Origin of the sequence: Zoogloea sp., from assembly GCF_041904905.1 — a bacterium.
GTDB lineage: Bacteria > Pseudomonadota > Gammaproteobacteria > Burkholderiales > Rhodocyclaceae > Zoogloea.
Map to the genome: position 1 here is coordinate 1 of NZ_JAYRMI010000025.1, position 53,244 is coordinate 53,244.

Genomic DNA, 53,244 nt, shown 5'->3' on the forward strand with positions numbered 1-53,244 from the left:
GTGACCCGGCAGCCCCAGGCTGCGAGCAGCCCCACGGCGCTGGCGACGGCCCGCTCGTCGTCGTCCACGAGGGCGACGTGGAGGCCGTTGAGGGCCTGGCTGGCGACGGGGTGGCTGCCTTCGGCGACCACCCCGGGGGCGGCGGCGGGCAGCTCGACGGCGAACACGGCGCCGCGCCCCGGGCTGGAGCGCAGCGACAGGGGGTGGTCGAGCAGGTCGGTGAGCCGGCGCACGATGGCGAGGCCCAGCCCGAGGCCCTTGGCCCGGTTGCGCTCGGGGTTGTCGAGCTGGACGAACTCTTGAAAGATCGCTTCCTGGGCTTCGGGGGCGATGCCGGGGCCGTTGTCGCGCACCTCGATGCGCACCCGCCGTCCGCGCTTGCGGCAGCCGAGCAGGATGGTGCCGCCGGGGGCGTAGCGCAGGGCGTTGCTGATGAGGTTGTGGAGGATGCGTTCGAGCAGCAGGGGGTCGCTCTCGACCCACAGGCTGGTGGGGCGCAGGCGCAGGCGCTGGCCGCGCAGTTCGGCTTCGCGGCGGTAGTCCACCTCGATCCGTTCGAGCAGGGGCTGGAGCGGGAAGGGTTTGATCTGGCGGTCGAGCACGCCTACGTCGAGGCGCGAGATGTCGAGCAGGCTGTCGAGGAGGTTTTCCATCGTTTCGGCCGATACCGCGATCTGTTCGACCAGCCGCCGGGTGTCGGGGGCGTGGGGTTTCTGGCCGAGTTCGGCCACGAACAGGCCGAGGGCGTGCATGGGCTGGCGCAGGTCGTGGCTGGCGGCGGCCAGGAAGCGGGTCTTGGCGCGGTTGCCCCGTTCGGCTTCGTCCTTCTTTTCGAGCAGCTCGCGGGTGGCCGCTTCGATCTGGCGTTCGAGGTCTTCCCGCGAGGCGCCGAGCTTGTCGGCCATGTCGTTGACGCCTTCGGCGAGGGTGCGCAGGCTGCGCCCGCCTTCGACGGGCACCCGGGCGGAGAGGTCGCCCTGGCCGAAGCGGCTGACGGTGGTGGCGATGCGCTGGATGGGGCCGGAGATGCCGCGGCTCATCCGCAGGGCCAGGGCCACGCTGGCGATGAGCACGGTGATGACCATCAGGAAGGCGTGCCACAGGAGGTGGCGCTCTTCGGCGCGCAGGGAGTCGCGGGTCATCTCGACGAGCACTTCGCCCCGCTGTTCGGTGCCGCTCGGGATGCTGGCGATGCCGTTGCCGAGGAAGGCGTCTTCGATGTTCGCGCCGACGCCGGTGACCGGCTCGCGGAAGCGTAGCGGTGTATCGTCGCCCGCTGAGGGGCGGCGTTCGGGCGTGGAGAGTTCGGTGAGGATCTGGTGCTGCGGGCCGTACACCACCACCCGCACCACGTCCTTCTCGATCACGATGGCGTTGCTCAGCTTCTGCAGGCTTTCGAGGTTGCCCGAGAAGACGCCGTATTCGCTGGCCGCGGCGAGCTGGCGGGCGAGGGCCTTGCCCCGCTGGCGGTGGACCTCTTCGAGGTCGGACAGCCGGGATGAGGTGAAGTAGCCGATCAACAGCGACGCCATGACCATGGTGGGCAGGACGGCGATGAGGATGGTCCGGGCGCGGATGTCGAGGTTGCCGTCGCTGATCATGGCGGGTTCTCCGCGCGTTCGAGCCGCTCGCGCAGCACGTTCGCGTCCTCGAGGGTGATGCCCATGGAGCGGGCGACGTAGGTGTTGGTGCTGATGCGGAACTGGCGCGGCGCGGTGGGCGGGGGCAGGCTGCCGGTGGCCAGCCCGACCCGCGCGGCTTCGCCGGCCTGCTGGCCGATCTGGGCCGGCGTGCTGTAGAGGGCGAAGAGGGCGCCGGCCTTGACGTAGGCGGGCGAGAAGCCGATCACCGGCGAGCGGTGGTGATAGGCGGTGAGCAGGATGTTGGAGATGGTGCGGTTGTTGAAGAGCTGGGCGTCGGGCACCGCCAGCAGCACGGTGGGTTCGGCCAGCAGGCGCTGGAGGGCGGGGTAGAGGTCGCTCTCCTCGCCGGCGTATTCGACCACCGGGCGCAGCCGCTTGTCGCGGGCGCCGGATTGCAGGCGGCTGCCCAGCTCGGCGCTCTCGCGGCCTACCACGATGCCGACCCGGGTCCAGTCGGGCAGGGCGATGCGCAGCAGTTCGAGCTGGCGCGAGGTGGGCTGGTCGATGAACACTGCCGAGACGCGCCGGGTGTCGTCGCCCCGGTTGGGCAGGCGCTCGTAGGCGCTGCGCGGCAGCAGGGTGTGCAGCACCAGGCTGCGCGGGGCGAGGTTGGCCACCGTCTGGGCGGCGCGGGTGCCGAAGCTGACCACCAGCCCGGTGTTGTTGAGGGCGGCGGCGTCGTCGGCGCGCAGGGGCACCACCAGGGTCTGGGCGCGGTGGCCGGCGCTGCGCAGTTCGGCGGTGAGCGCTTCGGCCGCTTCGTTGAAGGCGCTGCTGTCTTCCGACAGGACGAGCACGACCGATGCGGCGCGGGCGACCGGCGTCACGCTGCAGGCCGCGATGGCCAGCAGGGTGACGATGAGGGCGCGCCGGATCGGGTTCATCGGCGGTCAGAGTTCCAGGTTGACGGTGGCGAAGATGCTGCGGGCCCACCAGGAGGTGTCGGGGGCGTAGGTCTGGTCGGGGCCGTCCACGTTGCGGGCGGTGACCGAGACTTCGCCCCGGGCGAGGCTGGCGGGCAGGCGGCGGGCGAGGCGCAGGTCGAACTGGCGGTAGGGGGTGGTCTTGTGCCAGCTGTCCTGGTACCAGCTCATCGAGCCGATCCAGTGCTTGGCCGCGCTGAGCTGCCAGCCGGGGCGGAACTCCCAGGCGCCGTAGAGGGTGGAGCTGTGGCGGGGGGCGGAGTATTCGACGTAGCCGCTGGCGTTGGTGCGCGCGGCGGCGGCGCTGACGCCGGGGTTGTCGATGCGCAGCTCGGTGTGGTGGGCGGTGAGCCAGGTGCGCGGGCTGGGGCGCCAGGTGGCGGAGATCTCGAGCCCGCGGATGTCGGCCTCGCCGCTGTTGGTGAAGTAGCGGGTGTTGCTGCGGGAGAACAGGCCGACGGTGGAGGGTTCGAGCTTCATCTCGACCAGATCGCGGGCGCGTTCGAGGAAGACGCGGGCGTCGATGGTGGTGGCGATCCGGCGCAGCTCGGCCAGGTAGCCCAGCTCGTAGGTGGTGATCCGCTCGGCGTGCAGGTCGGGGGAGGGGCGGAAGGTCTGGTTGAGGGCGGTGCCGGTGGGGATCATCCGGCCCGGCACGCCGAAGGGCGCCGCGTTGCGGAAGATCATGCTGGCCTGCTGCTCGAAGGCCATCGGGTTGCGGTGGGAGCGGTTGGCCGACAGGCGCAAGGTCTGGCTGTCGGTCAGGCGGTAGTTGGCGGAGATGCGCGGTGCCAGGGCGGCGCCGGTGAGGGAGTTGTCCTCGAGCATCGCGCCGGCGTTGAACAGCCAGCGCTCGTTCAGCCGCCATTCGAGGGTGCCGAAGGCGCGCACCACGGTGCTGCGGACCGGGTCCGGGCTGTTGAAGCGCGACGGGGCGGCGAGCAGGTCGGTGCGCCAGCCGGCGCCGGCCACCGCCCGCAGCGAGGGCGACAGGGTGGTGACGCGCTGGATCTCCAGGTCGTCGCGGACGGCCTTGAAGTCGTAATCGAAGCGCACCGGGATCGACAGGGTGCGGGGGACGCCGCCGATGGCGAGGGTGGCCGGCACGTTGAGCAGGTAGTTGTCCCGGCCGTTTTCTTCCTGGTGGTAGTAGGCGATCGTCAGCTCTTCGCCGGGGGTGGGCGCGTGGCGCCAGCGCAGCAGCCCGAAGCCGGTGTAGATGCGCATCGGCCGTTCGGGGTCGGTGGCGTTGAACTCCTTGCCGGTGCCTTCGTGGGAGTCGGTCCAGCCGGTCTGGAAGTCGATGCTGTTGGCGCTGTCGGCGCGCCACTCGGTGTTGAGGGTGGCGAGCTGGGTGTAGCGCCAGTCGTTGATCCGCTGGCCGCCCTTGTCGTAGTTGCCGAAGCCGTGGTCGTAGGTGCGCGAGACGGTCAGGCGCAGCGCCAGATCGTCGAAGCGGTGGCCGATGCGGGCGCCGAAATCGTTGATCCCGTTGTCGCCGGCCCGGTAGCGCACGGCGCCGCCGACGGTCTCGGTGGGCGACCGGGTGATGATGTTGGCCACGCCGAGGAAGGCGTTGCTGCCGTAGGCGGCGGAGTTGGAGCCGCGGAAGACCTCGATGCGCTCGATGTCCTCGATGTCGACGCCGATCTGGTTCCACTCGACGCCCGAGATGAGGTAGGGCGAGTAGATCGAGCGGCCGTCCACCTGGACGAGCATCCGCCGGGGGGCTTCGTCCGACAGGCCGTGGTAGGTGACCAGGGGCTGGTTGCCGGTGTGCATCCCGAGCTGGAACCCGGGCACCAGCCGGAACAGCTCGTAGATGTTGCGGGCCCCGGACGCCCGGATCATCTCGCGGTCGAGCACGGTGACGGCGCCCGGGGCGTCGGCCGCGGTCTGGGACAGGCGGGTGGCCGACAGGATCACCGGCAGGTCGCCCAGGTGATCGGCTTCGCTGAGGTTTTCTTCGTTGGCAAAGGCTGTCAGCGGCAGGGCGGTGAGCAGCAGGGAGAGGACGCAACGGGGCGTCGGCGCGGAAATAGGCTGGGCTGGCGGCATGGCACGTGCCGGATTGGCTGGCAAACCGCGATTTTGTACGTTTTGGGCAGGGCTGGGTAGGCTAAACTGCGAGGCACAGCCGAATTCCGATATATCCGCTTTGAGTTGGCGGTGATGATGCAGACACGTATTCTGATTATCGAAGACCATGTGCTGGTGAGGGAAGCCATGGCCCTGACCCTCGCCCAGGTGGGCGAAGGGGTGTACTGCCAGCAGGCCAGCAATGCCACCGACGCGCTGGCCCTGCTTGAGGCCGATCCGGATTGCGATCTGCTGGTGGTGGATCTGATGTTGCCGGAGATCAACGGGTTTTCCCTGCTTGGCGTGATCGCCAAGCGCTTTCCGGATGTGCCGGCCCTGGTGGTGTCGGCGCTGGACGACCGGGAGTCGGTGCAGCGGGCGATGAAGGCCGGCGCGTCCGGTTTCGTCTCCAAGGCCAGCCCCAGCAACACCCTGATCGAGGCGGTGCGTACCGTGCTGGCGGGAGGGGTGTTCACCCCCGAGGCGTCGTCCGGCAGCGACAGCGGCAGCCGCAGCCGGCGCGCCAGCCAGGCCTTTGCCGAGCGCTTCCAGCTCACCGCGGCCCAGGGCCGGGTGCTCGAACTCGTGGCCCAGGGCAAGTCGAACCGCGACATCGCGGAGTTTCTCGGGCTGTCGGAAGGCACCGTGAAGGTGCATGTCTCGGCGATCCTGCGGGCCCTGGGGGTGACCAGCCGGGCGCAGGCGCTGTTGATGATGACCCGCGCCGGCCTGCGGGTCTGATCGTCCTTCAGGGCGCCGCACTCGCGGTTGGGGGCGCGTTGGCTGCAGGCACGAGGCCATCTTTTTGCGAACAATTCTTATTACCGCTTATAATCTAGGCAATGGATCATTGCCGGACGATTGTCGATGAATCGGATTGATGGGCGGGGTGACTGCTGATGGGTTCCGCAGCGCCGGTCGCCGCAACGGTTTCGCTGCCGCGCAGCCTGCTTCGAGGCAAGCGCCGGCCGCAGATCGCCCTGGTGGGCCTGCCGTGCACCGGCAAGAGCACCATCTTCCAGGCCGCATCGAGCACGGCGGTCGACACCGGCCGGCTTGACGGCAGCAGCCTGGGTTTTTCCACCTGCCGGGTGAACGTGGGGCTCGAAGAGGCCGATTTGGTCGATCTGCCGCCCCTGCGCAGCCTGCACGATCTCGACGAGGCCGACCGCCTGCTGCTGCGGGCCTTGCTCGGCGGGCAGCCCGGCAAGGCCGGTGGGGCCGGCTTCCGGGCGCCCGACCTGCTGATCCAGGTGGTGGACGCCACCGCCCTCGAAACCAGCCTGGCGCTCGCCCAGGAACTCTGCGAGCTGGGCAAGCCGCTGGTGATCGCCCTCAACCGCCTCGACGAGGCCCGGGCCAAGGGCGTCTATATCAACGTGGCGGCGCTCTCCGAGGCGCTGGGGGTGCCGGTGGTGCCCACCGTGGCCCACATGGGCAAGGGCATCTCGACCTTGTTCGAGGCGGCGCTGCAGTTGCTTCACACCGGCAGCTGCCCGCTGCCCCAGTTGCCCAGCCCCTATCTGCGCAAGGCGCTGGCGCCCCTCAACACCCTGCTCGACGCGCCGGAGGTGGAGGCCGCCTTCCGGGTGCCGCGGGCGCTGCTGCTGACCCAGGTGGCGCGGGGCGACACGTGGTTTTCCACCGAGCTGGCGCGCTGTTTTCCCGACCGGGTGCCGGCCATCGAGGCGGCCCGGCTGGAGGCCGCCCAAGGGCTGCCGCGCCCGCTGGCCGACGAGCTCTTCGCCGACCGCCACTACCGGGCGGCGGCGCTGCACGAGCAGGTCAGCCGGCTAGGCCATGCGGCCGAAAAGGCCGGCTGGAAGCGCACCCTCGACCGGCTGTTCCTGCACCCGCGCTGGGGCCTGATCGGCACCCTGGCGGTGTTTGCGCTGGTGCTGTTCATGGTGTTCGAGGTGAGCACCGCCCTCGACGCGCTCACCTCGGCGCCGCTGGCGGCGTGGGTCGGCCAGTGGGCGCCGGACACCACCGCCGGCGTGGTTGGCCGGGCGGTGGCCGACGGGCTGGTGGGGCTGGTGGGCATCGTGGTGCCCTACATGCTGCCGCTGGTGCTGCTGCTGGTGAGCCTGGAGGAGTCGGGGATCATGCACCGGGTGGCCTTCGTGGTGGATCGGGGCTTTCACCGCATCGGCCTGCACGGCGGGGTGGCGGTGCCTTTCCTGCTGGGGCTGGGCTGCAACGTGCCGGCGCTGTCGGCGGTGGCGGCGTCGTCGTCCGGGCGCGAGCGCATCGTGGCGTCGCTGCTCATCACCTTCGTGCCGTGCTCGGCGCGTTCGGCCATCGTGCTGGCCATCGGCGGCAAGTATCTGGGTTGGGAGGGGGTGCTGGGCATCTTCCTGCTGACGATGCTCATCATCGCGGTGGCCGGCAAGCTGCTGACCCGCCGCTACGTGAAGGCCAGCCCGGGCCTGATCCAGGCGATCCCGTCCTACGCGATGCCCCAGTGGCGGCGCCTGCTGGCGATCACCTGGGAGCGCACCAGCGACATCCTGACCATCGTCACGCCGCTGCTGGTGCTGGGCAGCGTGGTGCTGGCGCTATTGGCCCATTTTGGGGCGGATGAGGTCGTCAACACCCTGCTGCTGCCGGTGACGAGCTGGTGGCTGGGGCTGCCGGTGGCGCTGGGGGTGCCGATCCTCTTTGGCGTGCTGCGCAAGGAGCTGTCGCTGCTGATGGTGTATCAGGCCCTCGGCACCCAGGACATTGCGCTCCAGCTGGGCTGGGTGCAGATCGCCACCTTCCTTGTCTTCCTGACCTTCTATGTGCCCTGCGTGTCCACCTTCGCGGTGATGCTGAAGACCATCGGGCGCCGCGACGCGGTGTTCTCGGTGGGGCTGTCGGTGGCGGTGGCGCTGGGCATCGCGGCGGTGTGCCGGGTGGGGCTGCAGGCGGTCAACCTGCTGCTCTGAGGCGGGCGCCGGTCAATCCCGCGGGCGCAGGCGTTCGAGGGATTCGTCCAGCCCGGCGGCGCTGCGCAGCAGGGGCGGTTCGCTGTCCTCCAGCCGCGCGGCCGGGTTGCCCGGGGCGGCGGTCGGTGTGGCGACGGCCTCGGGCTCGCGCACGATGCGCGGGGTGATGACCACCACCGTCTCGGTGCTGGTGCCGGCGTCCTCCCAGTGGGAAAACGCCGCGCCCACCACCGGAATCTCGCCCAGCACCGGAATGCCCGAGCGCTTGTAGTTGGCGCTGTTGCGGATCAGCCCGCCGATGAAGATCGACTGCCCGTCCTCGGCGATGAGGGTGGTGTTCACCTGGGTGCTGTTCTTGGACGGGATGCTGTTGTTCACGCTGGCGGTGCTCACCTCGGGGTGGATCTTCATCAGGATGCGGCCGCGCTCGTCGATGGACGGCGTGACCCGCAGGATCACGCCGGATTCGAGGAACTGGATCGATTCGGTGGTGACCTGGTTGATGGTGGTCGTGACCTTGTAGCCGGTCTGGTCGCCGATGGAGGTGATCGCCTGCTGGTTTTCCAGCGCCAGCAGCTTGGGTGTGGCCAGGGTGTGCACCCGGCCCTTGCTGGCCAGGGCGCTCAGGTAGATGTTGAGGTTGTCGCTCACCACGCTGAAGAACAGCCCGCTGCCGGTGCGGTCGGCCAGGCCCCTGGTGCCCACGCTGTAGCTGCGGTTGCTGCCGCCGATCACCTTCGACCAATCCACTCCGAAGGCCTCGCTGCGGTCCAGCCGCACTTCGAGGATCTTGGCCTCGATGAGGATCTGCCGGGGCTGCACGTCCACCTGCTCCAGCAGCGCTTCGATGCGCTCGACGAAGGCCGGCTGGTCTTCGACCACGATCAGGCTGCGTTCGAGCAGCGGGGTGATCTTGCCGTAGCGGGAGATGTGCTTGGTGAGGATGTCGGCGACGATCTTGGGGTTGGAGTATTGAACCTTGAAGGTGCGCAGCCGGGTGTTGCCGGAGAGCCCGTCCAGCCCGGCGTCCTTGCGCTCGACCACCAGAAAGGTGTCGCCGCGGCGCTCGACCACGTAGCCGGCGGCCTCGGCCACGGTGCGCACGGCGTCTTCGGCGCTCACGTTGTAGAGGTTGACCGACACGTTGCCGGTGACGCCCTTGCCCACCAGCACGTTGATCTTCTCGTTGCGGGCGAGCATTTCGAACACGTCGGCTACCGGCACGTCGCGCAGGTTGACGGTGATGCGGCGGAGGGCGGGGTCGGCGGCGAGGGCGGCCGGCTGACCGGTGGCGGCGAGGGCGCAGGCCACGAGGGCGGCGGCGAGGCGGTGGCGGATCACGGTCTGGACTCCCGGGGCGGGCGGCGCATGTCGAGGACGACGCGACGCCCGTCCTTCTCAAAGACGGCCTGGTATTCGGTGACCGACAGCAGGCGGTGGCCGTCGAGTCTTTCGCCGATGGCGACCATCTGGCCGTCCACGTTGGCAAGGGAACGGGGCCCCGACAGCAGCACGCCGCGCAGGCGGGGCTGCCATTCGACCGGGGCCGCGGCGTCGCCGGCGACGGGCGCGAGGGCGCCGCCGCCGGGGCGGCGGAAGGGGTCGTGGCGCAGCCGGGGGCCGTCGTCGGCGGGGTCGGCGGCGCCTGCCGGCAGGGCGAGCAGGAGCGTCAGCAGGAGCGTCAGCAGGGTGGGCAGGGGCGCGCGTTTCATGGCTGGCGGGCGCCCGGGTGGCGATACACGGCGAGGCGCAGGTGCAGGCTTACGTTGCCGCTGCCGGCCTGACGGGTGAAGCGCAGCTCCTGCAGGCCGGCGTTGGGCAGGCGCGTTTCGATGGCGGCGAGCCAGCCCACCAGCTGCGGGTAGCTGCCGGCGGCTTCCAGCTCATAGCGGGTTTCGAGGAGGCCGTCGGCTTCGTTCTGCTGGCCGGGGAACACCGGCAGCAGGTCGACCCCCCGGGCGCGGGCCAGGCTGTCGAGCAGGGCGGGCAGGCGCGAGGGGGTGGCGTCGGCGGGGTCGAGGGCGGCCTCGAGGCGGGCGGCCTCGTCGGCCAGCGCGTCTGCCCGGGCGGTCTGCTCGGGCAGGCTGCCGATGGCCGCGCGGATGCCCTCGGCCTGGGCGAGCTGGGCCTGCCGGGCCTGCCACGCGGGGCGCAGGAACTGCCCCCAGCCCACCAGCAGGATCGCGGCCACCGTGGCTACCGCGGCGAGCCGCAGCACCCGGATGTCGAGCTTCAGGAGGCGCTGGGCGCGCTTCACGAGCGGCCCCCGGGTTGGGGCGCCAGCGGGCAGTTGAGGGAGAACTCCATCAGTTCGAAGCGGTTGTACTGCTTGACGTTGCCGGGCACCAGCCGGGGTTTGACGCAGGGCCCGGCGCTGCCCAGGGTTTCGGCGAACTCGCCGATGGTGGCCGGGTCCGGTGCCTTGCCGCGGATCGCCAGGCTGGCCTCGGCCGGGGCTACCGGGGCGCCGGGCTGGGGCAGGGCCGGCAGGCGGGCGTAGATCAGCTCGTCGAACCACACCGCGTCGCCCAGGGCCCGGTCGATGGGCAGGAGCACGCCGCCCACCACGTCGGGGCCGCGCATGGCGGCGATGCGGCGGGATAGCTCGCGGGCTTCGTCCGCCCGGGCGTTGAGGGCGGCGAGGCGCGCCTGGGTGCGCTCGCTGTCGCGGCGCTGGGCGTGTTGGGCCTGCAGCGCGGCGGCGGCCTGACGGCTGGCCAGTTCGAGCCCGACGCGCACCGCGGCCACCGCGGCGACGGCGCAGCCCACCGCCACCAGCGCGCCGCGCAGGGTGCGGCGGGCACGCTGTTCGGCGCGCCAGGAGGCGGGGATCAGGTCGATGTCGGCCATGTCAGGCGGTCTGGCGCAGGGCGAGACCGGCGGCGACGGTCATCCCGGCGGGGGGCTCGACGATGGGCACGCCTTCGTTGCCGGGGATCTTCCACAGGTCGAGCACCTGCACGGGCATCGCCAGCAGGCGGCCGATGAAGGCCGCCGCGCCGTCGAGGCGGGCGATGCTGCCGCAGATGTAGATGCCGTCCACCGAGCCGCCGTGGGTCTGGGAGGCGAAGTAGATGAGCACCCGCGCCACCTCGTGGGCGAGTTGCTGGAAGTCGGACTGGAGCAGCTCGACGATGGTGCTGCCGATCTCGTCGCCGCGGCCGGGCAGGCCGTGCTTGCGCAGCAGGGCCAGGGCGCGGTCGGCGGGCAGGTCGAGGTTGCGGGCGAGGGTGTCGGCCAGGCGGGTTTCGCCGAAGGCCAGGCTGCGGTCGAACATCAGCCGGCGGCCCCACAGCAGGGTGAGGTAGCTGTGGCGGGCGCCAAAGTTGATGACGAGCTGGTTGGCCCGCGGGTCGCCGGTGACCAGCGCCCGGGCGACCCGGGCCAGGGCGGCGGGGCCGATGTCCACGGCGAGGGGTTCGAGCCCGGCGGACTGGAGCAGGTCGAGGTGCGCGATGACGCGCTCCCGCGGGGCCACCGCCACCACCGCCGAGCGCAGGTTGCTCTCGGGCGGGCGGCGGATCGGCAGGACGTCCACCACCGCGTCGTCGAGGCCGTCCTTGAAGCGCTCCTTCAGGGTGCGCAGCAGGGTGGCGGTGTCGTCCTGGCCATTGGGGGTGGTGTAGTCCACGGAGATGACCTGCAGCTCGCCGGGGGGCAGCACGCTGACCACCCGCCGGCCGCGAAAGCCGTGGCGCTTGAAGCCGTCGCGGACGAAGCCGCGGAAGGCGGCCCGGTCGTTCAGCAGCGCGTCGCGGGGCCCGGGGTAGGGTAGCCCGGCCACCGCCTGCCAGCGCAGTTCGCCGCCGGTGCGGGTGATCTGGGCCAGGTTGAGGCGCTCGCTGGCGAGGTCGAAGCCGATGGGCGTGTTCCGCCGGATGGCGGGCCACGGGGCTCTCAGGCCGGCGAGGCGGCCTTTCAGGGTTGTCCAGAGCGCGTTGTACTCCATGGCAGGCATATCGGCGCGGGCCGCCGTTTCCTTGAGCGCGGGCGCTACTGGGTGGTGATGACGAGCCGCGGTTCCTGGCGCACGCTCTCGCGGCTGGAGATCGTGGCGCCGTCGACGCCGATGTCCATCAGCACGGTCAGCCCGTGGTTGGGGCGCACGCCGTCCACCCATTCCTGCACGGTGGCGGTGATGTCCATCTCCCAGTAGCGCTGGGGGGTGGCGCCCAGGGGCAGGGAGAGGATGCCGGCGCTGTTGCTCGCGAAGCTGCCGCCGGCGTTGCTCCAGGGGAGGTCGGGGCTGTTCTGGCGCTTGTTCCAGCTCACGCCGGCGGTCGAGATGGCGCCGTTCTGGGTGCCCTCGACCCAGCTCTCGGTGAGCGGGTAGAGCCGGGCCTTGAAGAACAGGAGGATCGATGCGTTCTCGATGTGGAAAGACAGGATGGCGCGCTTGACGACGGTGCCGGTGGGCAGGTTGGACAGATCGAAGCGCAGGAGGGGCCGGTTGTCGGGCAGGTAGGAAAGCTGGAGCGGGGTGGCGGCGCCGTAGTTGGCGTTGAGGGGCACGCTGCTGGAGACGTAGGCGTCGGCCACCGGCAGGCGCACGCTGCCGCCCATGGTGCCGAAGACGCCGTTGGCGTCGAGGGTGGAGGCGACGATCTGCACGTCGTCGAGGCGGCCCAGGAAGTTCTCGTTGTAGGGCGTGGTGCCGATGAGCAGGTTGCGGGTGTTGGCGACGGGGGTGTTGCCGAAGGTGGCGGTGAAGGTGCCGACGAGGTTGCCGTCCACGTAGAGCTTGATCTGGCGCAGCATGTCCTTGTAGGTGGCGGCCAGGTGGTAGTAGGTGCCGGCCTTGAGGTTGAGGCCGGTGGTGCTGTAGGTGCGCCAGGCGTTGTTGGCGAAGTATTCGAAGTACAGCTCGCCGTCGCGGGTGCCCATGGCGTAGTTGGCCTCGTTGGCGGCGGTGCCTTTGTAGAGCACCGGGCGCTTGCCGTTGCGGTCGCTCATGTTGACCCAGGCGGCGAGGCTGAAATCGCCGCTCATCGAGAGGTCGGCGGCGTAGGGTACGGTGACCTTGCCGGGTGAGGAGAAGCCGATGGCGCCGCCGGATACGCCGCCGCTGCCGTTCCAGCTGCCGCCGGTAAGGCTGCCGGTGTGGCTGCCGACGGCGTCGCCGGCGGAGGCGCCGCCGGTTTCGTCGAACTTCCACCACGCCACGCGGCCGCTGATCCCGTCCTGGGGCGGGTTGAGGGCGCCGCAGGGGGCGACGTACTTGACGATGAGCTTGGGGACGCGGGCGCTGTCGGTGCTTTCGGCGGAGCCGTAGGCCTCGGTGAAGCTGGTGGTGGGCACCAGCAGGATGCCGTAGTTGGGGTAGCGGCCGTCCACCCAGCCCTGGACGAGGCCGGTGAGGTTCCAGGCGATGGTGTAGCCCGAGAGGTAGTAGTGGACGTGCGGGGTGTCGAGGGCGCTCACCGATTCGACGGTGGGGGCGGCGGCCTGCCAGATCCGGATGCCGTCGCGGGTCTGCCAGGTGGCGCCGTCGGCGCCGGAACTGCCGGGCTTGGTGCCGGGCTCCCAGGGTTCGAGCACCCGGTGGGCGTTCACGGTGCGCCCCGAGAGGGAGAAGCTGCCGGCGTTCTCGCGGTAGAGCGAGAGTTGGGCGTCGACGATGCGGCTGCCCTTGGGGAGCAGGGAGAGGTCGAACTGCAGCAGCGGGTAGCTGGCGCCCTGCTGGAGCTGGAGGGTGGCCGCGCCGCCGTAGTTCTTGGTGGGGCTGACGGCGTCCAGGTAGGTGTCGCCGCCGTTGCTGTCGGCCCGGACGGTGTAGGTGAGGGTGTTGCCGGTGGTCTTGGGCACCTGCCGGCTCACGCTGACCCGGGCGCCGGGCAGGCCGGCGAGGGTGGCGGTTGCGGTGAGGGTGACGGGGCTGCCCGAGGTGGGGCTGACGCTGACCTTGTAGCTGTCGCTGCCGATGGCGGTGGCGGGCAGGTCGGTGTAGCCGCTGCAGGCGGTGAGCTGGTTGAGCTTCCAGGCGGCGTGGGCGATGCCGGCTTCGGCGAGGCGGCGGGCGCGCTCGGCGTCGCGGGGGCTGAGGCGGGCGCCGGTGCCGATGTCCTGCACCAGCCCGAAGGCGATGGCGCCGATGACGATCAGCAGCAGGCTGACCGGCAGCAGCAGGAAGCCGCCCGCGGTGCGCTTCATCGCGCCCCCACCCGCAGCCGGCGCGACCAGCTGCCGGTTTCGCCGCCGGGGCCGGTGAGGGTGAGCTGGACGGTCACCTCCCGCAGGCGCCGGTTGCCGGTGGCGACGCGGGTGACGCTGAAGGCGGTGACGTTGTCGGCGATGGGGCGCACGGTGTAGTCGTTGCCGTTGAACGGGGCGATGTTGGGCAGGCGCTCCAGGAGCTGGCTGCCGACCCGGTAGAACACCACGGCGTCGATCCAGTCGGCGCCCTTCTTGGGGGCCACCGGGGCGCTGCCGAGGGTGCCGTTCTCGTCGTTGTCGGTGAAGGCGATGCCGTTGTCCGCGAGGCCGTCGCCGTCGTCGTCGATGCCGATGATGCCGGCGCCGCCGTCGTTGGTCTCGTCGGCCGGCAGGTCGTCGTCCACGATGCCGTTCTTGTCGTTGTCGGCGTCGGCGTAGCCGTCGCCGTTGCGGTCGAGGCCGGGAGGCAGGGCGACGGCGAGCACGTCCCGGGCGCCGGCGGTGACTTCGAGCGGCACCATCAGCCGGGTGCTGCCTTCGACCATCGCGGCGATGCGCTCCAGCGCCAGACGGGCGTCGCGCTGGAGCAGGGCCCGTTCGGAGAGCACGCTGTCGCTGCGGCGCAGGCCGGTGAGCACCGCGGTGAGGCTGCCCAGCACCAGGGCGGCGATGAGCGCGGCCACCAGCAGCTCGACCAGGGCGATGCCGCGCTGGGCGTTCATCGGGTCACCAGGGTGGTCATGTCGATGGGTGGGTCGGCGATGGCGGCGCGCACCCAGATCAGGTCGACGTCGGTGCCGGTGAAGGGGTTGTTGTCGCCGTCGGCGTTGTCGCCGTCGTAGCGGCTGAGGTAGACCAGCACCTGGGGTGTGCTGCCGGTGGGGTCGGAGAGCAGGCTGGGGGCGGTGGCGCTGCCGGCGAGGGTGGCGGCGGCGTCCAGGTCGTCGAAGCGGGCGCCGGCGGCTTCGGCCAGCTTGTTGGCGACGGCCTGCCACAGGTCGTCGTCCCGGTCGGCGGTGGGGGCGCCGCGCTGGGCGTTGGAGAGGGCCTCGATGGCGGGGACGATGGCGATGGCGAGCAGCAGCACCGCCACCAGGGCCTCGACGTAGCCGAATCCGCGCTGCCGTTGCATGGCGCTATTGCAGGGTGACGCGGCCGGTCTCCGCGGCCACCAGCACGTCGCGGGTGTGGCTGCCGGCCTGGATGCGCACCCGCGCGCTGCCGCTGGCGAGGCGCTGCAGGGCGTTGCCCTGGGTGGTCGCCGGGGCGCCGTCGGCCAGGAAGCTGAGGGCGCTGGCGGTGGCCGAAGGCAGCACCACCAGGCTGCTGTCGAGGCGGGCGTCGGGGTAGCGGCTGCCGCTGCCCAGGGTGTCGGCGTAGAGCTGGCGGGAGAGCGGGTGGCGCACGGTGTAGAGCGGGGTGGGGGGCGCGCTGCCGGTGTCGAGGGTGTAAACCTTGTAGCCGTCGCCGGTGCTGCCGGCGGTGAAGGCGACGCCGCAGGGGGTCTGGGTGCGCAGGGCCTCGTCGCGGGCAAAGCGCAGCGCCGCGGCCACCTGCTCGGCGGCCTTGGCGACCTGGGCCGGGCGGCCGGCAGCGGAGAGCTGCGGGGTGATCGAGGCGGCGAGCATGGCGAGGATGCCGACGGCGACGAGCAGTTCGATGAGGGTCACCCCGCCGCAGCGGGCGGGGCGCTTGCCGGGCGCTGCCACGGCGGCGGGTTCAGCGGGATTGGTAGGCGGCGATGTTGACGATGAGCTGGCCGGTCTTGTTGTCGAACTTCCAGCCGCCGGGGTCGCCGGAGGTGGCGGTCATGCCCAGGCTGCCGGCGGTGACGACTTCGACGGTGGCGACGTTCTTGATCGGATCGGTGGGGACGGTGCTCTTCTTGAGATAGGGCCCGTACTTGTAGGTGGCGTCCTTGGTGTTGCTGGCGGCGCCGGTGGCGCTGGTGTATTTGACCAACTGGGCAACGAAGGCGGCTTCGGTGTCGACGGCCCCGAACGAGCCGCCGGCGGCCACCGCGCTGGGGTAGCTGCCGTGCTGCTGGTAATACAGCTCGATGGCGGTGCGCAGGTTGCTCAGGGTGGCGTCCAGCGCGGCGGCCTTGCTGTCGTCGGTGGAGGCCGAGAACTGCGGAATGGCGATGGCGGCCAGCACGCCGAGGATGACCACGACGATCAGCAGTTCGACAAGGGTGAAGCCGTCTTGCAGGCGGGGGCGGCGAATCTTCATTGCGGACTCCGGTTCGTGTTGCAAGGGGCGGAAGGTTTCCGCCCGGTCAGCGGGTATGGGCTTGGTTACGGCCGGTGGGGCTGAAAGTTGAGGTGGAAGTTGCCGCCCGGCGTGAATTCCGACCGCTTAATGAACCGCCGCCGACAGCTTGAAGATGGGCAGGATCAGGGCGCTGACGATTGTGGCGACGAGCCCGCCCATGAACAGCAGCATCGCCGGCTCGATGACCTTGGCGAGGGTGGCGAGGCGCTGTTCGAGCTTGCGCTGGTAGTGCTCGGCGAGGCGCTCCAGCACCTTGGCCAGATGGCCGCTGCGTTCGCCGGTGGCCAGCATCTCCCGCGCGAGGGGCGGGATGAAGTCGGCGTCGGCGAGGGCGGCGGAGAGCCCGCGGCCCTCTTCGACGCTGGTGCGCATGTGGGCCATGGCGTCGCGCAGGGCGCGGGTGGAGGCGATCTCCTGGCTGGCGGCAAGGGCCTTGAGCAGCGGCACGCCGCGCGACAGCGACAGGGACAGGATGCGGAACACCCGCACCATGTGGATGCCCATCACGATGTTGCCGAGGGCGGGGGTGGCCATCACCAGCCGCTCGATGGCGGCGCGGCCTTCGGGCGAGGTGGCGACGCGCCGGCCCACCAGCGCGAGCACGCCGACGCCGACGACCACCAGCGCGCCGTATTTCTGCAGGAAGCCGGAGAGGGCCATCAGCACCAGGGTGGTGATCGGCAGGCGGTCGTGGATGGAGGCGAAGAGATCGGCAAAGCGCGGGAACACCCACAGCAGGATGAAGGCTACCACCACTACCGACAGGCCCAGCAGCACTGCCGGGTAGGTGAGGGCCGAGACGAGGGCGACGCGCAGGTTCTGGGCCTTCTCGTCGAGATCCTTGAGCTGGTTGAGCACGTCGGGCAGGAAGCCGCCTTCTTCGGCGGCCGCCACCAGATGGGTGTAGGTGGCGGGGAACATCGCCGGCTGGGCGGCGAGGGCCTGGGACAGGGGCTTGCCTTCGAGGATGTCCTGGTGGAGCGCGGCCAGCACCGCCTGCACCGGCGGGCGGCGGGATTGGGCGTGGAGTTCGCTGAGCGCGGTGTGCAGCGGCACGCCGGTTTCGAGGAGCAGGGCCAGCTGCTCGGTGAAGGCGATGCGGTCGGCTACCTGGAGGCGCTGGTTCCAGCCGGCGAAGGCGGCCTTGGCGCTGCGGGCGGCGGTGGGGGCGGACGCGCCGCCGGCGGGGCCGAGTTCGATGGCCATCGGATTACTCCAGCAGCACCACGCGGGAGATTTCCTCCAGCGTGGTGTGGCCGGCCAGCACCCGGTCGAGCCCGTCGTCGAAGAGGCCCGGGGTGGGGCCGCGCCGGACGTGGTCGCTGAGGGCTTCGTAGCCGGCGTCGGCGACGATCAGGCTCTGCAGCGGGCGGTCGATCTCGATGAGTTCGTGGATCGCCAGCCGGCCCTTGTAGCCGCTGTCGTAGCAGTTGCGGCAGCCCCGGCCGCGGGCCAGCATCACCTGACCGCGGGCCTCCCAGCCGAAGCGTTCGACCAGCTCGGGCGGGGCGATGTAGGTGCTGCGGCATTCCGGGCAGATGCGCCGCACGAGGCGCTGGGCCATCACGCCGATCAGCGCCGACGACAGCAGGTAGGGCTCGACGCCCATGTCCACCAGCCGCGCCACGGCGCCCACGGCGTCGTTGGTGTGGAGGGTGGATAGCACGAGGTGGCCGGTGAGGGCGGCCTGCACGGCGATCTCGGCGGTCTGGCGGTCGCGGATCTCGCCGACCATGATGATGTCCGGGTCCTGCCGCAGCACATGGCGCAGGATGCGCGGGAAGGTGAGGCCCACCGCCTCGTTCACCTGGTTCTGGTTGATGATGTCGAGCTGGTATTCCACCGGGTCTTCGATGGTGACGATGTTCTTCTCGATGCTGCGCAGGTGGTCGATGGCGCCGTAGAGGGTGGTCGTCTTGCCGCTGCCGGTGGGGCCGGTGACGAGCAGCAGGCCGTGGCTGCGGGCCAGCAGCCGGCGGAAGCGCGAGAGGTTGCCTTCGGCCAGGCCGAGGCGGTGCAGGTCGAGCACCGTGGTGCCCTTGTCGAGCACCCGCAGCACCACCTTTTCGCCGTAGATGCCGGGCAGGGACGAGAAGCGCAGGTCCACGGTGCGTCCCTTGGTGGACACCTGGATGCGCCCGTCTTGCGGCAGGCGGCGTTCGGCGATGTCCAGGTTGGCCATCACCTTGAGGCGCGACACGAGGGCCGGGAAGAGGTCGGCGCGGGGGTTCATCACCTCGTACAGCACGCCGTCGATGCGGAAGCGCACCCGCGCCTTGGTGCGGAAGAGTTCCAGGTGGATGTCGCTGGCGTTGTCGTGGATGGCCCGCTGGATGACGGCGTTGACCAGGTTGATGACCGGGCTGCCGGCGGCCAGCTCGTCGATGGTGGTGGTGTCGCCGGCCTGGCCGGTGTTCTCGATCACCTCCAGATCCATGGTGTTGCCGTCGATCAGGTCGGGGTCGTAGGCGGAGCCGGAGTAGGCCTCGAACAGGCATTTCTGGATCGCGTCGGCGCCGGCCAGCACCCAGCGCAGGCGGCAGCCGCTGGCCCGCTCGATCTCGTCGGCCACCGGCATGGATTGCGGGTCGGTGGTGGCGAGGGTGAGTTCGTTGCCGATCCGGAACAGGGGCAGCACGCCCAGCCGGCGGGCCATGTCCTGGGGCAGGGCGTCGGCGATGGCGGGGTCGAAGAGGCCCGGGCGCATGGCGAGGTAGGGCACCCCGAGCTGGGCCGACAGGGCCTGGAGCAGCTCGTGCTCGGGCACCCAGCCCTTCTCGATGAGGATGCGCCCGATGCGCAGGCCAAGCTGGCGCTGCAGCCGGGCGGCTTCGGCGAGCTGTTCGGCGGTGGCGAGGCCGCGCTGGGTGAGGATGTCGCCAAGGCGCTGGCCGCTGGGGGCGGCGGGGGGCGGCAGGGGGCGGGAGTCGGGGCCGCCGCTGTCGAAGATCTCGATGCGCCGGTCGAGCCCGGTGGCGATCAGGATGTCGCCGATGAGGGGGTTGGGCGCGGTGAGGCGCAGCCAGCCGCCCAGGCTGGCGAGGCGGGCGCTGCCGGCAAGGAGCTGGGCGAGGGCCTGACTGGAGAGCAGCGAGACCTTGCCCAGATCGAGCACGATGCGCAGTTCGTACTCGGCGGCGCAGGCGTCGATGGCGTTGCCCAGGGCGCCCACCGCTTCGGTGTCGTGGAGCGCGCCTTCGGGGGCGAGGTAGGTGAGGGTGCCCGCGCGGGTGCGGACGATGGGGTTAGCGATCGTCGCACTCCCGTCGGATGCCCATTTTGAGCAGCATGGCGGGGTCTTCGTCGCACAGGCGCAGGAAGCGTTCGAGCAGCTCGGGGTCGAGCTGGCTGCTGCCGACCCGGCGCATCTCCCGCACCGCGGCCTCGTGGGTGCTGCCGGCCCGGTAGGCGCGGGAGCTGGTGATGCTGTCGTAGGTGTCGGCCACGGCGATGATCCGGGCCAGCAGCGGGATGTCGGAGCCGCGCAGGCCGTGGGGGTAGCCGGTGCCGTCGAATTTTTCCTGGTGGTGGCGGGCGCCGGCGAGGGCGCCTTTCAGGCGGTCCACGTGACGCAGGATCTCGTAGGAGCGCTCGGGGTGCACCTTGATGAAGGTGTACTCGTCGTTGGTGAGCCGGCCGGGCTTGCACAGCACGGCGTCGGGGATGCCGATCTTGCCCACGTCGTGCAGCAGCGAGCCCCAGTGCAGGTTTTCCATCTCCTCGGCGCGCAGGCGCAGGGCTTCGCCCAGGCGCATCGACAGCAGGTGCACCCGCTCGGAGTGGCCGCGGGTGTACGGGTCCTTGGCCTCGACGGCCTCGATCAGGGCGGCGGCCATCTGCTCGGTGAAGCGGCGCATCTCGGCGAACATCTCGCCCATGTGCATCACGTTGGAGATCTGGTGGGCCATCACCTCGCCCAGGCGGCGGTCGCTGTTGGTGAAGTCGGGTTTGTCCTGGTGGTTGAGGAGGGTGAGCATGGCCGGCATCTCGAGGCCCTGGAACACCGGGCAGGCCAGCACCTTGTAGGGCATGTCGGTGAAGATGTAGGGCCGGCGGGAGTCGTCCATGCCGTTGAGGACGACCGTGGCGCGGCTCGACGAGACGAAGCGGAACAGGTCGCCGCGCATCTCCACCAGCACCAGGTCGAGGTTGTGGATGGGCTTGCTGAGGTTGGTGGCGGAGACGGTGAGGTTTTCGGCCGGGCGCACGAAGCAGGCCACGTCGGCGTTGAGCTGCTCGGCGCAGCTTTTGAGCAGATCCTGCAGCACCTCGGCGCCCAGATCCTGTTTGGCCAGGTGGCGGTCGATGTCGTAGAAGAGGTGGAGTTCTTCGTAGCGTTCGGCCAGCTCGGCGGCCAGCACGTCCATCTCGGCGCCCAGGCTGTTGCGGTCGGCGAGGGTGGCGGCCACGTCGGCCATGGTTTCGGCCACCGCGTCCAGCTCGATGCCGAAGGGGGCAGCGTCGTCCCGGGGCACGGCGATCAGCCAGCCGGGGCCGGCGCCGTCGGGTAGCGGGGCGGGGCTCACGTAGGCCACGCCCGTGCCGGTCTTCAGGCGGCGCATGCCGTCGCCGCCGGCCGGCGCGGCGTTGCAGGCGGCCAGGGCGTCGCCCAGCGCGGTGGGGTCGCCGTCGGACCACAGCAGCCCGCCGGCGGCACTGCCGATGGCGGCGCTGAAGGCTTCGCCCACGCCGCGCTTGAGCCAGCGCCCGTAGCGGGCGAGTTCGTCGGCGCGCGGGTCAGTCATCGGCGGGCTCCCGGGCGACCATCTGGCCGAGCAGGGTGGCGATGCGCCGGGGGCTGACCGGCTTCTCGAGGAACTCGATGCCGCCCAGTTCCTGGGCCCAGCTGCGCTGGTCGCGGGCGGTCATGGAGGTCATCACCAGTACCGGGAAGGCTGGCCGGCTGCCGTCGGCGTAGAGCCGGCGGCACAGCTCCTCGCCGCCCATGCCGGGCATCTGGATGTCGGTGATGAGGGCGTCGGGCGGGTTGGCGGCGACGGCGTCGAGGGCTTCGGCGCCGTCGTGGGCGAGGTCGATCTGCCAGCCTTCCTTGGCCAGACTCACGCGGAGCACGCGGGCCACGTGGGGTTCGTCGTCGACGACGAGGAGACGTTTCATGCGGCCCTCAGCAGGACGTGGGGTTTACGGAAGCTCAGGGTGAAGCGGGTGCCCTGGCCGGGCTGGCTGGTCACCTCGATCTGGCCCTGGTGCAGCTCGACGATCTGCCGCGCCAGATACAGGCCCAGCCCGTGACCGCCGCGGGCGACGGCCTCGCGGTCGGCGGAGCGGTAGAACTTGTCGAACACCCGGGGCAGGTCGGCGGCGGCGATGCCGATCCCGCTGTCCTGCACGGTGATGGCGATGCGCTCGTCGCTCTCGTCGGCCGACAGATTGATCTCACCGCCGGCCCGGTTGTATTTGGCGGCGTTGGTGAGCAGGTTGTTCAGGGCGATGCGCAGCAGGTCCTTGTCCAGCTCGACCGGGGGCAGGTCGGGCGGTACCTCGACGTGCAGGCGCAGGTCGCGGGCGGCGCCGGTGTGGCGCAGCTGCTCCATGCAGTCGGTGAGCAGGTCGGCCAGGCGCACCCGCTGGCGGTCGATCACGATGCTGCCGGCCTCGATGCGCGAGATGTTGAGCAGGTTGCCGATGAGGGCGGCGGCGCGCCGGGATTCGTCGCAGACGGTGTTGATGGCTTCGACGCGGGTGTCGGCGGGCAGGGCCGGGTCGTCCCGCAGCAGCTCGCCGTAGAGGGCGATGTTGGCCAGCGGGGTCTTGAGTTCGTGGGCGACGTGGGCGATGAACTCGTCCCGGGCGCGGGCGGCCAGCATCTGGTCGGTGGTCTCGCGCAGGACGATGAGCGAGCCCAGGCGGCGGCTGGCGTCGCGCGGGGCGAACAGGGGCAGGGCCCACACGCTGACCCGGCGGCTCTCGTTGCCGTCCGGGTGGAAGTCGGCGTGCTGGCTGGCGGAGTGGGCTTGCCCCCCGAGCAGCGGGGTGAGGGCGCGCAGGATGGCGTCGTCCACCGGCCATTCGGTGGGGCGCTTGCCGACCAGGGCGGCGGGGTCGGCCGACAGCAGCGGGCCGACCGTGGTGTTGGCGAAAACGGTGAGGCTGCCTTCGTCCAGCACCAGCACGCCGTCGGGCAGGGTTTCGAGGGCGCTCTCGACCTTCTCGCGCTTGTAGCCGAGCAGCTTGATGGCGGTTTCGGCGTCGCCGCGGCCGGCTTCGAGTTCGCGGATACGTTTCTCGGTGGCGTCCAGGAAGCGCCCGAAACGGGCAACCAGATCGCGGGTGGCGGGGTCGCCGGCAGCGTCGGGCGGGGCGCCGGCGGCCAGCTGCTCGACCCGCTGGCTGACCGCCTGGAGCGGTCGCAGCTGGCTGCGCAGCATGAAGAAGAACAGCGGCACGAGGAGCAGCACCGGCAGCGCCAGCCCGGCCAGGAAGGGGATCTGGCGAGGGTCGAAGCCGAGGGTGGGGGCGCGGAAGGCGACCCGCACGAAGCCTTCGAGGCGGCCGCCCTGGAGCAGCGGGCCGTGGAACTCGATCAGCTCGAGCCCGGCCACGCCGCTATCCACGGGGCGGTGGCCGAACCATTCGGCCGGCTTGTCGGCGGCCAGGGGCTGGGCGCTGGGGGTGAGGCCGGGGGCGGTGACTTCGGAGAGGGGCTGGCCCTGGGGGTCGGTGACCAGGCCGTAGGCCAGATCGGCGTTGCCGTGGGCGCGCAGCACCGTGGCGAGGGGGTTGGGGCGGCCGGGGGCGGGCACCAGGCCCTCCTTGGGGATCGCGGTGAGGGCCTTGACGAGGCGGGCGCCTTGCTCGACCTGCTCGGTGGCGCGCTGCTCCGTCTGGTTGCGCACCGCCAGGAAGGCGACGAGCAGGGCAGCGGCGAGGCCGGCGACGAGGACGAAGAGTCCGGCGCGGTCGGCGGAACTGGAGCGGGCGGGAATCACGGGGCGGGTTATCTGAGCGGAGTATGCCCGGATAACGGACCGGGGCCGGCGTACTTTAGCCGGCCGGGGATTTTCCCCGTAGGGGGGAACGGCTCAGTCGGGCCGGTTGCGCTCGCCGGGGGTGAGGAACAGCCCGACGCCGAGGGCGATCAGGACCAGCGGCCACCAGGTGCGGGCCAGCCGGACGAAGTCGAGCTCGAACAGCTCGAGGTTGATCCCCAGGGCGACGACGCCGATGAGGATGAGGGCGGTGGCTGCGAAGTGGCCGCGCATGGGAAATCCCGTGGAAATACCAAGGACGCCGATGGTAACGCGTTACGCGGGTTTTTCGTCGGGGCCGTCGGCGAAGGCGGGCAGGCTGACCCGCAGCAGCACGCCGCGCGCATCGGGGGTGTCGTGGATGGCCACCTCGCCGCCGGCGCCGTGGGCGATCTCGCGGACGATGGCGAGACCCAGGCCGCTGCCCGGGTGGCTGGCGTCGGGGAGGCGGAAGAAGCGCTCGAAGACTTGCCGGCGGGCGGCGGCGGGGATGCCGGGGCCGGTGTCTTCCACCTCGATCAGGCTGTGGCCGCCGTCGGTGCGGCTGCGCACGGTGACCTCGCCCGGGGCAGGGGTGTAGTTGAGGGCATTGGCGACGAGGTTGGCGATCATCTCGCCCAGCAGCAGGCGGTCGCCGTTGACCCGGGCGGGTTCCAGCTCGAAGCCCAGGTCGAGGCCGCGGGCTTCGGCGAGGCGGATCCACTCGGGGCTGCGCTCGCGGATCAGCTCGGGCAGGGCGACCGGGGTGGCGAGGTTGGTGTGCCGGCCGCCGGGTTCGGCGGACAGGAGCACCAGCATCTGGTTGATGAGGTGGCCCAGCCGCTCGATGGCGCCCACGCAGTGGCGGGTGCGGGCGTCGCGTTCGGTGGCGTCGGGTTCGCGCTGGAGCAGTTCGAGCTGGGTGCGGATGCCGGCGAGCGGGGTGCGAAGCTGGTGGGCGGCGTTGGCCACGAAGCGCTGCTGGGCTTCGGCGGCCTGCTCCAGCCGGTCGAGCACCTGATTGAATTCGGTGACGAGGGGGCGGATCTCGATGGGGGCGGCGCTCTCGTCCAGCGGTAGCAGGGCCCGGTGTTCCATGCCGTGCAGGGCGCGGCGGATGCCCTCGACCGGCAGCAGGGCGTGGTGCACGCCGAACCAGATGGTGACGCCGGTGGCCACCGCGAAGAACATCAGCGGCAGTAGCAGGGCCACGGCCAGGTCGATCTTGAGCTGGTCGCGCTTGCGGGTGGTTTCGGCGGTGACGAAGACGAAGGGCTCGCCGGAGATCTGGCGGTGGATGGCGATGACGCGCACCCGGTGGCCGCGGAAGTGGGCGTCGAAGCTGACCCGGTCGCCGTGCACGGCTTCGTCGGGGCTGGCCTCGTGGGGCAGGCCGGCGTCGCCGGCGATGAAGCGGTCGCCCGGGCCGAGGATCAGGTAGTAGATGTCGTCCACCCGGTCGGTGCGCAGCACCTGCTCGGCAGCGGGCGGAAAGACGAAGCGGGGCTCGCCGTCGACGACTTCGAGGTGCGGGATCAGCGCCAGGCTGGCGTCGGCCAGGGCCTGGTCGAGGGCCTCCATGGCCGGCCGGTGGACCAGGTGGTAGGCCAGCGGCAGGAAGGTGACGATGGCCAGGGCTGCCGGCAGCAGCAGCCACAGGAGCAGGGATTTACGCAGGCTTCGCGTCATGGGGCAGGTCTTCGAGCATGTAGCCCAGACCGCGCACGGTGCGGATGCGGATGCCGGCGGGCTCGAGCTTGGCGCGCAGGCGCGAGACGTAGACCTCCACGGCGTTCTCGCTCATGTCCTTGTCCCAGCTGCACACGGCGGCGACGATGCGCTCCTTGCTGAGCACCCGCTCCAGGTTGTCGAGGAGGAACTGGAGGATCGCCCATTCCCGCTGGGGCAGGTCGAGGGGCAGGCCGGAGAGCCAGGCGCGGTGGGCCTCCTCGTCCAGCACCAGGGGGCCGAATTCGCGGCGCTGGCCGCTCTGGCCGCGGCTGCGGCGCACCAGGGCATTGACCCGGGCGAGCAGCTCGACCGCCGCGAAGGGTTTGGTGAGGTAGTCGTCGGCGCCCAGGTTGAGGCCGCGCACGCGCTCGTTCAGGGCGTCGCGGGCGGTGAGCATGAGCACGTGGATCGGGTTGTGGCGGGCCCGCAGGCGAGACAGCAGCTCCAGCCCGTCCATGCCGGGCAGGCCGATGTCGAGCACCAGCAGGTCGAACTTCTCGGCGGCGACGGCGGCCTCGGCCAGCTCGGCGCTGCCCACGAAGTCGGCGGTGTAGCCGGCGCCGCGGAGCAGCTGGGCGACGCCGTCGGCAAGCAGGGGGTCGTCTTCGACGATGAGGATGCGCATGGGCGGAGGTCGGGTTGGGGGGTTAGGGCCGGGCGTCCTTTCGCGGCCGGTCCTTGGCGCCGCCGTAGGACAGCAGGACGGGCAGCAGGAGCAGGGTGAACACCGTGGCGCTGATGATGCCGCCAACGATCACCACTGCAAAGGGGCGCTGGGTTTCGGAGCCGATGCCGTGGGACAGCGCGGCGGGCAGCAGGCCCAGGCCGGCCATCAGGGCGGTCATCACGATGGGGCGCAGGCGCAGCATGGCGCCGTCGAGGATGGCCTCGGAGCGGGTGGCGCCGCGGCGGGCGATCTCGATGACCTGCTCGACCATGATTACGCCGTTCTGCACCGAGATGCCGGCCACCGCGATGAAGCCCACCGCCGCCGACACCGACAGGTGCAGCCCGGCCAGCCCCAGCCCGGCGAAGCCGCCGATCAGGGTGAAGGGCACCATCGACAGCACCAGCAGGGCCGGGCGCACGTCGCGGAAGGCCCAGAACAGCAACGAGAAGATCAGCCCGAGGGTGATCGGGACGATCAGCTTGAGGCGGGCCATGGCGCGCTGCTGGTTCTCGAACTGGCCGCCCCAGGCGACGGTGTAGCCGGCCGGCAGGCTGACTTCGGCGGCGACCTTCTTCTGGGCTTCGGCGACGAAGCTGCCCTGGTCGCGGCCGCGCAGGTTGGCCTTGACGATCACGGCGCGGCTGCCGGCCTCGCGCTGGATGCGGGAGGCGCCCTGGCGCAGCTCCACGTCGGCCAGGTCGCCCAGGGGGATGCTGCCGTGCCCGTCGGGCAGGGCCACCGGCAGGTTGGCGATGTCGTCCACCTGGTCGCGGAACTGGGGGCCGAAGCGCAGGGTGACGTCGTAGCGGCGCTCGCCCTCGTAGAAGGCGTTGACGGCGCTGCCGCCCAGGGCGGTCTGGATCATCGCGTTCACGTCGGTGACGTTGATGTCGTAGCGGGCCAGGGCTTCGCGGCGCAGGCGGATGTCCACCTCGCTCTGGCCGCCCACCGGCAGGGCGGCCACGTCGGCCGAGCCTTCGATGCGGCCCAGCACCCCGGCGATCTGGCGGCCCTTGGCTTCGAGCACCTCCAGGTTGGGGCCGAAGACCTTCACCGCGATCTCGCCCTTGGCGCCGGAGAGGGATTCCTCGACGCTGTCCTGGATCACCTGGGAGAAGTTGGTGGGCAGGCCGGGGATGGCTTCGAGGCGGCCGGACATGCTGTCCACCAGCGCGTCCTTGGTGGCGAAGCGCCATTCGCTGCGGGGCTTGAGGTCCACCAGGATCTCGATGTTGTTGGGGCCCTTGGGGTCGGTGCCGTCGTCGGGGCGGCCGACGTGGGTGATGACCGCCTTCACCTCGGGGTAGGTGGACAGCACCGCGCGCACCTTGCGCTCGACCTCCTTGGTGTTGGTGAGGCCGGACGACTGGGGCAGGCTGATGGTGAGCCAGATGTTGCCTTCGTCGAGCTTGGGCAGGAACTCGGAGCCCAGCAGCGGAGCGAGGCCCAGCGCGGCGGCCAGGCACAGCAGCGAGCCTGCCACCACCGCCCGGCGGCGGGCCTGGAGCTTGACCAGCAGCGCCCGGTAGCGCGCCTGCAGGCGGTGCAGCCAGGGGCTCTCCTTTTCGGCCATGTCGTCCTTGTTGAGGGCGTAGGAGAGCAGCGTGGGCACCAGGGTGAGGGTCAGGAGCAGGCCGCCGAGCAGGGCGAAGGAGAGGGTTAGCGCCACCGGGGTGAAGATCCGCCCTTCCATGCGCTGGAAGGTGAAGATCGGCAGGAAGGCGACGATGATGATGGCCTTCGAGAACATGATCGGCGAGCCCAGCTCGACGCAGGTCTGCTTGAGGGCGTGGATGCGGCGGCCCACCGGCGAGGCGATGCCGTGGTGTTCGGCGTGGGCGTCGGCGGCCAGGCGCACCATCAGCGCCTCGACCATCACCACCGCGCTGTCGATGATGACGCCGAAGTCCACCGCGCCCAGGGAGATGAGGTTGGCGGACACGCCCATGGCGTGCATCAGGATGAAGGCGAACAGCAGCGACAGGGGGATCACCGCGGCGACGATGATCGCCGCCCGCAGGTTGCGCAGGAAGGCCAGCAGGATGGCGGTGACGAGCACCGCGCCGACCAGCAGGTTTTCGGCCACGGTGGCGACGGTGTGGCCGATGAGTTCGGTGCGCTGGTAGATCGGGCGCAGGCGGAAGCCTTCGGGCAGGCGGGCGTTGACCTCGTCCACCTTGAGCTTGAGGGCTTCGACGATCTTGCCGGCGTTGCCGCCCTTGGTCATCTGGACGATGCCCTCGACCACGTCGTCCCGGTCGTTGAAGGCCACGACGCCGGAGCGAGGGCGGAAGCCGGCCACCACTTCGGCCACGTCGCTGATGCGCACCGGCTTGCCTTCGCGGGCCACCACCACCACGTCGCGCACGTCGTCGAGGCTCTGGAACAGGCCGAGGGTGCGCACCACCAGGGCTTCGTCGCCGCGGGGGAGCAGGCCGCCGCTGCCGTTGGCGCTGGCGGCGTTGAGGGCCTGGGTGACGTCGCCCAGGCTCACCGCGTACTTGCGCAGCAGCTCGGGGTCGATGCGCACCTGCACTTCGCGGATCGCGCCGCCGAAGCTCACCACGTCGGCGATGCCCGGCACCATGCGCAGGGCCGGGCGCACCGTCCAGTCCTGCACCGCGCGGATCTCTTCCCGGTCGGCGGTGGGCGGGGCGTCGAGCACGTAGCGGTAGATCTCGCCGACGGCGGTGGTGAGCGGCGCCAGCACCGGTTGGGCGCCCGGCGGGAGCGAGACGTTCTGCAGGCGTTCGAGCACCTGCTGGCGGGCGAAGTAGTCGCCGGTCTTGTCGTTGAAGGTGAGGGTGACCACCGACAGGCCGGTGATCGACACCGAGCGCAGCTGGGTCATGCCCGGCACGCCGCTCATCTCGCGTTCGATGGGCAGCGAGATGGTGCGCTCGACCTCCTCGGGGGCCACGCCGATGGCCTGGGTGACGACCTGGACCTGCACGTCCTGCACGTCCGGGAAGGCTTCGATGGAGATCTGGTTGACGGCGTACAGGCCGTAGCCGAGCAGCACCGCGGCGGCGATGAGGATGAAGGCCCGCTGGCGCAGGGCGAGGGTGATGAGGGTGTCGAACATGGCGGCGGCTCGTCAGCGGGAGCTGCTGGCCAGTTCGGCGTTGAGGAGCAGCGCCCCCACGCTGACCACCTTGTCGCCGCTCTTCACCCCGCTCCAGACGTAGGCGTGGCTGCGGGTCTGCACCGCGAGGGTGACTTCGCGCTTCTCGAACACGCCGGCGTCGCGCTCGACGAAGACGTAGTTCTTCACGCCCTCCACGAGCAGGGCGCCGGTGGGGATCTTGGGCAGCTCTTCCTTGCTGTCGGCCAGGATGGCGACCTTGGCGTACATCTCGGGCTTGAGCAGGCCCTCGCGGTTGTCCACGGCCACCCGGGCCTGGATGCGGCGGGTCTGGGGGTCGAGGGTGGGGGCGACGTGCACCACCTTGCCGGTGAAGTTGCGGTGGGGGTAGGCGGAAACCTCGACCTGGGCCGACTTGCCCACGGTGACGATGGGCAGGTCGCGCTCGGGCACATCCACCAGCACTGACAGGCGGCTCATGTCGGTGACGACGAAGAGGGGCTCGGGGTTGTCGGGGCGGGCCTCCATGGCCGGGTTGATGTGCCGGGTGGCGACCACGCCGGCGATGGGCGCGCGCAGCGGGTAGCGCTGGCTGCCGGCGGCGACGCTGCCGCCAGGGGTGAGGTTGGCCAGGCGTAGGCGGGCGCGCTCGACTTCGGCCTGGGCCTGCTGGGCGTCGGACTGGGCGGATTCCAGGTCGCGGCGGGCGATGACTTCGGCCTGGTAGAGGCTGCGGGCCCGGTCGAGGGCGGATTTCTTCTGCTGGGCGTCGGCCTGGGCCTTGGCCAGATCGGCGGTGGCGGTGCCCAGCTCGGGGGCGTCGAGTACGGCAAGCACGGTGCCGGCCTTCACGGTGTCGCCGATGTTGGCGTGGATCTCGACGACCCGGCCGGCGATGGGGGCGATCAGCCGGGCGGTGGCGTTCTCGTCGTAGCTGATGCGGGCGGCCAGGGGTTCGTCCATCGGCACCGGGGCGAGGGCGGCCCGGTCGGTCTTGATCTGGGCGAGCTGGGGGGCGGCGGTGGGGAAGCGCAGCACGCCGGGTTCGGCGGAGGGGCGCTGGATGGCGGGTTCGTCGGGCTTGGCGGGGGCGTCGGGGCGCAGGTGCCAGGCGCCGGCGGCAATCGCGGCGACCAGGACGACGATGAGGGGCGTGCGTTTCATGGGGTGGCTCCGGCCAGGCGCAGCAGCAGGGCGGCGCGGGCGACGTCGGCCCGGGCCTGGATGGCTTCGATGCGCGCGGCGCGCAGGTTGCGCTGGGTGTCGAGGTAGTCGGTGAGGCTCATGCCGCCCTTCTGGATGGCGACGTCGGCGCCGCGGCCGGCCCGTTCGGCGGCGGGCAGCACCACGTCGCGCAGGCGGGCGTGGCGGCGGCGGGCGGCGGCGTAGTCGGCCTGCAGGCCGGCCTGCTCGCTGGCCACGGCCTGACGGGTGGCGTCGAGCTGCTGTTCGGCGGCGGTGTAGTCGGCTTCGCTCCGGGCGATGTCGCCCCGGTAGTCGTAGCCGAGGAATAGCGGCACCGAGACGCTGAAGCCGTAGGTGTTGCGCCCGTCGGGCGGGTAGTGCTCGTACTGCAGGCCCACCGAGACGTCGCGGGTGCGCTGGGCGCGGGCCAGCTCGCGCAGGGCGCCGGCCTGGGCCACGCGCTGGCGGGCGGCGAGGATGTCCGCCCGTTCGGCGTCGGCGGGGGCGGGGGTGATCGTTTCGTCGCCGGGCCAGTCGTCGGTGGTGTCGAGGCTGTCGGCGGGCAGGCGGTTGCCCAGCAGCCGGGCCAGGGCGATGCGGGCGCGGGCGAGGGTGAGTTCGGCCTGCACGGCGTCGTTGGCGACCCGGGCGGCGTCGGCGGCGAAGCGGGCGACGTCCACCCCGGCCAGATCGCCGGCCTTGCCGCGCAGTTCGGCGGCGTCGGCGGTGCGGCGGGCGAGGGCGGCGTTCTCGTCGGCGATGCGGCGCACTTCGCGGGCGGCGCGCAGATCGACCCAGGCGCTGGCCAGCTCGATACGGGCGAGGCGGATGGTGTTGTCGAGGTCGAGCCCGGTGGCGGCGAGGTTGCGTTCGGCGGCGTTGAGGCGCAGGTCGCGCTTGTCGCCGCGCTCGATGGTCTGGTCCACCCGCAGCACGCTGTCCATCGGGCGCTCCCAGTAGCCGCCGCTGCCGTTGCGGGCGGGGTTGATGCTGGTCACCGCGGCGGTGAGCACGGGGTTGGGCCGGGCGCCGGCGATGTCGATGCCGGCCCGGGCGCCGGCCAGCGCGGCGCGGGCCTGGAGGATGGCTGGGTTGGCGTCGAGGAGGCGCTTTTCGGCGTCGGGCAGGCTGAGGGGCGGGGTGTCGGCGGCGAGGGCCTGGCCGGCGGCGGGCAGCAGCAGCGCGGCGGTGAGCAGGTGCCGGCCGAGGCGGCGGAGGGCGGAGGGCAGGGGCATTCCAGCGGGCAGCGATGACCGGGTGCCCAGTCTAGGTGCCGAGTCTGTCCCTGACCTGACCGCTTCCTTGCGTCAGGCTTGCATGGGGGTGGCGGGGTGTGTCAGCCGGCCAGGGTGCTGTCGGCGATGGCGGGCAACGCGCTGGCGAGGGGGCCGTAGCGCTGGTGGAGCAGCCACACCAGGTCGACCAGCTCGGGCTGGTTGAGGTGGGGTACGCCGGCGAGGATCAGCACGAAGCGGTGGCTGCCCACGTAGAGCGGCCAGAAGCCGATCTGGCTGTGGCCGGCGGCGTCGGGGATGGACCAGGCGCTGCCGTACATCCGCAGATCCTGGCCGATGAGGCGGCGGTGGCGGTTGTAGAGGCTGGCCAGATCGGCCGAGAGGGCGGCGAGGGATTCGGCTTGGGCGGTGCTGAAGCCGGTGCCGGCAAGGTGAAAGCCGTGGGCGTCGGCGAGGACGGCGCAGCGGTTGCCGGAGAGGGGCGGCAGCAGGCTCTGGAGCGCGGTCTCGATGGTGTCGCGGGGGGCGCAGCGGGGGGCGTCGAGGTATTGGATCCAGCCCACCGAGGCGAGCCGCCGCACGAAGCCGTCGTCCTCGTCGTTCCAGGCGGGGGCGGTGGGCTGGGCGAAGAGCAGGCGGATGAAGCCGCGCAGGCGGTCTTCGGCCTGGGCTGCGGCGGCGAAGTAGGCCCCCGCGGGGGTGGGCAGCAGGTAGTGGCGGCGCGGCGTTTCCATGGCCTGGGTCAGGCGCTGGCTACCGGGTCGATGACGCTGAGCACCGCTTCGATGAGCAGGCACACGTCGCGGCGGGCGCGGGCGTCCACCTCGAACACCGGCACGCAGCCGAAGCCGGCGCGCTCCAGTTCGAGCTGGTAGTCGGTGAGCCGCGGGGTGTTGCACAGGTCCACGTGGGTGACGCCGATGGCCACCGCGGTCTTGCGGATGAAGCCGCTGAAGGCGCCCAGGTAGAAGCGCAGCTCCTTGAGGGGGTCGCCGCGGGAGTTGTCGATCAGCAGGATCAGCGCGATGCCGCCTTCGGTGAGGATCTCCCACATGAAGTCGAAGCGCTGCTGGCCCGGCGTGCCGTAGAGGTGGATGGTGCTGCCGTCGGCCAGCTTCATGGCGCCGTAATCGAGCGCCACGGTGGTGTTGGGCTTGAGGTCGCGGACCTCGTCGGAGGCGGAGGCGTCGGTTCGGACCGGCGGGATGTCGCTGGCGGCGGTGACGGCCGTCGTCTTGCCGGCTCCGACCGGGCCGGCAAAGATGATCTTGTAGTGGCTCATCGGCGCGGGGTCAGCCTGCGGCAGCTTCTCCGAGGCGGGCGCCGAGCAGCTTGCCAAGGATGCGCTTGAACAGCCCCCGCATCGGCGCCGCGCTTTCGGCGGTTTCGGCCGCGGCGTGGCGGCTGCCGATGATGCGGGCGGCGGCGATGGCCGACGGCGTGGCGGCCAGCTCGACCAGGCCGAGGGCGTGGCAGGCGCTGTAGAAGGCGAACACGTAGCGCTGGGGCACGCCCAGCACCCGCACGGTGTCGCGCAGGCTGTAGCTGCTGCGCGACCACAGGCCGGCGATGCGCATGGCTTCGGGCGGCACGGCGAGGCGGGTGAGGTTGGGCCAGCTGTGCAGGCGGACCGGGTAGTCGAGGTTGGTGCCGCGCGGCAGGCGCCCGCGGGAGGCCCACAGGGCCACGTCCCATTCGAGGGCTTCGAGGGGGCGCTGCTCCAGCGCGCCCATCCGCCCGGCGTCCTTCGGGTCGACCCGGCTCATCCGCACCGTGCCGCGGGTGGGTAGCTGGGCCAGGGCGCGCATGGCGTTGGTGCTGCGTGCCTGCAGGGCCTTGCCGGAGACGGGGTCGAGGTAGAGCGCGGTGCCGCTGGCGTCGTCGATGCGCACCGGGCGGTGGATCTCCCGGGCGTGGGCGAGGGCGCGGGCGATCTCGCCCTGCAGGAACTGCTCCGGGGCGTAGTAGATCGCGGCGCGGGCGGCGGGGTCGTCCAGATCGACGTCGGGCATGGAGCCCACGTAGAAGGTGGACAGGCGCTCCTCGAGCTGGCGCAGCAGGGCCACCGGGTCGGCGTTGGCGGGGCGGGGTTCGGTGCGGTTGAAGAGCATTTCGACCGGGAGTTCGTCGGGGATGTTGTCGGCGTCGTCGCTGACGGCTTCGGCCAGCGCCGCGGCCGGTTCGGCCTGGGCGGCGTCGGCTGCCGGGGGGGCGAGGGCCGGCGATTCGGTGAGCGGGGCCTCGACCGCCGGGGGGGGCGGCGGCAGCAGGCCGCGGGCCCGTTCGAGGGCGGCGGAGAAGGCCGCCAGCCCCACCGGTTTGGTGACGGCGATGGTCAGCGGGTCGTCGTGGAGGGCCGGCTTCTGGGTGCTTACGATCAGCGGGCGGCCCGGGTAGAGCAGGCGGTGGCCCTCGAGCAGGTAGCGGCCCAGGTCGTTGTCGATGTCGATGAAGGCCACGTCGGCGGCGGCTTCATCGGTGATCTGGCAGGCCCGGGTGTCGACGCGCGAGAGGAAGATCTCGAAGGCGTACAGCGAGCGGCTGTCCATGCCGGCGTGGCAGAGGCGGAGCGTAGGCTGGGCGGTCATCATGGGCATCTCCCAAGGGCGGTCAAAGGGCCGGGCTGGCCATCCCGACCAGGCCGCGGGTGAGCACCGAGCGGCTGGCCGGAGGTTGTACGGGCTCGTCGGCACGGACCCCGCTGGCCAGGTGGCTGGCCAGGAATCGGCGCTGGGACGGACCGAGCTGCAGGGCCGTCCGCGACAGCATGGCGGACTTCAGCCCCACTCCCCGCTCGGCCAGGGCGATGAACAGATCCACCAGGGCGCCGTAGATGGCGTCCGGGTCGCCCAGCCGCCAGGCGATCATCACCCGCCGGGTGTGGCCGGTCAGGTCGTCGGGCTGGCGCACCAGGTGCATCTCCAGATGGGCCAGCAGGCGGCCGGCCTCGCCCCGCAGGTGCAGCGCGCCGCTGTCGGGGGTCTGGAAGGCGGGTTCGGGTCGTTCCATTCTTGGAGCCCAGTTTGGGTTGAGTCGATCGCGCCCAAGCTTGCGGCGGGATATGACGAACGGGCTTGATTATAGGGGGCTCGATGGCGCCGAAACCGACCGCTTTGATTACTTCTGTTATTTATACAGATTTTGACAAAGCTTACTGTCAGAACCTGTCAGGGCGCCCAAAATGGGTGCGGTTTTCACCGAATGTCGCAGTTATCCGCCCGCTTTCGGGGCGCGTGCGCGGCCGCCGGCGAGGTGGTCGGGCGGGGGCTGGGTGCCGTCCGGCTTGCGGGAACGGCCGGGTTTGACTTAACCTCGCCGCTCCTGTTCCTCCGGGTGCCCGATCCGCCTTCGCGGAGACGGCCAAACGGGAAGTCCGGTGACGTCGGCGGCACGCCGTCCGACCACTCCGGCGCAGCCCCCGCTGCTGTAAGCCAGACGACCCCATCCACATGCCACTGGGCGCCAGCCCGGGAAGGCGGATGGGGAAGGACGACGGCGAGCCAGAAGACCGGCCCGAGGACATTGTTTCAGCCGAGCCCCGGGGTGCGGGTCTGGCGAGCGAATCCTGTCCGTCCGCCGGCCTGGTCCGGCGCCCGTGCTTCCGCCGGCGCAGCCCGCCTGGCGATTTCGTTCCGTCCTTTCCGCCAGCCTTCGTCCCCCGTCCGGCCCTTGGAGACGGGATGTCACGACCACACCCAGGCTTTTGCCGCCTCATCGCCCGCGCCGTGCTGGCGGCCACTCTGTTCGGCGGGCTGCCGGCCCAGGCGGCGACGCTGTTCAGCGTCGTCACCGACCGCGCCGCCCCGGCCGCGGTCGAAGGCGCCCGCCAGCACCTCGCCCGCCACCCCCGCGACCGCATCGTGCTGCGCACGCCAGCCCAGCTCCTCGCCGCCAGCGACCGCCAGCTGCGTCAGTGGCTCGACGCCGACGCGGTGCTGGCGGTATCCGTCTTCGGCGACCCGGCCCGCCGGCTGATCGACGCCCTGCCGGCCAGCCGTGCGGCCACCGTGCTGGCGATGAACGGCGAGCAGCGCCTCAACCTGCACAGCCGCGGCCCGGCCGGCGCGCTGGCGGATTTTCCCGCCGACACCTTGCGTCAGCTGGCCGCCGAACAGCCGCCCGCCGAGGCTCTCGACGCTGCCGCCGCCCACCCGCCCGCCGCGGCCTGGCTCGCCGCCCGGCGCAGCTGGCAGGCTGGCGGTGCCGACAACCTTGCCCGGCTCTACGCCCACCTGCTCGCCGGCACGGCGCTCCCGCCGCCGCTGCCCGAGCCGGCCCTGCGCCTGCGGGTCGGCGAGGTGGAGCGCACCGACGGCGACGCCTGGCGAGCCGGCCTGCTGCCCGCCGGCCCGGCCCTGGCGGTGCTCGATCTCGCCAACATCGAATCCGGCACGGCGGCGGCGATCTGCGCCGAATCCCGCCGCCAGGGCCTGCCCTGCGCCGAGGTGCTGACCCGCTGGGGCGGCGCCTCGCGGGAGGCCATCGAGCGCCTGCCCGAACTCCTCGCCCCGGCCCGGCCGGCGGCGTTGGTGGTGGTGCAGGATTTCGTGGTGGGCGCCGCCGAGAACCGCGAGGCCGTCACCGAAGCGCTGAAGAAGCTGGATCTGCCGGTCATCAAGGCGATCCGCCTCACCGAGCGCACCGCCACCCAGTGGCGCCTGTCGCCCGAGGGGCTGCCGGTGGATTCGGTGCAGTACCGGGTGGCGCTGCCGGAGCTGCAGGGCATCGGCCAGCCCATCGTGGTGTCGGCGGTGGGGGCGGGGCGGATCGACCCGCTCACCGGCGTCGAGCTGCGCCGCACCGAGCCCATCGCCGCCGAGATCGCCCGGCTGGTGGCGCGCGCCACCCGCTGGCAGCAACTGCGGGCCAAGGCCAACGCCGACAAGCGGGTGGCCATCGTCTACTACAACCACCCGCCCGGCCGGCAGAACATCGGCGCCGACAACCTGGACGTGCCCGCCTCGCTGTTCGCCATCCTCACGCGCCTGAAGGCCGAGGGCTACGACACCGGCGAGCTGCCCGCGTCGCCCGAGGCGCTCCTCGACGGGATCATGGCCCGGGGCGTGAATCTGCCCGAGGACAAGGCCGCGCTGGCCGAACTCGCCCGCGAGGTGGCCGGGGTGAGCGCCGCCGATTACAAGGCGTGGTTCGCCGGCCTGCCCGAGCGGGTGCGCGGCGAGATGGTGTCCGGCCCCCTGGGCCGGCTCCACGCCGAGGTGCTGGAAGCCGAGCGTGCCGGCGAGCGCAGCCTGGGGCGCAAACGCGTCGAGTCGGCGATGAAGGAACTGCACCATCTGGCCGAAGGCGCGGATCACCCCCGTCGCGCCGAGGCCATCGCCGGCCTGAAGGCGCTCGAAGCCGGCTACCGCGGCTGCCTTGCCGACGTGCCGCTGCGCAAGTGCGAGAGCCTGTCGAGGCTGGTGTGGCGGATCGTCGGCTATGGCGTCGAGGGCCTGCGCGGCTGGGGCGCTGCGCCGGGCAAGGTGATGGTGGCGGACGGCAAGCTGCTGGTGCCGGGCCTCAGCTTCGGCAAGGTTTTCGTCGGGCCGCAGCCGCCGCGGGGCTGGGAGGTGGATGAAGAGCTGCTCCACGCCAACACCAGCGTGTCGCCGCCCCACCAGTACCTGGCCTTCTACCACTGGCTGCGCGACCGCTTCCGGGCCGACGCGGTGGTGCATCTGGGCCGCCATTCGACTTACGAGTTCCTGCCCGGCAAGGCGGTGGGGCTCACCGCCGACGACTACCCCAGCCTCGTCGCCGCCGACCTGCCGGGCATCTACCCCTACATCGTCGACGGGGTGGGCGAGGGCGTGCAGGCCAAGCGCCGGGGGCTGGCGGTGATCGTCGACCACCTTACTCCGCCGCTGTCGGCCACGCCGCTCTACGACAAACTGCTGGAGCTGCGTCAGGTGGTGGAGAGCTTCGAGGCCGCCAATAGCGAGCGCCTCAAGGCCCAGGCCGCCCGCACCATGCGCGAGCAGGTGACGGCCCTCAACCTGCGCGCCGAGCTGGAAGCCTCGATGGCCGACGTGCTGGCGGTGCGCGGCATCGGCTTCGAGGACGCCGACGACGACCTGCTCGCCCACGAGATCGGCCACTACCTCACCAAGCTGCAGGAGAAGTTCATGCCCCACGGCCTGCACGTCTTCGGGCAGGACTGGAGCGCCGAATCCCTGGCCCTGATGGCGGGCTCCATGGCCCAGGTGGCGGGCGGCTACGACGCGGCCATCGCCGCCAGGCTGGCCGCGTCCCCGCGGCTGGAGATGGACGGCTTGCTGGCCGGGCTGGCCGGGCGTTTCGTGGCGCCGGGCAAGGGCAACGACCCGCTGCGCTCCCCCGAGGCGCTGCCCACCGGGCGCAACTTTCATGCCGTGGATGGCGACCTGCTGCCCACCCGGCTGGGCTACGCCCTGGGCGCCAGCCTCGCCGACAAGGCCAGCGCCCGACCCCGCAAGGCCGGCGCTGGCGCCGACAGCGACGCGGTGATCCTGTGGGCGTCCGACGCGGTGCGCGACGAGGGGGCGATGGTCGCCTTCTGCCTGTCGCTGCTGGGCGCCGAGCCGGTGTGGAACGCCCGCGGCATCGTCACCGACGTGCGCCTCCTGCCCGGCAAGGCAAGGCGCGACGTGATCGTGACCACCTCGGGCCTGTTCCGCGATCTGTACCCCAACCTGCTCAACCAGATCGACCGGGCCGGCCGGCTGGCGCTGGCCGCGTCGGCCGAGGTGCTGGTCGAGCAGCGCCCCGATCTCGCCGAAGCCCTCGCCGCCGCGCTGGCGCCCCTGGGCAGCGGCGTCGTGCGCGGGCGCGAGCCGCTCGCCGGCAACGTTGCCGCCAGCGCCTGGCTGGGCCGCACCGACACCCTCGCCAAGGGCGGGCTGGCGCCGGTCGAGGCCGGCCGGGCGGCGGCGTTGCGCATCTTCGGCGACGCGCCGGGGGCCTACAGCGCCGGGGTCAATCGGCTCGCCGAACGCTCCGGCGCGTGGCGCGAGCGGGAGGAGCTGGGCCGCGTCTACCTCAACCGGATGGGCCACGCCTACGGGCTGGACGCTGCGGGCGACGCCGCCCACGTGGCCTTCGAGACGGCGCTCGCCGGCGTCGCCCGCAGCTACCACGGCCGCGCCAGCAACCTCTACGGCCTCCTCGACAACAACGACGCCTTCGACTACCTGGGCGGCCTGTCGCTGGGCGTCGAGACCCTCACCGGCCGGCGCCCGGAAGGGCTGATCCTGCAGCACGCCGACCCGGCCCACCCGGCGGTCGAGCCGCTGGCCACCGCGCTGCTGTCGGAGCTGCGCGGCCGCTACCTCAACCCGGAATGGCTCAAGCCCCTGATGAAGCACGGCTACGCCGGCGCCCGCACGATGGGGCAGGCGTTCCTCGAGAACCTGTGGGGTTGGCAGGTGACACGGCCCGACCTCATCCAGCAGTGGGCCTGGGACGAGGTGAAGGAGACGTGGTTCGACGACAAGCAGAAGCTTGGCCTGCCGCGCTTCCTGGCCCAGGGCCACAACGCCCACGTGAAGGCCCACATGCTGGCCATCTTCATGGTGGCGGCGGAGAAGGGCTTCTGGCAGGCCGACGCGGCCACCATCCGCCAGATGGGCGGCGAGCTGGCCCGGCTGGTGGCGAAGAACGGCCTGCCCGGCAGCGGCCACGCGGCGCCCAAGCACCCCATGTGGGACTGGCTGCGCCCGCGCCTCGACGCCGCCGACGCCGATGCGCTGGGCGCGGCGCTGGCCCGGGCGCAGGGGGCGACGCTGCCCGCTGCTGTGCCCGCAAACCCGGCGCCAGCGGCCAGCTCCCGGTCGCGGCCGGCCCTGGCGCAGGCCCGCTCCACGCCGCCGGCCGAGCCCGCGCCGTCGCCCGAGACGCCCGCCGAGGCCCCGTCGCCGGTCAGCCAGAGCGAGCTGATCGTGCGCCCTGCACCCGCCGATCGCCCGCGCACCGTCATCCCGCCCGCAGCCCTGGCCATCGCCCCGCTGCTCTTCCTGCTGGGCCTCGCCTGGAGCGCCCGGCGCCTGCCCGTTTCCCCAACCCGCAACCAAACCGGTGAATCCCGATGAACCACACCCTCTCCTGGCTCCATGAAGCCGTCACCTGGCTGCTCACCCCGGCCCTCCTGGCGCTGGTCGCGGCCTGCGCCATCGCCCTTGCCGAAGCCGGCCTCGCCCTGGGCGAACGCCTGTGGGGGCTGCGGCGCCTGGCGGCAATGAACGACGTGCTCGCCGTCCAGCGCGTGGCCCGGCACCGGCTGGAGCGGGCCGACCTGCTCGCCCGCATCCCGCCCATGCTGGGCCTGATGGCCACCATCATCCCCCTCGGGCCGGGCCTCGCCGCGCTGGGGCAGGGCAACCCGGCCGCGCTGGCCAGCGCCGTCACCGTGGCCTTCGACGCCACCGTGCTGGGCCTCGTGGCCGGTATCGGCGGGCTGGTGGTGGGCAAGCTGCGCCGCCGCTGGTACGAGGAGCTGCTCGAAGGCATGGAGGGCGCCGAATGAAGGCCGTCAACGCCCCGCGCCGCCGGCTGCGCCTGTATTCCCGCCTCGATGCCCGCTTCGACGACCGGGACGAAGACCCCCGCGCAAGTTTGGTCAACCTTGTTGACGTAATGCTGGTGTTCGCCTGCGGCCTGCTGGCCGCGATAGCCGCCAACACCCAGGGCGCCCTCAGTCAGCCCAAGCCCGTGGACAAAGGCCGCGCCATCGAGCGCCCGGCCGACGGCACCGGGCAGGTCGGCGCGGGGATGGACCGGGTCGGCGAAGTCTTCCGCGACCCGAAGACCGGCCAGCTGATCCTCATCGAGCCGGCCGCGCCCGCATTCCGCCCATGAGCCGCCCCACGCCCCTGACGGCGCTGGCCGTCGCGCTGCTGCCCGGCCTCGTCGCCGCCAGCGAAACGACCTTGCCCGAGGTCACCGTCGGCAGCCACCGGGGCGATCTGGTGGGCGTGGCCGACGCCGCCTCCGAAGGCGTGATCGACGCCCGCCGGCTCGCCGCCCGCCCGCTGCTGCGCCCAGCCGAGGCGCTGGAAACCGTACCGGGGCTCGTCGTCACCCAGCATTCCGGAGACGGCAAGGCCAACCAGTATTTCCTGCGCGGCTTCAACCTCGACCACGGCAGCGACTTCGCCACCTTCGTGGCCGGTATGCCGGCGAACATGCCCAGCCACGCCCACGGTCAGGGCTACATGGACCTCAACTTCCTGATCCCCGAACTGATCGCCGGCATCCGCTTCCGCAAGGGCGTGTACGCCGCCGAGGACGGCGACTTTGCCACCGCCGGCGCGGCGCGCATCGACTACCGGCGTCAGCTGGCGGCGCCCTTCGCGGAGATCGGCGCGGGCCACAACGGCTACCGTCGCCTGCTCGCCGCGGGCAGCCGGCCGCTGGGCGCGCTGCAGCTGCTGGCCGCGTTCGAGGCTTCGGGCAACGACGGGCCGTGGGATCAACCCGAGAACCTGACCAAGCGCAATGCCGTGCTGCGCCTGTCGGAGGGCACGGCCGCCAGCGGCTTCGCCCTCACCGCGATGAGCTACACGGCGCGCTGGACGGCTACCGAGCACGTGCCGGCGCGGGCCATCGACAGCGGCGAGATCGGCCGCTTCGGCGCCCTGTCGCCCCACGACGGCGGCACCACCCACCGCCACAGCCTGTCGGCCGAATGGGCGCAGCCCGATGCCGACGGGGCCAGCCGGGCCGGCGTATACCTCATCGACTACGGCCTCAACCTGTTCGCGGCGCCCTCCGGTTTCATCGGCGGGCCGGCCGGCGACCAGCACGAGCAGGCCGACCGCCGCCTGGTGTGGGGTGGGCAGGCCAGCCGCAGCTGGTTTCTCGGGCCGGGCTTCAAGGATTCGGAGCTGACCGCCGGCCTCCAGTGGCGGCAGGATCGCATCCGCAGCGTGGGCCTGTATTCCACCGAAGACCGCCAGCGCAGCGCCACCGTGCGCCAGGACAAGATCGTCGAGACCGCTGCCGCGCTGTTCGTCGAGGCCCGCACCCAATGGCAGCCGTGGCTGCGCAGCACCCTGGGCCTGCGCCATGACGAGGTGGATGCCCGCGTCACCGCCACCGGCGGCGAGTTCAATCTGGCCAACGGCGGCAAGGCCCGCGCCGGGCAAACCAGCCCCAAGTTGGGTGTGGTGCTGGGGCCGTTCGCGCTGCCCGCGCCCACCGAGTTCTACGCCAACTGGGGGCAGGGCTTCCACAGCAACGATGCCCGTGGCGCTACCAGCGGCATCAACCCGGCCGACGGCAGCGTCATCGGCCGCGTGCCGCTGCTGGTGCGCGCCCGGGGCGCCGAGCTGGGCCTGCGCAGCACGCCACTGCCCGGCTGGCAGACCAGCGTGTCGGTGTGGCAGATGGCGCTGGCCTCCGAGCTGGTGTTCATCGGCGACGAAGGCGTCACCGAACCCAAGGGCGCCTCGCGCCGCCACGGGCTGGAGTGGAGCAACGCGCTGGCGCTGCCCGCCGGGGTGAGCGTCGACACGTCGCTGGCGCTCTCCCAGGCGCGCTTCCGCGAGGCCCATCCGGACAACGGCGGCACCCGCGTGCCCAACGCCATCCCGGTGGTGGCGTCGGTGGGCGCGGCGCTGGACCCCGGCGGGCGCTGGTTTGCCGGCGCGCGCCTGCGCTACCTGGGCGCCTATCCGCTGGAAGAAACCGGCCGCGAGAAATCCACGCCCTTCTGGATGGCCAACCTGCGCGTGGGCTATCGCCTTGCCGCCAACAGCCAGTTGACGCTCGACGTGCTCAACCTGTTCGACCGCAAGGCCAACGACATCGAATACTGGGGCGGCGCCTGCACCCGGGGCGAATCGGCCAGCGGCGCCTGCGGTGGCGGCATCGACGGTCGGCTGGTGCATCCGCTGGAGCCGCGCACCCTCCGGCTGGCACTGCGGATCGGGTTCTGAGCGGGGGGACGAAAAAATACAAATCGCCACACTTGAAATGCGCCACACCCGACCCTATTATTAGCACTCGTCGGCGGTGAGTGCTAACAGCCTCCCGCCACCTCGATGCCAGTACGTGTTGCTGGCCAAGTTTTTTCTGGCGGGCTCCGGCCCGGATTGAACCAAGCAGGAGATCTCTACATGAAAATCCGTCCCTTGCATGATCGCGTGATCGTCAAGCGTGTTGAAGCCGAACGCACCACCTCCAGCGGCATCGTCATCCCCGACTCCGCCGGCGAGAAGCCCGATCAGGGCGAAGTGCTGGCCGTCGGCAACGGCAAGATCCTCGAGAGCGGCGAAGTGCGCAAGATGGATGTCAAGGTTGGCGACCGCGTCCTGTTCGGCAAGTACGCTGGCCAGACCGTCAAGGTCGATGGTCAGGAACTGCTGGTGATGCGCGAAGAAGACATCATGGGCGTGCTCGAGGCATGAACGCCGCGCGACCGCCCGAAGGCGTTCGCACCGCAGCCCGATAGGGCGAAGGAAGTTCAATAAACCTCGCCGTCCGCGTCTTTCAACCTCATTTAAAGAATTCCGGAGAAACACACAATGGCAGCTAAAGAAGTCAAGTTTGGCGATTCCGCCCGTGCCCGCATGGTCGAAGGCATCAACGTCCTGGCCGACGCGGTCAAGGTCACCCTGGGCCCCAAGGGCCGCAACGTGGTGCTCGAGCGCTCCTTCGGCGCCCCGACCGTCACCAAGGACGGCGTCTCCGTCGCCAAGGAAATCGAACTGAAGGACAAGTTCGCCAACATGGGCGCCCAGATGGTCAAGGAAGTCGCTTCCAAGACCTCCGACATCGCCGGTGACGGCACCACCACCGCCACCGTGCTGGCCCAGTCCATCGTCCGCGAAGGCATGAAGTTCGTCGCCGCCGGCATGAACCCGATGGACCTGAAGCGCGGCATCGACAAGGCTGTCGTCGCCACCCTGGAAGAGCTGAAGAAGCTCTCCAAGCCCTGCTCCACCAACAAGGAAATCGCCCAGGTCGGCTCCATCTCCGCCAACAGCGATTCCTCCATCGGCGACATCATCGCCAACGCGATGGAAAAGGTCGGCAAGGAAGGCGTCATCACCGTTGAAGACGGCAAGTCCCTGCAGAACGAACTCGACGTCGTCGAAGGCATGCAGTTCGACCGCGGCTACCTGTCCCCGTACTTCATCAACAACCCCGACAAGCAGGTTGCCGTCCTCGACAACCCGTTCGTCCTGCTCTTCGACAAGAAGATCTCCAACATCCGCGATCTGCTGCCGGTGCTCGAGCAAGTCGCCAAGGCTGGCCGCCCGCTGCTCATCATCGCCGAAGACGTCGATGGCGAAGCCCTGGCCACCCTGGTTGTGAACAACATCCGCGGCATCCTCAAGACCTGCGCCGTCAAGGCCCCGGGCTTCGGCGACCGTCGCAAGGCCATGCTGGAAGACATCGCCGTGCTGACCGGCGGTCAGGTGATCGCCGAAGAAGTCGGCCTGACCCTCGAGAAGGCCACCCTGGAAGATCTGGGCCAGGCCAAGCGCATCGAAGTGGGCAAGGAAAACACCACCCTCATCGACGGCGCCGGCGTTGCCGAGCGTATCGAAGCCCGCGTCAAGCAGATCCGTGTCCAGATCGAGGAAGCCACCTCCGACTACGACCGCGAGAAGCTGCAGGAGCGTGTTGCCAAGCTGGCTGGCGGCGTTGCCGTCATCAAGGTTGGCGCTGCCACCGAAGTCGAAATGAAGGAAAAGAAGGCCCGTGTCGAAGACGCGCTGCACGCCACCCGTGCCGCCGTTGAAGAAGGCATCGTCCCCGGCGGCGGCGTGGCCCTGCTGCGTGCCCGCGCCAACCTGGCCGGCCTGAAGGGTGACAACCACGACCAGGACGCCGGTATCAAGATCGTGCTGCGCGCCATGGAACAGCCCCTGCGCGAGATCGTCGCCAACGCCGGCGCCGAAGCCTCCGTGGTGGTGAACAAGGTCACCGAAGGCTCCGGCAACTTCGGCTACAACGCCGCCACCGATGTGTACGGCGACATGGTCGAAATGGGCGTGCTGGACCCGACCAAGGTCACCCGCACCGCGCTGCAGAACGCCGCCTCCGTGGCCGGCCTGATGCTCACCACCGACTGCATGGTTGCCGAACTGGCTGAAGACAAGCCGGCCGGCGGCATGCCCGACATGGGTGGCATGGGCGGTATGGGCGGCATGGGCATGGGCATGTAATTCGCCCGCCCGGGCCCCTCGAAGCCGGCCGACCATCGGCCGGCGCCGAACCCCGATCCCCGTCCTGTGGAATCCGCAGGGCGGGGATTTGTTTTTTGCGGCACGCCTGCGCTTGTCGCGGGCCGCGCTCAGGTCGGGCGCGGTCAACGTGACATGACACACCCTGTGCTAGACTCGAGCGGATTTGTATCGGAATTGTATCGGGTCGATACGGGGGCGCTGCGGCGCGGTGGCTGGTCTGGAGATGCCTGCCACGCGGCCGGCTGGGCCCGGCGGTGGCGGATGCTGCTTCCGGCCCGGAGCGGAAAAAAGACGGCGGGGGAGTGGCCCGTCGGGCGGCCCAATCCCCCGAGGCTCTGCCGCGGCTTGCGCCACGCCATCGCCCCCGAGACCGAGTAAAAGGAGAACAGCGGTTGCACTATGCCGGCGGCCGCTTACTCAAAACTTACACCTCAGCTTCGAACAAAAAGACCATGCGGATTCTGTTGGCCGAGGACGACCTCATCATTGCGGATGGCCTGACCCGGGCGCTCAAGAAGGCCGGTTACGCCGTCGATCACGTGCCCAACGGCGCCGAAGCCGACGCCGCGCTGCTCGGGCAGAGCTTCGACCTGCTCATCCTCGACCTGGGCCTGCCCAAGCTCTCGGGCATCGAGGTGCTGCGCCGCCTGCGCAGCCGCAAGTGCACCATGCCGGTGCTCATCCTCACCGCCCAGGACGGCGTCGAGGATCGCGTGCGCGGGCTCGATGCCGGCGCCGACGACTACCTCACCAAGCCCTTTGCCCTGCCCGAACTCGAAGCCCGCGTGCGCGCCCTCACCCGCCGCGGCACCGGCCAGGCCCGCTGCATCGAATACGCCCGCCTCGCCTACGATCAGGCCGACCGGGTGGTCAAGATCGACGGCCAGGTGGTCGAGCTTTCCGCCCGCGAGGTGGGCCTGCTGGAAGTCCTGCTCCTGCGCGCCGGCCGGCTGGTGAGCAAGGAGCAGTTGGTCGACCACCTGTGCGGCTGGGGCGAGGAAGTCTCCAACAACGCCATCGAGGTCTACGTCCATCGCCTGCGCAAGAAGCTGGAGCACAGCGGCGTGCAGATCGTCACCGTGCGCGGCCTGGGGTACTGCCTGGAAAAGCCGGATGTGGTCGCCTAGGTGGCGCAAGGCGGCCGCCGAGGATGCCGCCGCCGACGGCAAGGCCTTCAACTCGCTGTTCGGCGAGATCCTCGACTGGATGCTCGCGCCGCTGCTGTTCCTGTGGCCGATCTCCATCATCGTCACCCACAACGTCGCCAACAGCATCGCCAACCAGCCCTACGACCAGGCGCTGGCGGTCAACGTGCGGGCCATCGCCCGGCTGGTGAAGGTCGAGGGCAACCTCGCCCGGGTCAATTTCCCGGCACCGGCGCGGCTCATCCTGCGCGCCGACGAAGACGACACGGTGTACTACCAGGTGCTCGGCTTCAAGGGCGAGCTGCTGGCCGGCGACAAGGACATCCCGCCCATCGCCGCCCCCGACAACGTCGAGCCCGATCTGGTGATGTTCCGCGACGAGCAGATCGCCGGCGAAGAGGTGCGGGTGGCCTACCAGTTCCTCCAGCCGGTGGATGGCGCGCCCAGCCGGCTGGTGCTGCTGCAGGTGGCCGAAACCCGCAACAAGCGCAGCACCCTCGCCTCGCGGGTCGTCACCGGCGTGCTGCTGCCCCAGTTCGCGATCATCCCCATCGCGGTGATCCTGGTGTGGCTCGGGCTCTCCCGCGGCATCGCCCCCCTCAACCAGTTGCAGACCCTCATCCGCCGGCGCCGCCCGTCGGATCTGTCGCCCATCTCCGTCTCCGGCGTGCCCGAAGAGGTGCGCCCCCTCATCATCGCCTTCAACGACATGATGGCCCGGCTTGAGGAAAACCTGCAGGCCCAGCAGCGCTTCATCGCCGACGCCGCCCACCAGATGCGCACCCCCCTCACCGGCCTGCGCATGCAGACCGACCTCGCGCTGATGGAGACCGACCCCAATCAGGTCCACCGCTCCCTGGTGCAGATCTCCCAGAGCGCCGAGCGCGCCGGCCACCTCATCAACCAGCTCCTCTCCCTGGCCCGCGCCGAAGCCAGCTACGAGAAGATCTACGCCGTCGAGCGGGTCGACCTCGAATCCCTGCTGCGCAACATGCTCAGCGACTTCGTGCCCCGCGCCCGCCAGAAGAACATCGACTTCGGCCTCGAGACCACCGGCGAGCCGCTCATCATCGACGGCAACCCGGTGCTGCTGGGCGAGCTGCTCAAGAACCTCATCGACAACGCCATCAAATACACCCCCGAAGGCGGCTGCGTCACCGTGCGCACCATCGCCACCGAGCGGGCCATCGTCGAAGTGGAAGACACCGGCATCGGCGTGCCCGAAGCCGACCGCGAGCGCGTCTTCGAGCGCTTCTACCGGGTGCTCGGCAGCACCGAGAGCGGCTCCGGCCTCGGCCTGCCCATCGTCCGCGAGATCGCCGACCTCCACCGCGCCACCGTCAGCCTCATCCCCAACCCCAGCGGCAAGGGCACCATCGCCCAGGTCGTCTTCCCCCGCAGTCGCCCCGAAGACGAACCCACCCCCACCGGCGAACGCCCCCCGTCACCCTGAATCCCCGCCTGCAAAAATATCGTCGAAATTATTTGACAAGCCCCCAGTAGAGGGCTATTATGCGCGCTCTCTCAGGCCAGTTAGCTCAGTTGGTAGAGCAGCGGATTGAAAATCCGCGTGTCCGTGGTTCGATTCCGCGACTGGCCACCAGATTCTAAGCCGCTTCCCGCATGTTTGCGTGAAGCGGCTTTTTACATTTTTGGGCAGTTTCTACAAAATTGCAGCGGTAGCTCTGTTGTGGTGTGCGTCTGAATGGTTATGCGCATCAAGTCGTGCAGGGATGCTTGATTTGCTCTGGAAGCAGGTGTTTGTGCTTGCTTGGCGACCCCTTTCTCGTTAAGACAATGATCCTAGGTCAGCCTCCAGCTCCTTTACGGCGTGTCGAATGCGCATGGAGAACAGCTGTTCTACACGTTTGTCCGATAGGGGGGCTACTTTGGCCTTGCCAAGGAAGATAGTCAAAACCTCTTTTTTTTCGCTTACGTCCATTGTGTCGAAGTTTGGAATGTATGTGTGTGATGATTTTTCCTTGCGTCGGCTCTCGTAAAATGTTTTTAGAAACGACTTAGGGCTAATCAAGCCGGTTACGCTGAACCGCTGAATCAACGTCATTACCGTTTTCTGCAGCGATCTTAGACATGCTGTGTCATTGATCTGTGAAAAGTAGAAGACCCAGCCGCGCCGCGCGCCTTCATAGACGCAGCCGGTGATCTTGAGGTTCAGGCGCCACTGGCAAATTCGTATCGCTGCGTCCCGTTGTTCTGGCGTTCTTGCGAGCTCCATCTTGTACCGGAAATTGGTAAAGATGGCTGCAAGTGCTGACTCCAATTTATGGATGCTTTCCCGGCGAACGGAGAGCTTTGCGTTGTGGACTTGGTAGCCGAGGAATGTGAAGGGTTCGCTGAGTGAGCCGATTCGAGACTTTGAGTTTGGTGCGGACAATTCGTGAGGCTGGAACTCCCTCGCTGTTAGGTGATTTATTGCGTCCTGAGCTACCGCCTTTGCATTGCCTGAAGAGCATAGAATTAAAATGTCGTCAACATATCTAAAGTAGGCGATGTCGTCCCTTGCTGCGATAGCGTCGTCAATTTCCTTAATCGATATTTCGGCCAATTGGTTTGAAATCGCAAGTCCTTGGGGGACGCCTAAGGAATTCGAAGGTGCTGTCGCAGAGGCAGAGCCGTCTGGTATGGTCGCTGTCTTGATTGCGCTCTGGATCAGGTGGAGGAATGCCTTCTTGCGGATTCGTTTGGTTAGCGACCTGTAAAGAACGGTGTGCGAAATGCTTCCATAGAAATTACGCAGATCCAGTCGGACGAACTCATGAAATTTTCCAGAATTTAGTGCTTCCTTAAGCGCGTCAATCTTGATTTGGGGGATGCTAGGGGTTGCATCTGGAAAGACGTCTTGCAGTGCTTGGCAAAGCGCACGTAATACGATCCGATCACGAGCGGTGGGGATGGACAGGATGCGCGGGGTGTGGCCTGCACCCTTGGAGATCAATTTTTGCTTGTAGGCTGTGAATTTGTAGGTGCTGTTAGCGACCTTGCTTGTTATGACTGAGATCTCTTGATTGAGCGTCGTATGCAGCTTAGAGGGCCGCATCCTATCAATTCCTACTGTGGAAGTGTTTCGTATTTTATCGGTAAATAGTTGGCGCAAGTTTTTTGCGCGGAATCGTTTTGTAAAATGCTTGCTGGCGCTCATAGTTGCTACGATAAAAGTACCAAGGCGAAGGGGGCTGCGTACAAAAGTGTAAGAGTCGTGGCGCGAAGGGCCATGTATGCGTGAACTTCAATTTTTTCGTAACGGCTCGGCATTCTTGTTGTTAGCCCATTTTGAAAAACTCGAAATTGCTTGTCGTCCATTTCGCTATGATTTTCGACTGAAGATAGTAGTTCGTTGTATCTGGTGATTTGGTCTAAGTTGGGTGTATTTCCAGCTAGTGACTTGTAAAGAAGTTGAAGAGCGATGTAGTTGGATCGCATGGAAATTGCGCGTCCGCGAAAATCTTGGCTGGTAACGAACATTGAGACTACTAGCAACCCCACTCCTAGAACTGCGGAGAAAAGATCTGTGTCTTCGCCGACGATTTTCGGATATCGAATCGTCACAATGGCTAACGCAGCGCTAAAAAATGCATACCAGACAAGAAGAGCCTGAGAATGGAAATTATTACTGGATAGGCGCTCTGCCGCCTGTATTCGTGCTTTGTATGTGAACCAAACACTGTCTTTCATGGATTCCTCGAGGCTAGAGTAAGGGGGCGGGAAAGCATGAAAGTGAAAGATATTCCTTGCGGAATCAGCGGGATCGTGAAGAGCCGCAACGGCGGTTGCCGTTATTTATTAGAGCCGCCCTCGCGTTAGCAAGAGGAAGAACCCGCCCCCAGTTGTTAGTTTATCTTGGAGTCCTAGGTGTATGCCACGGTTATCTGCACAGAATGGGCAGCAGGACAGCATTCCAAAAATGAGGGGGCATGAGCGGCAGGGCTGCCGCAGCTACCCGTATTGGATTGATTTCCAATCGTTTCGCAGCCTTCATGACTTCGCATCCCTTTGTTTCTTCGAGGTCTGCAACTGATGATGCAGCAAAGACGTGAATCCATAATGGGTGGCTGCGGGAGCCCTGGCGTGAGCGGTACGAGCTTTTTCGGGGTTGGCCCGCAGCCACAGGGCCAACTTCATGTTCGGTGCGCCTCGCGCCCCATCTGCCTTCCATAGCAAGGCGAGCCCGCGGCAAGTGGCGCCAACCCGGCCGGCGTGGCAGGTGCGCTACCGAAAACAGTAACCGTTCCCTGCGGCTAAGAAACCAATCTCGCCACAGTAGAAGCCATCGCCGTGTGAACGGAAACCAATCCGGCAAGAACATAAACCAATCGGGCAGGAATGGTTTCTGTTTCTGCCGGATTGGAAACCAACGGCCGGTGAACGGAAACCAAACGCCGGCAAACAGAAACCAGACTCGCCGCAGCAGGGACTGCGGACGTCGGCTCGTCTGCCTTGTGCTTGGCCTGACGAGGGGAGGCGGCGCGGGGCGGGTGTTGGGCTGCGGGGGTGGAATTCGGCGCGGCTGCCTTGGGCGTGGGGCGCGTGTTGATGCGCGCTTTGCTGCTCGGGAGGGGCTTGGTGCTGGTTGTGGTGGGGGAGGCGGTGCGCGTCCAGTTCGGCGAGCAGGGCGGTGCGGTGGGCGGGGGGCAGGGCGTGGAGGGGGATCGCCCAGGCGTGGTGGAAGCGCAGGCGCGCGAAGCGGTGGCGGGTTGTGCGGGCCACGCCGACGAGGGCCCGGCCGACGTCTTCGGCGGCGGGCGCCTGCAGTGTGGCGCCGGTCTGCCCGTTGGGGAGGGTGGGCTTGTGGTCGGGGGGCGGGGAGACGCCCTTGTCGTGGGTGGTGAGGGTCATCGGGCCGGTGGGGATGCGGTCGGGGATGTGCCACTTCGCCAGTTTGGTTCGCCAGCGGGTGGGGTTGGTTTGGCGCAGGGCGTTGTAGAGCACGAGGGCCGCGGGGATTACGCCGCAGATCAGGCGGACGAGGGGGCGCCGCTCAGCAGGCTCGCGGTGATGCCGACTGCGATGCCCGCCGTGAGCGCGAGGCCGCCGCCAAGCGTCAGGGCGTCGTGGCGGGCCCGGGCGCAGCGGTAATCGAGATAGGCGGCGATGTCGTCGGGTGTGACGGTGAAGTGGCGCGGGGGCATGGCGGTGGCGCCTTGGCGTCCGCGTGGCCGGGGTTGGCCGTTTTCTTCAAAGTTCGACCGGTGCGGCGCCGGTGCAAGGGGGCGAGCGGGTTGCCGGCGGGCCTTTCGCGTCCTATCCTCGTGCCCCTTGTCGTCACCCTGGCGCCCTGGCGGCGTGAATCGTATGGCTGCACCCGGTTTCTTCAACGTGGACGTGGATCGTCTGGATACCTGGACCCGCTATCGCAGCGGCCTGTGCAACGATTGCGCGGCCCATTGCTGCACGATGCCGGTGGAGGTTCGGCTGGCGGATCTGGTGCGCCTGGAGGTGGTGGATGCTTTCGAGGCGGAGCATGAGGCGCCCAAGCAGATCGCCCGGCGGCTTGCCAAGGCGGGGCTGGTGGGGCATTTCAACTTTCGCAACAGCATCTTTACCCTGGCCCGGCGGGCCAGCGGGGATTGCCTGTTTCTGGATGCGGGTACGCGCCGCTGCACGGTGTATGAGCGGCGCCCCGATACCTGCCGCAAGCACCCGCAGGTGGGGCCGCGGCCGGGCTATTGCGCCTACGGGCCGCGGGCCAAGGGGGCGTGAGGGGCGGCGGGCGAGGGCTTAGAAGCTCCAGCCGTAGCCGGCGTAGGCGAGGGGCTGGATGCGGGTCTCGACGATGGGGCTGTCGGCCTGGGTGCCGCCGAGGCGGGTGAGCGTCAGGCCGAACAGCACCGAGCCGCCGGGGCTCGTGCTCCAGGCGCCGTTGATGCCGGCCTGGAGCTGGGTGCCCGAGCTGGCGGTGTAGGCGGGGCGGTCGGGGGTGGCTTCGGCGGGGGCGACGCCGAAGTAGTAGTTGTTCATCTTGCGGTTGTTCCAGGTGACGCCCACCAGCCCGCTCACGCGCAGCCCCTGCCCGCGGACGAGGGCCCGCACGAACTGCAGCTGGGCGTTCTGCCCGTTGCTCACCGAGGTGACGTCGAAGCCCCATTGGGCGTTGAGGGTGCCGTAGTCGGTCTGCCAGCGCAGGGTGGGGCCCAGGTCGATGCCGAAATCCCGGTCGTCCATGCCCTTGGTGCGCCGGCCGTCTTCGGCTTTCCAGCCAAAGCGGGCGTCGGCGGAGAGGCCGAAGCGCAGGCGCTTGTCGTCGGAGTCGAGCAGCCACACGCCGGCGCGCAGGGCGTTGATGTAGAAGCGGTCGCCGTAGCTGGCCTGGACGATGGGCAGCACCCGGGTGCGCAGCTGGTCGGAGCCGGAGGTGGCGGGCATGACGCCGACGCCAAAGCCGTAGAGGTTGCGGATGTGGGGGACGGCGGATTCGGTCTGGTGGTCGATCCGGTCGGTGGCCACGGCGGGCAGGGCGGCGGCCAGGGCAAGGGCGCCGAGGGCTGGATGGAGGCGGGTGGAGGGCATGGCGGCTCGGTTCGATGGGGTGGGTCATGTCGGAGCGGCGAGGGCGGGTTTTGGTTCCTGCCGTCGATGCGCCGGGCATGGAGCTTACATCATGTCACTGACCGCCACAATAGAGCCACCTCTGACCGGCATATAGGAGCCAGTTTGAATCGTCTCTGACGGACGTCTTCGGGGGTTCAAGAGTGATGGTTTTTCGGGGTGCTGGCAAGCGCCGTTTTGGCCTTGTTCGGGCCCTGCCGGGGCGCACGGTAGGACGCCCCGTCGAGTGTCAGGCAATAGGCGTTGTGGCGCAGCCGATCGACGGTGGCGGAGGCCAGCAGGCGGTTGCCCGGGAAGGCCTGGTCCCACTCGGTGAAGTCGAGATTGCTGGTGACCACGGTGGCCGCCTGCTCATAGCGCTCGGCGATCAGATCATGCAGATCCTCGTCGGCCGGGGCGCGCAGCGGCTTCAGGCCAAAGTCGTCGATGATCAGCAGCGGCACGCGGGCCAGCTGCTGGAGCTTCCGCTCGTAGTTGCCGATGGCCCGGGCCGCGTTGAGGCCCGCGAGCAGCTGGGCGCAGGAGGCAAAGACCACGTCCTGGCCCTGGCGCACCGCGCAGTGCCCGAGCGCCTGGGCCAGGTGGCTCTTGCCGGTGCCGCAGGGGCCCACGATGAGCACCGGGGCCCTCTCGTGGATGTAGCGGCCGGTGGCGAGGTCATGGACCAGCGCCCGGTTGGTCGAAGGCAGCCGGTCGAACTCGAAGCCCTCCAGCGTCTTGGTGGCGCGGAAGGCCGCGCGGCGCAGCCGGGTGGCGAACTTCTTCTGCTCGCGTCGGGCCAGCTCGTCCTGGATCAAGAGGGCGAGGAACTCGGTGTAGGCGAGCTTGGCGTCGATCGCCTGGCGGTTGCGCGCATCGAGGGAGTCGAGGATGCCCGAGAGGCGCAGCTGCTTGAGCTGCGGGGCCAGTTCGGTGGCGGGGTTCATGGTGAAGCTCCTTGGGTGGGGATGCCGGAGTGGCATCGGGTCAGTGAATCGAAGGGGGTTCGTCGGCGAAGAGATCGGCGGCGCCGCGGACGAAGCGGGCCCCACCGGCGTAGGGTGTGCTCAGAGGGGCCGCTGCGGCGGGTGCCAGATCGTGCCCCCCGGCGAGGATGGTCTTGACGGTGCGGTAGTGCGGGCTGTCGTGCGCCAGGGCCCGCTCGCAGGCCGCCTCGAGCCGCTCGGCGCCGTACTTGGCCTTCAGGTGCAGCACCCCCTGGGCCGCCCGCAGGCGCTCGGAGACGCGGTCCGAGAGGAGCCGCTCGATCAGCCGGGCACAGGCCGGCCCGACCCCGGCGGCCTGCTGCAGACACCAGGCGCGGTCATGGGCGAAGAAGGTCCGGGCCTCCGGCGGCAGGTGGTCGGTCACGGTGCGTCGTTCGCCGGGCCGGCGGCTACGGGCATGGACGGCCACCGGCTGGAAGTCCTGATACACCGTCACCACGCTGTCGGTGGCGCGCAGCCACAGGCGCTTGCCCACCAGCGTGAAGGGCACCGAGTAGAGCC

Annotated in this window: 45 protein-coding genes, 1 tRNA gene, 1 pseudogene and 1 riboswitch; of the genes and pseudogenes, 12 read left to right on the forward strand and 35 right to left on the reverse strand. The window is 69.9% G+C overall.

Features of this window, described 5'->3' with window-relative positions; translation table 11 throughout:
• The 3 genes from ACE3N6_RS09085 to ACE3N6_RS09095 all read right to left on the reverse strand — a co-directional run.
• Positions 1 to 1,601, reverse strand: a 1,601-nt coding sequence (locus ACE3N6_RS09085) for an ATP-binding protein (protein ID WP_374244963.1), incomplete at its 3' end; no start/stop codon positions are given.
• A complete protein-coding gene (locus ACE3N6_RS09090; protein WP_374244965.1) occupies positions 1,598 to 2,527 on the reverse strand; it encodes an ABC transporter substrate-binding protein in 930 nt (309 codons plus the stop codon). The genes ACE3N6_RS09090 and ACE3N6_RS09085, both read right to left, overlap by 4 nt.
• Before the next feature lie 6 nt (positions 2,528 to 2,533).
• The gene (locus ACE3N6_RS09095) at positions 2,534 to 4,624 is read right to left on the reverse strand and encodes a TonB-dependent receptor plug domain-containing protein (protein ID WP_374244967.1); all 2,091 of its coding nucleotides are present in this window, start codon (positions 4,622 to 4,624) and stop codon (positions 2,534 to 2,536) included.
• Between the two features lie 114 nt (positions 4,625 to 4,738).
• Between ACE3N6_RS09095 and ACE3N6_RS09100 the strand changes: the two genes are divergently transcribed.
• Both ACE3N6_RS09100 and ACE3N6_RS09105 read left to right on the forward strand, forming a co-directional pair.
• On the forward strand, positions 4,739 to 5,386 hold the full coding sequence (locus ACE3N6_RS09100; protein WP_374244969.1) for a response regulator: 648 nt from the start codon (positions 4,739 to 4,741) through the stop codon (positions 5,384 to 5,386).
• 158 nt (positions 5,387 to 5,544) lie between these two features.
• Positions 5,545 to 7,575, forward strand: a complete 2,031-nt coding sequence (locus ACE3N6_RS09105; RefSeq protein ID WP_374244971.1) for a FeoB small GTPase domain-containing protein — start codon at positions 5,545 to 5,547, stop codon at positions 7,573 to 7,575.
• A gap of 12 nt (positions 7,576 to 7,587) precedes the next feature.
• On the opposite strand, the gene ACE3N6_RS09110 is transcribed toward ACE3N6_RS09105, so the two are convergent.
• From ACE3N6_RS09110 to ACE3N6_RS09230, 25 genes are all read right to left on the reverse strand, one after another.
• Entirely contained in the window at positions 7,588 to 8,916 is a 1,329-nt protein-coding gene (locus tag ACE3N6_RS09110) for a type II secretion system protein GspD (RefSeq protein WP_374244973.1), read from the reverse strand.
• Positions 8,913 to 9,287 carry a hypothetical protein gene (locus ACE3N6_RS09115; RefSeq protein ID WP_374244975.1) on the reverse strand — a complete coding sequence of 125 codons (375 nt, stop codon included), beginning with the start codon at positions 9,285 to 9,287 and terminating at the stop codon, positions 8,913 to 8,915. Before ACE3N6_RS09115 ends, ACE3N6_RS09110 begins: the two co-directional genes overlap by 4 nt.
• A complete protein-coding gene (locus tag ACE3N6_RS09120) occupies positions 9,284 to 9,832 on the reverse strand; it encodes a hypothetical protein (protein ID WP_374244977.1) in 549 nt (182 codons plus the stop codon). The genes ACE3N6_RS09115 and ACE3N6_RS09120 overlap by 4 nt, the downstream gene beginning before the upstream one ends.
• Positions 9,829 to 10,425, reverse strand: coding sequence for a hypothetical protein (locus ACE3N6_RS09125; RefSeq protein WP_374244979.1), 597 nt, complete (start codon positions 10,423 to 10,425; stop codon positions 9,829 to 9,831). Before ACE3N6_RS09125 ends, ACE3N6_RS09120 begins: the two co-directional genes overlap by 4 nt.
• 1 nt (position 10,426) lies before the next feature.
• Positions 10,427 to 11,524 carry a pilus assembly protein PilM gene (gene pilM / locus ACE3N6_RS09130; protein WP_374244981.1) on the reverse strand — a complete coding sequence of 366 codons (1,098 nt, stop codon included), beginning with the start codon at positions 11,522 to 11,524 and terminating at the stop codon, positions 10,427 to 10,429.
• 44 nt (positions 11,525 to 11,568) lie between these two features.
• Positions 11,569 to 13,725, reverse strand: a complete 2,157-nt coding sequence (locus ACE3N6_RS09135; RefSeq protein ID WP_374244983.1) for a DNRLRE domain-containing protein — start codon at positions 13,723 to 13,725, stop codon at positions 11,569 to 11,571.
• On the reverse strand, positions 13,722 to 14,450 hold the full coding sequence (locus tag ACE3N6_RS09140; protein WP_374244985.1) for a hypothetical protein: 729 nt from the start codon (positions 14,448 to 14,450) through the stop codon (positions 13,722 to 13,724). The genes ACE3N6_RS09135 and ACE3N6_RS09140 overlap by 4 nt, the downstream gene beginning before the upstream one ends.
• Positions 14,447 to 14,860, reverse strand: coding sequence for a type II secretion system protein (locus ACE3N6_RS09145; RefSeq protein WP_374244987.1), 414 nt, complete (start codon positions 14,858 to 14,860; stop codon positions 14,447 to 14,449). Before ACE3N6_RS09145 ends, ACE3N6_RS09140 begins: the two co-directional genes overlap by 4 nt.
• Positions 14,861 to 14,864: 4 nt before the next feature.
• On the reverse strand, positions 14,865 to 15,437 hold the full coding sequence (locus tag ACE3N6_RS09150) for a Tfp pilus assembly protein FimT/FimU (RefSeq protein WP_374244989.1): 573 nt from the start codon (positions 15,435 to 15,437) through the stop codon (positions 14,865 to 14,867).
• A 10-nt stretch (positions 15,438 to 15,447) separates the two neighbouring features.
• Positions 15,448 to 15,960: a prepilin-type N-terminal cleavage/methylation domain-containing protein gene (locus tag ACE3N6_RS09155; RefSeq protein ID WP_374244991.1), complete on the reverse strand. Its 513-nt coding sequence runs from the start codon at positions 15,958 to 15,960 to the stop codon at positions 15,448 to 15,450.
• A gap of 126 nt (positions 15,961 to 16,086) precedes the next feature.
• Complete coding sequence (locus ACE3N6_RS09160) at positions 16,087 to 17,208, reverse strand: type II secretion system F family protein (protein ID WP_374244993.1); 1,122 nt, start codon at positions 17,206 to 17,208, stop codon at positions 16,087 to 16,089.
• Positions 17,209 to 17,212: 4 nt separating this feature from the next.
• A complete protein-coding gene (locus tag ACE3N6_RS09165; RefSeq protein ID WP_374244995.1) occupies positions 17,213 to 19,174 on the reverse strand; it encodes an ATPase, T2SS/T4P/T4SS family in 1,962 nt (653 codons plus the stop codon).
• 73 nt (positions 19,175 to 19,247) lie between these two features.
• Positions 19,248 to 20,747, reverse strand: coding sequence for an HD-GYP domain-containing protein (locus tag ACE3N6_RS09170; RefSeq protein ID WP_374244997.1), 1,500 nt, complete (start codon positions 20,745 to 20,747; stop codon positions 19,248 to 19,250).
• Positions 20,740 to 21,120 carry a response regulator gene (locus ACE3N6_RS09175; protein ID WP_374244999.1) on the reverse strand — a complete coding sequence of 127 codons (381 nt, stop codon included), beginning with the start codon at positions 21,118 to 21,120 and terminating at the stop codon, positions 20,740 to 20,742. The genes ACE3N6_RS09170 and ACE3N6_RS09175 overlap by 8 nt, the downstream gene beginning before the upstream one ends.
• Positions 21,117 to 22,952 (reverse strand): ATP-binding protein, encoded by a 1,836-nt coding sequence (locus ACE3N6_RS09180; protein ID WP_374245001.1) that lies wholly within the window; start codon positions 22,950 to 22,952, stop codon positions 21,117 to 21,119. Before ACE3N6_RS09180 ends, ACE3N6_RS09175 begins: the two co-directional genes overlap by 4 nt.
• Positions 22,953 to 23,045: 93 nt before the next feature.
• Positions 23,046 to 23,225, reverse strand: a complete 180-nt coding sequence (locus ACE3N6_RS09185; RefSeq protein ID WP_374245003.1) for a LiaI-LiaF-like domain-containing protein — start codon at positions 23,223 to 23,225, stop codon at positions 23,046 to 23,048.
• 42 nt (positions 23,226 to 23,267) lie between these two features.
• Positions 23,268 to 24,659 carry a sensor histidine kinase gene (locus ACE3N6_RS09190; protein WP_374245005.1) on the reverse strand — a complete coding sequence of 464 codons (1,392 nt, stop codon included), beginning with the start codon at positions 24,657 to 24,659 and terminating at the stop codon, positions 23,268 to 23,270.
• Positions 24,640 to 25,326 carry a response regulator gene (locus tag ACE3N6_RS09195; RefSeq protein ID WP_374245007.1) on the reverse strand — a complete coding sequence of 229 codons (687 nt, stop codon included), beginning with the start codon at positions 25,324 to 25,326 and terminating at the stop codon, positions 24,640 to 24,642. The genes ACE3N6_RS09190 and ACE3N6_RS09195 overlap by 20 nt, the downstream gene beginning before the upstream one ends.
• Positions 25,327 to 25,348: 22 nt before the next feature.
• Positions 25,349 to 28,456 (reverse strand): efflux RND transporter permease subunit, encoded by a 3,108-nt coding sequence (locus ACE3N6_RS09200; protein WP_374245009.1) that lies wholly within the window; start codon positions 28,454 to 28,456, stop codon positions 25,349 to 25,351.
• Between the two features lie 12 nt (positions 28,457 to 28,468).
• Positions 28,469 to 29,620 (reverse strand): efflux RND transporter periplasmic adaptor subunit, encoded by a 1,152-nt coding sequence (locus ACE3N6_RS09205; protein WP_374245011.1) that lies wholly within the window; start codon positions 29,618 to 29,620, stop codon positions 28,469 to 28,471.
• Positions 29,617 to 30,876: a TolC family protein gene (locus tag ACE3N6_RS09210; RefSeq protein ID WP_374245013.1), complete on the reverse strand. Its 1,260-nt coding sequence runs from the start codon at positions 30,874 to 30,876 to the stop codon at positions 29,617 to 29,619. The genes ACE3N6_RS09205 and ACE3N6_RS09210 overlap by 4 nt, the downstream gene beginning before the upstream one ends.
• Positions 30,877 to 30,977: 101 nt before the next feature.
• Positions 30,978 to 31,610, reverse strand: a complete 633-nt coding sequence (locus ACE3N6_RS09215; protein ID WP_374245015.1) for a roadblock/LC7 domain-containing protein — start codon at positions 31,608 to 31,610, stop codon at positions 30,978 to 30,980.
• Positions 31,611 to 31,618: 8 nt separating this feature from the next.
• On the reverse strand, positions 31,619 to 32,158 hold the full coding sequence (locus tag ACE3N6_RS09220) for an ATP/GTP-binding protein (protein WP_374245017.1): 540 nt from the start codon (positions 32,156 to 32,158) through the stop codon (positions 31,619 to 31,621).
• A 10-nt stretch (positions 32,159 to 32,168) separates the two neighbouring features.
• Entirely contained in the window at positions 32,169 to 33,467 is a 1,299-nt protein-coding gene (locus ACE3N6_RS09225; protein WP_374245019.1) for a hypothetical protein, read from the reverse strand.
• Positions 33,468 to 33,486: 19 nt separating this feature from the next.
• A complete protein-coding gene (locus ACE3N6_RS09230) occupies positions 33,487 to 33,885 on the reverse strand; it encodes a hypothetical protein (RefSeq protein WP_374245021.1) in 399 nt (132 codons plus the stop codon).
• Between the two features lie 305 nt (positions 33,886 to 34,190).
• A riboswitch (cobalamin riboswitch) is annotated at positions 34,191 to 34,408 on the forward strand.
• Positions 34,409 to 34,556: 148 nt separating this feature from the next.
• On the opposite strand from ACE3N6_RS09230, the gene ACE3N6_RS09235 reads away from it, so the two are divergent.
• The 9 genes from ACE3N6_RS09235 (at position 34,557) to ACE3N6_RS09275 (ending at position 46,796) form a co-directional block, all read left to right on the forward strand.
• Positions 34,557 to 38,942, forward strand: a complete 4,386-nt coding sequence (locus tag ACE3N6_RS09235) for a cobaltochelatase subunit CobN (RefSeq protein WP_374245023.1) — start codon at positions 34,557 to 34,559, stop codon at positions 38,940 to 38,942.
• A complete protein-coding gene (locus ACE3N6_RS09240) occupies positions 38,939 to 39,376 on the forward strand; it encodes a MotA/TolQ/ExbB proton channel family protein (RefSeq protein WP_374245025.1) in 438 nt (145 codons plus the stop codon). The genes ACE3N6_RS09235 and ACE3N6_RS09240 overlap by 4 nt, the downstream gene beginning before the upstream one ends.
• The gene (locus tag ACE3N6_RS09245; RefSeq protein ID WP_374245027.1) at positions 39,373 to 39,708 is read left to right on the forward strand and encodes a hypothetical protein; all 336 of its coding nucleotides are present in this window, start codon (positions 39,373 to 39,375) and stop codon (positions 39,706 to 39,708) included. Before ACE3N6_RS09240 ends, ACE3N6_RS09245 begins: the two co-directional genes overlap by 4 nt.
• Complete coding sequence (locus ACE3N6_RS09250; RefSeq protein WP_374245029.1) at positions 39,705 to 41,789, forward strand: TonB-dependent receptor; 2,085 nt, start codon at positions 39,705 to 39,707, stop codon at positions 41,787 to 41,789. The genes ACE3N6_RS09245 and ACE3N6_RS09250 overlap by 4 nt, the downstream gene beginning before the upstream one ends.
• Positions 41,790 to 41,969: 180 nt before the next feature.
• Complete coding sequence (locus ACE3N6_RS09255) at positions 41,970 to 42,260, forward strand: co-chaperone GroES (RefSeq protein WP_153163176.1); 291 nt, start codon at positions 41,970 to 41,972, stop codon at positions 42,258 to 42,260.
• Between the two features lie 117 nt (positions 42,261 to 42,377).
• A complete protein-coding gene (groL, locus tag ACE3N6_RS09260) occupies positions 42,378 to 44,027 on the forward strand; it encodes a chaperonin GroEL (protein ID WP_284186790.1) in 1,650 nt (549 codons plus the stop codon).
• Between the two features lie 473 nt (positions 44,028 to 44,500).
• Complete coding sequence (locus ACE3N6_RS09265) at positions 44,501 to 45,175, forward strand: response regulator transcription factor (RefSeq protein ID WP_153163178.1); 675 nt, start codon at positions 44,501 to 44,503, stop codon at positions 45,173 to 45,175.
• Positions 45,162 to 46,646 carry a sensor histidine kinase N-terminal domain-containing protein gene (locus ACE3N6_RS09270; protein ID WP_374245032.1) on the forward strand — a complete coding sequence of 495 codons (1,485 nt, stop codon included), beginning with the start codon at positions 45,162 to 45,164 and terminating at the stop codon, positions 46,644 to 46,646. Before ACE3N6_RS09265 ends, ACE3N6_RS09270 begins: the two co-directional genes overlap by 14 nt.
• Before the next feature lie 74 nt (positions 46,647 to 46,720).
• Positions 46,721 to 46,796 (forward strand) — tRNA-Phe (locus ACE3N6_RS09275).
• A gap of 186 nt (positions 46,797 to 46,982) precedes the next feature.
• On the opposite strand, the gene ACE3N6_RS09280 is transcribed toward ACE3N6_RS09275, so the two are convergent.
• From ACE3N6_RS09280 to ACE3N6_RS09295, 4 genes are all read right to left on the reverse strand, one after another.
• Positions 46,983 to 48,353, reverse strand: a complete 1,371-nt coding sequence (locus ACE3N6_RS09280) for a reverse transcriptase domain-containing protein (protein ID WP_374245034.1) — start codon at positions 48,351 to 48,353, stop codon at positions 46,983 to 46,985.
• A gap of 5 nt (positions 48,354 to 48,358) precedes the next feature.
• Positions 48,359 to 48,886: an SLATT domain-containing protein gene (locus ACE3N6_RS09285; protein WP_374245036.1), complete on the reverse strand. Its 528-nt coding sequence runs from the start codon at positions 48,884 to 48,886 to the stop codon at positions 48,359 to 48,361.
• A 534-nt stretch (positions 48,887 to 49,420) separates the two neighbouring features.
• Positions 49,421 to 50,140, reverse strand: a complete 720-nt coding sequence (locus tag ACE3N6_RS09290; protein WP_374245038.1) for a hypothetical protein — start codon at positions 50,138 to 50,140, stop codon at positions 49,421 to 49,423.
• Between the two features lie 26 nt (positions 50,141 to 50,166).
• Positions 50,167 to 50,340: a hypothetical protein gene (locus tag ACE3N6_RS09295; RefSeq protein ID WP_374245040.1), complete on the reverse strand. Its 174-nt coding sequence runs from the start codon at positions 50,338 to 50,340 to the stop codon at positions 50,167 to 50,169.
• 163 nt (positions 50,341 to 50,503) lie between these two features.
• On the opposite strand from ACE3N6_RS09295, the gene ACE3N6_RS09300 reads away from it, so the two are divergent.
• On the forward strand, positions 50,504 to 50,911 hold the full coding sequence (locus tag ACE3N6_RS09300) for a YkgJ family cysteine cluster protein (protein ID WP_374245042.1): 408 nt from the start codon (positions 50,504 to 50,506) through the stop codon (positions 50,909 to 50,911).
• Positions 50,912 to 50,929: 18 nt separating this feature from the next.
• Here ACE3N6_RS09300 and ACE3N6_RS09305 read toward each other — a convergent pair whose 3' ends face one another.
• The 3 genes and pseudogenes from ACE3N6_RS09305 to ACE3N6_RS09315 all read right to left on the reverse strand — a co-directional run.
• Entirely contained in the window at positions 50,930 to 51,718 is a 789-nt protein-coding gene (locus ACE3N6_RS09305; RefSeq protein WP_374245044.1) for a MipA/OmpV family protein, read from the reverse strand.
• Positions 51,719 to 51,894: 176 nt separating this feature from the next.
• Positions 51,895 to 52,683 (reverse strand): IS21-like element helper ATPase IstB, encoded by a 789-nt coding sequence (istB, locus tag ACE3N6_RS09310; protein WP_374245046.1) that lies wholly within the window; start codon positions 52,681 to 52,683, stop codon positions 51,895 to 51,897.
• Between the two features lie 40 nt (positions 52,684 to 52,723).
• A pseudogene (locus ACE3N6_RS09315) lies at positions 52,724 to 53,244 on the reverse strand (IS21 family transposase); the annotation flags it as partial.

Coding starts and splice junctions, on each gene's coding strand:
- ACE3N6_RS09090 (WP_374244965.1), bottom strand. CDS start 2,527: ATGAACCCGATCCGGCGCGCCCTCATCGTCACCCTGCTGGCCATCGCG.
- ACE3N6_RS09095 (WP_374244967.1), bottom strand. CDS start 4,624: ATGCCGCCAGCCCAGCCTATTTCCGCGCCGACGCCCCGTTGCGTCCTC.
- ACE3N6_RS09100 (WP_374244969.1), top strand. CDS start 4,739: ATGATGCAGACACGTATTCTGATTATCGAAGACCATGTGCTGGTGAGG.
- ACE3N6_RS09105 (WP_374244971.1), top strand. CDS start 5,545: ATGGGTTCCGCAGCGCCGGTCGCCGCAACGGTTTCGCTGCCGCGCAGC.
- ACE3N6_RS09115 (WP_374244975.1), bottom strand. CDS start 9,287: ATGAAACGCGCGCCCCTGCCCACCCTGCTGACGCTCCTGCTGACGCTC.
- ACE3N6_RS09125 (WP_374244979.1), bottom strand. CDS start 10,425: ATGGCCGACATCGACCTGATCCCCGCCTCCTGGCGCGCCGAACAGCGT.
- pilM (WP_374244981.1), bottom strand. CDS start 11,524: ATGGAGTACAACGCGCTCTGGACAACCCTGAAAGGCCGCCTCGCCGGC.
- ACE3N6_RS09135 (WP_374244983.1), bottom strand. CDS start 13,725: ATGAAGCGCACCGCGGGCGGCTTCCTGCTGCTGCCGGTCAGCCTGCTG.
- ACE3N6_RS09140 (WP_374244985.1), bottom strand. CDS start 14,450: ATGAACGCCCAGCGCGGCATCGCCCTGGTCGAGCTGCTGGTGGCCGCG.
- ACE3N6_RS09145 (WP_374244987.1), bottom strand. CDS start 14,860: ATGCAACGGCAGCGCGGATTCGGCTACGTCGAGGCCCTGGTGGCGGTG.
- ACE3N6_RS09155 (WP_374244991.1), bottom strand. CDS start 15,960: ATGAAGATTCGCCGCCCCCGCCTGCAAGACGGCTTCACCCTTGTCGAA.
- ACE3N6_RS09160 (WP_374244993.1), bottom strand. CDS start 17,208: ATGGCCATCGAACTCGGCCCCGCCGGCGGCGCGTCCGCCCCCACCGCC.
- ACE3N6_RS09170 (WP_374244997.1), bottom strand. CDS start 20,747: ATGACTGACCCGCGCGCCGACGAACTCGCCCGCTACGGGCGCTGGCTC.
- ACE3N6_RS09175 (WP_374244999.1), bottom strand. CDS start 21,120: ATGAAACGTCTCCTCGTCGTCGACGACGAACCCCACGTGGCCCGCGTG.
- ACE3N6_RS09185 (WP_374245003.1), bottom strand. CDS start 23,225: ATGCGCGGCCACTTCGCAGCCACCGCCCTCATCCTCATCGGCGTCGTC.
- ACE3N6_RS09190 (WP_374245005.1), bottom strand. CDS start 24,659: ATGACGCGAAGCCTGCGTAAATCCCTGCTCCTGTGGCTGCTGCTGCCG.
- ACE3N6_RS09195 (WP_374245007.1), bottom strand. CDS start 25,326: ATGCGCATCCTCATCGTCGAAGACGACCCCCTGCTTGCCGACGGCGTC.
- ACE3N6_RS09200 (WP_374245009.1), bottom strand. CDS start 28,456: ATGTTCGACACCCTCATCACCCTCGCCCTGCGCCAGCGGGCCTTCATC.
- ACE3N6_RS09205 (WP_374245011.1), bottom strand. CDS start 29,620: ATGAAACGCACGCCCCTCATCGTCGTCCTGGTCGCCGCGATTGCCGCC.
- ACE3N6_RS09210 (WP_374245013.1), bottom strand. CDS start 30,876: ATGCCCCTGCCCTCCGCCCTCCGCCGCCTCGGCCGGCACCTGCTCACC.
- ACE3N6_RS09215 (WP_374245015.1), bottom strand. CDS start 31,610: ATGGAAACGCCGCGCCGCCACTACCTGCTGCCCACCCCCGCGGGGGCC.
- ACE3N6_RS09220 (WP_374245017.1), bottom strand. CDS start 32,158: ATGAGCCACTACAAGATCATCTTTGCCGGCCCGGTCGGAGCCGGCAAG.
- ACE3N6_RS09225 (WP_374245019.1), bottom strand. CDS start 33,467: ATGATGACCGCCCAGCCTACGCTCCGCCTCTGCCACGCCGGCATGGAC.
- ACE3N6_RS09230 (WP_374245021.1), bottom strand. CDS start 33,885: ATGGAACGACCCGAACCCGCCTTCCAGACCCCCGACAGCGGCGCGCTG.
- ACE3N6_RS09235 (WP_374245023.1), top strand. CDS start 34,557: ATGTCACGACCACACCCAGGCTTTTGCCGCCTCATCGCCCGCGCCGTG.
- ACE3N6_RS09240 (WP_374245025.1), top strand. CDS start 38,939: ATGAACCACACCCTCTCCTGGCTCCATGAAGCCGTCACCTGGCTGCTC.
- ACE3N6_RS09245 (WP_374245027.1), top strand. CDS start 39,373: ATGAAGGCCGTCAACGCCCCGCGCCGCCGGCTGCGCCTGTATTCCCGC.
- ACE3N6_RS09250 (WP_374245029.1), top strand. CDS start 39,705: ATGAGCCGCCCCACGCCCCTGACGGCGCTGGCCGTCGCGCTGCTGCCC.
- ACE3N6_RS09255 (WP_153163176.1), top strand. CDS start 41,970: ATGAAAATCCGTCCCTTGCATGATCGCGTGATCGTCAAGCGTGTTGAA.
- groL (WP_284186790.1), top strand. CDS start 42,378: ATGGCAGCTAAAGAAGTCAAGTTTGGCGATTCCGCCCGTGCCCGCATG.
- ACE3N6_RS09265 (WP_153163178.1), top strand. CDS start 44,501: ATGCGGATTCTGTTGGCCGAGGACGACCTCATCATTGCGGATGGCCTG.
- ACE3N6_RS09270 (WP_374245032.1), top strand. CDS start 45,162: ATGTGGTCGCCTAGGTGGCGCAAGGCGGCCGCCGAGGATGCCGCCGCC.
- ACE3N6_RS09280 (WP_374245034.1), bottom strand. CDS start 48,353: ATGAGCGCCAGCAAGCATTTTACAAAACGATTCCGCGCAAAAAACTTG.
- ACE3N6_RS09285 (WP_374245036.1), bottom strand. CDS start 48,886: ATGAAAGACAGTGTTTGGTTCACATACAAAGCACGAATACAGGCGGCA.
- ACE3N6_RS09295 (WP_374245040.1), bottom strand. CDS start 50,340: ATGCCCCCGCGCCACTTCACCGTCACACCCGACGACATCGCCGCCTAT.
- ACE3N6_RS09300 (WP_374245042.1), top strand. CDS start 50,504: ATGGCTGCACCCGGTTTCTTCAACGTGGACGTGGATCGTCTGGATACC.
- ACE3N6_RS09305 (WP_374245044.1), bottom strand. CDS start 51,718: ATGCCCTCCACCCGCCTCCATCCAGCCCTCGGCGCCCTTGCCCTGGCC.
- istB (WP_374245046.1), bottom strand. CDS start 52,683: ATGAACCCCGCCACCGAACTGGCCCCGCAGCTCAAGCAGCTGCGCCTC.